The organism is Stutzerimonas nosocomialis, assembly GCF_005876855.1.
GTDB lineage: Bacteria > Pseudomonadota > Gammaproteobacteria > Pseudomonadales > Pseudomonadaceae > Stutzerimonas > Stutzerimonas nosocomialis.
Map to the genome: position 1 here is coordinate 1 of NZ_QLAE01000035.1, position 52981 is coordinate 52981.

40 protein-coding genes and 3 pseudogenes are annotated in these 52981 nt (G+C 64.6%); 22 read left to right on the forward strand and 21 right to left on the reverse strand.

Annotation, left to right across the window (positions count from 1 at the left end; genetic code table 11):
• From DN824_RS18105 to DN824_RS18115, 3 genes are all read left to right on the forward strand, one after another.
• On the forward strand, nt 1-253 hold a 253-nt coding region (locus tag DN824_RS18105; RefSeq protein WP_138409810.1), incomplete at its 5' end, for an integrase core domain-containing protein.
• A 183-nt stretch (nt 254-436) separates the two neighbouring features.
• Nucleotides 437-1972 (forward strand): catalase, encoded by a 1536-nt coding sequence (locus DN824_RS18110; RefSeq protein WP_138409811.1) that lies wholly within the window; start codon nt 437-439, stop codon nt 1970-1972.
• Nucleotides 1973-2060: 88 nt separating this feature from the next.
• Entirely contained in the window at nt 2061-2603 is a 543-nt protein-coding gene (locus DN824_RS18115; RefSeq protein WP_138409812.1) for an ankyrin repeat domain-containing protein, read from the forward strand.
• Here the strand turns inward: DN824_RS18115 and DN824_RS18120 are convergent.
• Nucleotides 2597-3346 (reverse strand): EAL domain-containing protein, encoded by a 750-nt coding sequence (locus DN824_RS18120; protein ID WP_138409813.1) that lies wholly within the window; start codon nt 3344-3346, stop codon nt 2597-2599. The two genes, DN824_RS18115 and DN824_RS18120, sit on opposite strands and share 7 nt — an antisense overlap.
• 253 nt (nt 3347-3599) lie before the next feature.
• On the opposite strand from DN824_RS18120, the gene DN824_RS18125 reads away from it, so the two are divergent.
• Complete coding sequence (locus tag DN824_RS18125; protein ID WP_138409814.1) at nt 3600-3869, forward strand: HP1242/YdcH family protein; 270 nt, start codon at nt 3600-3602, stop codon at nt 3867-3869.
• Nucleotides 3870-3882: 13 nt separating this feature from the next.
• Here DN824_RS18125 and DN824_RS18130 read toward each other — a convergent pair whose 3' ends face one another.
• Nucleotides 3883-4317 carry a CopD family protein gene (locus tag DN824_RS18130; protein WP_138409815.1) on the reverse strand — a complete coding sequence of 145 codons (435 nt, stop codon included), beginning with the start codon at nt 4315-4317 and terminating at the stop codon, nt 3883-3885.
• 115 nt (nt 4318-4432) lie between these two features.
• Between DN824_RS18130 and radA the strand changes: the two genes are divergently transcribed.
• Complete coding sequence (radA, locus tag DN824_RS18135) at nt 4433-5797, forward strand: DNA repair protein RadA (RefSeq protein WP_138409816.1); 1365 nt, start codon at nt 4433-4435, stop codon at nt 5795-5797.
• Nucleotides 5798-5830: 33 nt separating this feature from the next.
• On the opposite strand, the gene DN824_RS18140 is transcribed toward radA, so the two are convergent.
• The 3 genes and pseudogenes from DN824_RS18140 to DN824_RS18150 all read right to left on the reverse strand — a co-directional run.
• A complete protein-coding gene (locus DN824_RS18140; protein ID WP_138409817.1) occupies nt 5831-6196 on the reverse strand; it encodes a PilZ domain-containing protein in 366 nt (121 codons plus the stop codon).
• A gap of 115 nt (nt 6197-6311) precedes the next feature.
• The gene (gene glyA / locus DN824_RS18145; protein WP_138409818.1) at nt 6312-7565 is read right to left on the reverse strand and encodes a serine hydroxymethyltransferase; all 1254 of its coding nucleotides are present in this window, start codon (nt 7563-7565) and stop codon (nt 6312-6314) included.
• A 118-nt stretch (nt 7566-7683) separates the two neighbouring features.
• Nucleotides 7684-10473, reverse strand: a pseudogene (locus tag DN824_RS18150) (sensor domain-containing protein); the annotation flags it as partial.
• A gap of 370 nt (nt 10474-10843) precedes the next feature.
• Here DN824_RS18150 and ettA point away from each other — a divergent pair.
• Complete coding sequence (gene ettA, locus DN824_RS18155; protein WP_138409820.1) at nt 10844-12508, forward strand: energy-dependent translational throttle protein EttA; 1665 nt, start codon at nt 10844-10846, stop codon at nt 12506-12508.
• Nucleotides 12509-12569: 61 nt separating this feature from the next.
• Here the strand turns inward: ettA and DN824_RS18160 are convergent, their stop codons facing one another.
• The gene (locus DN824_RS18160) at nt 12570-13067 is read right to left on the reverse strand and encodes a gluconokinase (RefSeq protein WP_138409821.1); all 498 of its coding nucleotides are present in this window, start codon (nt 13065-13067) and stop codon (nt 12570-12572) included.
• A 93-nt stretch (nt 13068-13160) separates the two neighbouring features.
• A complete protein-coding gene (locus DN824_RS18165; RefSeq protein ID WP_138409822.1) occupies nt 13161-13937 on the reverse strand; it encodes a ferredoxin--NADP reductase in 777 nt (258 codons plus the stop codon).
• An 84-nt stretch (nt 13938-14021) separates the two neighbouring features.
• On the opposite strand from DN824_RS18165, the gene DN824_RS18170 reads away from it, so the two are divergent.
• Both DN824_RS18170 and DN824_RS18175 read left to right on the forward strand, forming a co-directional pair.
• On the forward strand, nt 14022-15152 hold the full coding sequence (locus DN824_RS18170; RefSeq protein WP_138409823.1) for a methyltransferase: 1131 nt from the start codon (nt 14022-14024) through the stop codon (nt 15150-15152).
• A gap of 101 nt (nt 15153-15253) precedes the next feature.
• A complete protein-coding gene (locus DN824_RS18175; protein WP_138409824.1) occupies nt 15254-16498 on the forward strand; it encodes an MFS transporter in 1245 nt (414 codons plus the stop codon).
• Here the strand turns inward: DN824_RS18175 and DN824_RS18180 are convergent.
• From DN824_RS18180 to DN824_RS18200, 5 genes are all read right to left on the reverse strand, one after another.
• The gene (locus DN824_RS18180; RefSeq protein WP_138409825.1) at nt 16495-18192 is read right to left on the reverse strand and encodes a J domain-containing protein; all 1698 of its coding nucleotides are present in this window, start codon (nt 18190-18192) and stop codon (nt 16495-16497) included. The two genes, DN824_RS18175 and DN824_RS18180, sit on opposite strands and share 4 nt — an antisense overlap.
• Nucleotides 18193-18202: 10 nt before the next feature.
• Nucleotides 18203-19897, reverse strand: a complete 1695-nt coding sequence (locus tag DN824_RS18185) for a molecular chaperone HscC (protein WP_138409826.1) — start codon at nt 19895-19897, stop codon at nt 18203-18205.
• Between the two features lie 222 nt (nt 19898-20119).
• Nucleotides 20120-22324: a xanthine dehydrogenase family protein molybdopterin-binding subunit gene (locus DN824_RS18190; RefSeq protein ID WP_138409827.1), complete on the reverse strand. Its 2205-nt coding sequence runs from the start codon at nt 22322-22324 to the stop codon at nt 20120-20122.
• Nucleotides 22321-23307 (reverse strand): FAD binding domain-containing protein, encoded by a 987-nt coding sequence (locus tag DN824_RS18195; RefSeq protein ID WP_138409828.1) that lies wholly within the window; start codon nt 23305-23307, stop codon nt 22321-22323. The genes DN824_RS18190 and DN824_RS18195 overlap by 4 nt, the downstream gene beginning before the upstream one ends.
• The gene (locus tag DN824_RS18200; RefSeq protein ID WP_138409829.1) at nt 23304-23846 is read right to left on the reverse strand and encodes a (2Fe-2S)-binding protein; all 543 of its coding nucleotides are present in this window, start codon (nt 23844-23846) and stop codon (nt 23304-23306) included. The genes DN824_RS18195 and DN824_RS18200 overlap by 4 nt, the downstream gene beginning before the upstream one ends.
• 514 nt (nt 23847-24360) lie before the next feature.
• On the opposite strand from DN824_RS18200, the gene DN824_RS18205 reads away from it, so the two are divergent.
• Complete coding sequence (locus DN824_RS18205; RefSeq protein WP_138409830.1) at nt 24361-25656, forward strand: NCS2 family permease; 1296 nt, start codon at nt 24361-24363, stop codon at nt 25654-25656.
• 60 nt (nt 25657-25716) lie between these two features.
• Nucleotides 25717-26811, forward strand: coding sequence for a tRNA (uridine(54)-C5)-methyltransferase TrmA (gene trmA / locus DN824_RS18210; protein WP_138409831.1), 1095 nt, complete (start codon nt 25717-25719; stop codon nt 26809-26811).
• A 2-nt stretch (nt 26812-26813) separates the two neighbouring features.
• Here trmA and DN824_RS18215 read toward each other — a convergent pair whose 3' ends face one another.
• Entirely contained in the window at nt 26814-27407 is a 594-nt protein-coding gene (locus DN824_RS18215; protein WP_138409832.1) for a DUF4345 domain-containing protein, read from the reverse strand.
• Nucleotides 27408-27625: 218 nt separating this feature from the next.
• Here DN824_RS18215 and DN824_RS18220 point away from each other — a divergent pair, with 218 nt between their 5' ends.
• From DN824_RS18220 to gmtX, 4 genes are all read left to right on the forward strand, one after another.
• A complete protein-coding gene (locus tag DN824_RS18220; RefSeq protein WP_138409833.1) occupies nt 27626-28072 on the forward strand; it encodes a DUF411 domain-containing protein in 447 nt (148 codons plus the stop codon).
• Between the two features lie 153 nt (nt 28073-28225).
• Nucleotides 28226-29683 (forward strand): gamma-mobile-trio recombinase GmtY, encoded by a 1458-nt coding sequence (gmtY, locus tag DN824_RS18225; protein ID WP_125873147.1) that lies wholly within the window; start codon nt 28226-28228, stop codon nt 29681-29683.
• A 2-nt stretch (nt 29684-29685) separates the two neighbouring features.
• The gene (gene gmtZ / locus DN824_RS18230) at nt 29686-32325 is read left to right on the forward strand and encodes a gamma-mobile-trio integrase GmtZ (RefSeq protein ID WP_200617987.1); all 2640 of its coding nucleotides are present in this window, start codon (nt 29686-29688) and stop codon (nt 32323-32325) included.
• Nucleotides 32325-33005: a gamma-mobile-trio protein GmtX gene (gmtX, locus tag DN824_RS18235; RefSeq protein ID WP_043094776.1), complete on the forward strand. Its 681-nt coding sequence runs from the start codon at nt 32325-32327 to the stop codon at nt 33003-33005. Before gmtZ ends, gmtX begins: the two co-directional genes overlap by 1 nt.
• A gap of 414 nt (nt 33006-33419) precedes the next feature.
• On the opposite strand, the gene toprJ is transcribed toward gmtX, so the two are convergent.
• The 3 genes from toprJ to tmexC are packed head-to-tail and all read right to left on the reverse strand — an operon-like array spanning nt 33420 to nt 39171.
• Nucleotides 33420-34853 (reverse strand): multidrug efflux transporter outer membrane subunit TOprJ, encoded by a 1434-nt coding sequence (gene toprJ / locus DN824_RS18240; protein ID WP_221740845.1) that lies wholly within the window; start codon nt 34851-34853, stop codon nt 33420-33422.
• A gap of 4 nt (nt 34854-34857) precedes the next feature.
• Nucleotides 34858-37992, reverse strand: coding sequence for a multidrug efflux RND transporter permease subunit TMexD (gene tmexD / locus DN824_RS18245; protein WP_125873149.1), 3135 nt, complete (start codon nt 37990-37992; stop codon nt 34858-34860).
• A gap of 15 nt (nt 37993-38007) precedes the next feature.
• Nucleotides 38008-39171: a multidrug efflux RND transporter periplasmic adaptor subunit TMexC gene (tmexC, locus tag DN824_RS18250; RefSeq protein ID WP_037009368.1), complete on the reverse strand. Its 1164-nt coding sequence runs from the start codon at nt 39169-39171 to the stop codon at nt 38008-38010.
• Nucleotides 39172-39350: 179 nt separating this feature from the next.
• Here tmexC and DN824_RS18255 point away from each other — a divergent pair, with 179 nt between their 5' ends.
• From DN824_RS18255 to DN824_RS18275, 4 genes and pseudogenes are all read left to right on the forward strand, one after another.
• Complete coding sequence (locus DN824_RS18255) at nt 39351-39908, forward strand: TetR/AcrR family transcriptional regulator (protein WP_003152690.1); 558 nt, start codon at nt 39351-39353, stop codon at nt 39906-39908.
• Between the two features lie 251 nt (nt 39909-40159).
• Nucleotides 40160-40672 (forward strand): annotated as a pseudogene (locus DN824_RS18260) (IS5-like element ISPa16 family transposase); the annotation flags it as partial.
• 519 nt (nt 40673-41191) lie between these two features.
• Nucleotides 41192-42460, forward strand: a complete 1269-nt coding sequence (gene ltrA / locus DN824_RS18270; protein WP_073662606.1) for a group II intron reverse transcriptase/maturase — start codon at nt 41192-41194, stop codon at nt 42458-42460.
• A 59-nt stretch (nt 42461-42519) separates the two neighbouring features.
• Nucleotides 42520-42990: pseudogene (locus DN824_RS18275) on the forward strand (IS5-like element ISPpu18 family transposase); the annotation flags it as partial.
• 224 nt (nt 42991-43214) lie between these two features.
• Here the strand turns inward: DN824_RS18275 and DN824_RS18280 are convergent.
• Genes DN824_RS18280 through DN824_RS18300 form a run of 5 tightly spaced genes read right to left on the reverse strand, consistent with a single transcriptional unit; the run spans nt 43215 to nt 47722 of the window.
• Entirely contained in the window at nt 43215-44429 is a 1215-nt protein-coding gene (locus DN824_RS18280) for an MFS transporter (RefSeq protein ID WP_126152498.1), read from the reverse strand.
• The gene (locus tag DN824_RS18285) at nt 44429-44893 is read right to left on the reverse strand and encodes a chromate resistance protein ChrB domain-containing protein (RefSeq protein WP_003155013.1); all 465 of its coding nucleotides are present in this window, start codon (nt 44891-44893) and stop codon (nt 44429-44431) included. The genes DN824_RS18280 and DN824_RS18285 overlap by 1 nt, the downstream gene beginning before the upstream one ends.
• Nucleotides 44894-44895: 2 nt before the next feature.
• Entirely contained in the window at nt 44896-45489 is a 594-nt protein-coding gene (locus tag DN824_RS18290) for a superoxide dismutase (protein ID WP_023443146.1), read from the reverse strand.
• Between the two features lie 59 nt (nt 45490-45548).
• A complete protein-coding gene (chrA, locus tag DN824_RS18295) occupies nt 45549-46781 on the reverse strand; it encodes a chromate resistance efflux protein ChrA (RefSeq protein WP_174236539.1) in 1233 nt (410 codons plus the stop codon).
• Nucleotides 46778-47722 (reverse strand): chromate resistance protein ChrB domain-containing protein, encoded by a 945-nt coding sequence (locus DN824_RS18300; RefSeq protein ID WP_126152496.1) that lies wholly within the window; start codon nt 47720-47722, stop codon nt 46778-46780. Before DN824_RS18300 ends, chrA begins: the two co-directional genes overlap by 4 nt.
• A 252-nt stretch (nt 47723-47974) precedes the next feature.
• On the opposite strand from DN824_RS18300, the gene DN824_RS18310 reads away from it, so the two are divergent.
• The 4 genes from DN824_RS18310 (at nt 47975) to istB (ending at nt 52914) form a co-directional block, all read left to right on the forward strand.
• The gene (locus DN824_RS18310; RefSeq protein ID WP_000179844.1) at nt 47975-49654 is read left to right on the forward strand and encodes a Mu transposase C-terminal domain-containing protein; all 1680 of its coding nucleotides are present in this window, start codon (nt 47975-47977) and stop codon (nt 49652-49654) included.
• A gap of 2 nt (nt 49655-49656) precedes the next feature.
• The gene (locus DN824_RS18315; protein ID WP_000344784.1) at nt 49657-50517 is read left to right on the forward strand and encodes a TniB family NTP-binding protein; all 861 of its coding nucleotides are present in this window, start codon (nt 49657-49659) and stop codon (nt 50515-50517) included.
• A 101-nt stretch (nt 50518-50618) separates the two neighbouring features.
• Nucleotides 50619-52142, forward strand: a complete 1524-nt coding sequence (gene istA / locus DN824_RS18320) for an IS21-like element IS1326 family transposase (protein ID WP_001324342.1) — start codon at nt 50619-50621, stop codon at nt 52140-52142.
• Nucleotides 52129-52914: an IS21-like element IS1326 family helper ATPase IstB gene (gene istB, locus DN824_RS18325; RefSeq protein ID WP_000983249.1), complete on the forward strand. Its 786-nt coding sequence runs from the start codon at nt 52129-52131 to the stop codon at nt 52912-52914. Before istA ends, istB begins: the two co-directional genes overlap by 14 nt.
• Nucleotides 52915-52981 lie beyond the last annotated feature (67 nt).

Sequence of the window (52981 nt, forward strand, 5' to 3'; positions counted from 1 at the left end):
TCTGGGCTTGCGTCACCTGTACACCAAGCCCTACACGCCACGTACCAACGGCAAGGCAGAGCGATTCATCCAGACCAGCCTGCGTGAATGGGCCTATGCCCGCAGCTACGACAGCTCCGAACAGCGAGCAGCACACTTGCTGCCGTGGCTTCATCACTACAACTGGCACAGATTGCACGCCAGCCTCGGCTACCAGCCGCCAATCAGCAGGGCGCCATTCCTACTGAACAACGTACTGGCTTTACACATCTAGCGCCGCAAACCGGGTTCCGCCGCGCCCGCCACCTGTCGCGGCATAGCGTATCGGGCGGCCGGAAGTGATGAAAGATCGCTATCGGCCGCTTTGCCTTTTCCAATTTAGCCGGCAGCGCAGCCCTCCGTAGCCTTGTCGGGCGTGCCTTAGACACGCCTTTCAGAACATAAAGAGGGATGCACCATGTCGATTACTTTCAGGGCGACCCTGCCCAACCGCCTGATGCTGGCGATCACCACCGGCGCGCTTGCGCTGTCCGTCAACGCCGCGCCGCTTACCCGCGACAATGGCGCCCCGGTTGGCAACAACCAGAACTCCCAGACCGCCGGCCCCAATGGTCCGACCCTGCTGCAGGACGTGCAGCTGATCCAGAAGCTGCAGCGTTTCGACCGCGAGCGCATCCCGGAGCGCGTCGTCCATGCGCGCGGCACCGGCGCCCACGGCGAGTTCACCGCCACCGAAGACATCTCCGACCTTACCCTGGCCAAGGCCTTCGAGAAGGGCTCCACCACGCCGGTGTTCGTCCGCTTCTCCACCGTGGTGCACGGTCTGCATTCCCCTGAAACCCTGCGCGACCCCCGCGGCTTCGCCACCAAGTTCTACACGGCGGACGGCAACTGGGACCTGGTCGGCAACAACTTCCCGACCTTCTTCATCCGCGACGCGATCAAGTTCCCCGACATGGTCCACTCGTTCAAGCCGGACCCGCGCACCAACCTGGATGACGACAGCCGCCGCTTCGACTTCCTCTCCCACCACCCCGAGTCGACCCGCACCCTGACCCTGCTGTACTCCAACCAGGGCACGCCGGCCAGCTACCGGATGATGGACGGCAACGGCGTGCACGCCTACAAGCTGGTCAACGACCAGGGCCAGGTGCACTACGTCAAGTTCCGCTGGAAGACCCTGCAAGGCCTGAAGAACCTCGATCCGAAAGAAAACGAAGCGATGCAGGGCAAGGACTACAGCCACCTGTCGCGCGACCTGATCACCGCGATCGAGAAAGGCGACTACCCCAAGTGGGACCTGATGATCCAGGTGCTCAAGCCCGAAGACCTGGCGAAGTTCGACTTCGATCCGCTGGATGCGACCAAGATCTGGCCTGACGTGCCGGAGCGCAAGATCGGCCAGATGGTGCTGAACAAGAACCCGCAGAACATCTTCCAGGAAACCGAGCAGGTCGCCATGGCCCCGGCCAACCTGGTCCCGGGCATCGAGCCTTCGGAAGATCGCCTGCTGCAGGGCCGCCTGTTCGCCTACGCCGACACCCAGCTGCACCGCGTCGGCACCAACGGCCTGAGCCTGCCGATCAACCGCCCGAAGGTCGACGTCAACAACGGCAACCAGGACGGCGCGATGAACTTCGGCCAGACCACCTCGGGCGTGAACTACCAGCCGAGCCGTCGCGAAAACCGCGAGGAGACTCCACGCGCGGTCTACAGCAACCTGGAGCTGAGCGGCACCACCCAGCAGGCACCGATCCAGCGCCAGCAGAACTTCAAGCAGGCCGGCGAGCTGTATCGCTCGTTCACCGCCAAGGAAAAGACCGACCTGGTCAACACCCTCGGTGGCGAGCTGGCCCATGCCGACGACGAGGCCAAGCACATCATGCTGTCGTTCTTCTACAAGGCCGACACCGAGTACGGCGAGCGCCTGACCAAGGTCGCCAAGGCCGACCTCAAGCGCGTGCAGGCACTGGCTGCCGACCTGGAGGACTGATCCGCCCCTGCCGATCCGCGGATCGGCATCGCGGAGCCACGAAACACCCCGGGGCCGCCACCGGCGGCCCCCTCTTCGGAGGACGCCCATGCGTTATCTGGTTTTGAGCGCACTCATGCTGATCGGCCTAGGCAGCTGGGCCGACGAACCCATTCCCAGCGACCCGACCGAGGTGCAGGCGACCCTGCGCCAGTACTATTTCGACGCCGCGCGCGCCGGCGATACCGCCATGCTGGCCGAATTCATCGATGAGGACTTCGACCTCGCGACCGCGGACGAAAAGGGCTATACCGCGCTGATCCTGTCGGCCTATCACGGCCACATGGAGGCCGTCGAACAGCTGCTGGCCGCCGGCGCCAATGCCTGCGCCCAGGACAAGCGAGGCAACACCGCCCTGATGGGCGCGATCTTCAAGGGCGAGCTGCGCATCGCGCGGCGCCTGCTCGATACCGGGTGCAATCCCGACCAGCCCAACGGCGCCGGGCAGACCGCCGCCATGTACGCGGCACTGTTCCAGCGCAAGGACGTGCTCGATGCCCTGAAGGCCCGCGGCGCCGACCTGAATGCCGCCGACCATGCCGGCAACACCGCGCAGACCCTCGCGACGGGCGAGATCCGCAGCGGCTACTGAGCGGGGAAGCTGATCGGCGGCAACGCCTGGAATGCCGGCTTGGCGAAGAGGTAGCCCTGAAACAGGGTGACGCCCATTTCCCTGAGCGCGGTGTATTCGCCGAGGGTTTCGATGCCTTCGGCGATCACCGTGATGTTCAGGCGGCGGCAGATCTGCAACGTCGCCTCCACCAGCACCTGGCGGACCGAGTCGGCGTCGATCCCGCGGATCAGGTGCATGTCCAGCTTGATCACGTCGGGCTGGAAATCGGCCAGCAGGTTCAGGCCCGCATAGGCCGCGCCGAAGTCGTCGATGGCGGTGATGAAACCCATCCCGCGATAGCTGCGCAGGATCTGCAGCAGATGCTCCATGTCCTCGACCTGCTCCTGCTCGGTCACCTCGAACATGATGCGCTCGACCGGGAAATTGACCCGCTTGGCCGTGGCCAGCGTGGCGCGGATGCACAGCTCGGGCTTGTACACCGCATTGGGCATGAAGTTGATCGACAGCCGTCCGGGCAGCTGCAGTTGCGCCGACCAGTTCAGCGCCGTGACGCGGCAGGCCTGGTCGAAGCTGTAGAGGTTTTCCTGGGTCACCCGCGACAGTACCCAGCCGGCCCCTTCTCCGGCGACGCCGCGCACCAGCGCTTCATGGGCGAAGACGCTGCGGTCGGTGATGTCGACGATCGGCTGGAACGCCATGCTGATCGGAAAATCCAGGGCCTCGCCATCGCGGCAGCCCGTACAACGGTGCAATTCTTTCATGCCTTGGCTCCGCGACAGAGAGGTTCATGATCGGTAGACCTCCCAGCCGCGCGAAGGCGCGGGGACCCAGACGGCGGCCGACAAGCGGCCATGGTCCGCCGGGCTTGGGCAGGAAGGCCGGATTATGGCCAATAGCCACCGGCGTTTCCATCGCGCGCAACCGTCACGGGCCAAATAAGCCGTTGACCGATGTCAACGGCGGCGCCGCCAACCGGCGCTATGGTGGCCGCTCCATTGCCATCGGAGCCTCCCCATGCACGTCGACCACCACCCCTTGATCCGCGACTTTGCGGCACAACGCGAGAGGCTGCAGGAGCTGCGCCAGCACGACCTGCACTTCGCCCGCCTGGCCGAGCGTTACGAAGACCTGGACAAGCGCATCTGCCGCATCGAGGACGGCGTCGAGCCGCTGGACGACGCCGCCCTGGGTGCGCTGAAGCAGGAACGCGTGGTGCTCAAGGACGACATCGCCCGCCAGCTCGAAAAGCGCGCCGCCAGCTGCTGCGGCAAGTGCTGCGGCTGAAGCGGGCCTCGCCTCAGAACAGCCCGCCGAAGCGAAAGCCCGACCCGACCCAGACCAGCGCGACCGCGGCCAGGGTCAGCAGCAGGACGTGCAGCGCAAGCGCCGGCAGCCGTTGCGGCGTCAGCTGCGGAATCAACCGCAGCCGCGCATGGACGCCGAGCAAGGCGGTCATGCCGAGCAGCGCCAGCTTGGCCTGCACCAGATAGGCCTGCGCCGAAGGCTCCAGCCAGGCCGCAGGCGGCAGCCAGAGGCTGGCCAGCCAGAGTCCGCTGATCACCTGCAGCGCCAGGGCCGGCAGGCCGACTCGCTCGTAGCGCCGCTCGAAGGCGCGCACGGCCGCCACGTCCCGGCGTCTCAAGGCGCCGGGCAACACGCCCAGCAGCAGCACCAGATGGCCACCGACCCAGACGCTGGCCCCCAGCAGATGAACGAACAACAGCATGCGCATGGCGGTCTTCCGGTCCGATTTGTTTACAGTCTGAACGCGGTCGTCGCGCCCGGGGCTGATCGCGATCAAGGCAGCGGCTATCATGCGCATCCTTTCGTCCGACGCGGAGCTCCCAATGGCCAAGGCCAAGCGCATGTACGGCTGCACCGAATGCGGCTCGACCTTTCCCAAGTGGGCCGGCCAGTGCAGCGATTGCGGCGCCTGGAACACGCTGGTGGAAACCGTCGTCGACCCCATCGCGCCGTCGGCCTCCGGGCGCTCTGGCTGGGCTGGCGACAAGGCCAACCTCAAGACCCTGGCCGAAGTCAGCGTCGAGGAAGTGCCGCGCTTCTCCACCGCCTCGGGCGAGCTCGACCGGGTGCTCGGCGGCGGCCTGGTGGACGGCTCGGTGGTGCTGATCGGCGGCGATCCGGGCATCGGCAAGTCCACCATCCTGCTGCAGACCCTGTGCAACATCGCCCAGCGCTTCCCCGCGCTCTACGTCACCGGCGAGGAATCCCAGCAGCAGGTCGCCATGCGCGCGCGACGCCTGGACCTGCCGCAGGACAGGCTCAAGGTGATGACCGAGACCTGCATCGAATCGATCATCGCCACGGCCCGGGAGGAAAAGCCCAAGGTCATGGTGATCGACTCCATCCAGACCATCTTCACCGAGCAGCTGCAGTCGGCACCCGGCGGCGTCGCTCAGGTGCGCGAGAGTGCGGCGCTGCTGGTGCGCTTCGCCAAGCAGAGCGGCACGGCGATCTTCCTGGTCGGCCACGTCACCAAGGAAGGCGCGCTGGCCGGCCCGCGCGTGCTCGAGCACATGGTCGATACCGTGCTCTATTTCGAGGGCGAGTCCGACGGGCGCCTGCGCCTGCTGCGCGCGGTGAAGAACCGCTTCGGCGCGGTCAACGAGCTGGGCGTGTTCGGCATGACCGACAAGGGCCTGAAGGAAGTCACCAACCCCTCGGCGATCTTCCTCACCCGCGCCCAGGAAGCGGTGCCCGGCAGCGTGGTCATGGCCACCTGGGAAGGCACCCGACCGATGCTGGTGGAAGTGCAGGCGCTGGTCGACACCAGCCACCTGGCCAACCCGCGCCGGGTGACCCTGGGCCTGGACCAGAACCGCCTGGCCATGCTGCTGGCCGTGCTGCACCGCCACGGCAGCATCCCCACCTACGACCAGGACGTGTTCATCAACGTGGTCGGCGGCGTGAAGGTGCTGGAAACCGCGGCGGACCTCGCGCTGATGGCCGCCGTGATTTCCAGCCTGCGCAACCGCCCGCTGGACACGGACCTGCTGGTGTTCGGCGAAGTGGGATTGTCCGGCGAGATCCGCCCGGTGCCGAGCGGTCAGGAGCGATTGAAGGAAGCCGCCAAGCACGGCTTCAAGCGCGCCATCGTGCCCAAGGGCAACGCGCCGAAGGAAGCACCGGCGGGATTGCGGATCATCGCCGTGACGCGTCTCGAGCAGGCGCTCGACGCGCTGTTCGAATAGGCGGGCGCGGCCGACGAGGCCGCGCCGGCCGGCTCAGCCGCCCAGTGCCGCCAGCTCCCGCTCCAGCAGCTCGCTGTCACCCAGGTTGAGTTCCACCAGGCGGCGCAGGTGGCTGATCGAATCCAGGTCGATATGGCGGCAGGCGAAGCCCAGGGCGTTGCCCTCCTCGTGCGCCAGGTCGACCTCCATGCGCACCTGCGCGTCCGGCCCCAGGACGATGCGGGCACTGAACGGCAGGCAGGGGTCGCCATTCCAGCCTTCCGGTCGCTCGGCGAGTATTCCTTGCAGCGAAAGGTCCAGCAGCTTGGCGCTCCATCGCTGGTCGTGCTGGGTCAGCACGAGCGAGGCATCGAAGTCGATGCGCTGAAATCGGCGACGTTCTTGCGCTAGGCCGGTCATGACAATGCTCCCGTATTGCTTTCAAGACTATAGAACGCGTATGACGGTGCGTCCCGACGACAGGCAAAAAGAAGCCCGGTGCACGCGCGTGCACCGGGCTCGATTGCCACTCGGATCAGGCCCCGTAGACGGGGAATTTGGCGCAGACGGCCTCGACCTTGGCGCGCACCGCCTCGATCACCGACTCATCGCCCATCTTGTCCAGGATGTCGCAGATCCAGCCGGCCAGCTCGCGGCACTCGGCTTCGCCGAAACCACGGGTGGTGACGGCCGGGGTGCCGATGCGCAGGCCCGAGGTGACGAAGGGCGAGCGCGGATCGTTCGGCACGCTGTTCTTGTTCACCGTGATGTGGGCGCGGCCCAGGGCGGCGTCCGCGTCCTTGCCGGTGATGTCCTGCTTGATCAGGCTGAGCAGGAACAGGTGGTTCTCGGTACCGCCGGAGACCACGTCGAAACCACGCTCGATGAACACGCTGGCCATGGCCTGGGCGTTCTTGACCACCTGCTGCTGGTAGGTCTTGAACTCCGGCTGCAGCGCTTCCTTGAAGCACACCGCCTTGGCCGCGATGACGTGCTCCAGCGGGCCGCCCTGGGCGCCCGGGAAGACCGCGGAGTTGAGCTTCTTCTCGATCTCTTCGTTCTTCTTTGCCAGGATCAGGCCGCCGCGCGGGCCGCGCAGGGTCTTGTGGGTGGTGGTGGTGACCACGTCGGCGAAGGGCACCGGGTTCGGGTAGACGCCCGCGGCGACCAGGCCGGCCACGTGGGCCATGTCGACGAACAGGTAGGCACCGACCTTGTCGGCGATGGCACGGAAGCGGGCAAAGTCCAGCTTCTGCGAGTAGGCCGAGAAGCCGGCGACGATCATCTTCGGCTTGTGTTCGACGGCCAGGCGCTCGACTTCGTCGTAGTCGATCAGGCCCTGGTCGTTGATGCCGTACTGCACGGCGTTGTACAGCTTGCCGGAGGAGGACACGCTGGCGCCGTGGGTCAGGTGGCCGCCGTGGGCCAGGCTCATGCCGAGGAGGGTGTCGCCCGCGCTGAGCAGCGCCAGGTAGACCGCGGCGTTGGCCTGGGAACCGGCATGCGGCTGGACGTTGGCGTAGTCGGCGCCGAACAGCTGCTTGGCGCGGTCGATGGCCAGCTGCTCGACGATGTCGACGTACTCGCAACCGCCGTAGTAGCGCTTGCCCGGATAGCCTTCGGCGTACTTGTTGGTCAGCACGCTGCCCTGGGCTTCCATGACCGCCGGGCTGGTGTAGTTTTCCGAGGCGATCAGCTCGATGTGGTCTTCCTGACGGCGGGCTTCCTGCTCCATGGCAGCGAAGAGATCGGCGTCGAAACGGGCGAGGGTCAAATCACGGCTGAACATGGCGGTCCCCTGGTATCAGCTGGGCGGTAAGAAAGAGGCCGCGGATTCTACCCTATCGCCGGCGCGGTAGGTATGAAGCGCGATCATCCAATGACGAAGCGCGCTCATGCAGCCCGGATCAGCGGCCCGGGAAACGCCGCTCGATCTCCTTGGCCGCCATCGGGCGGCCGAGGTAGAAACCCTGCACCTCGTCGCACCCGTGGCGGCGCAGGAAGTCGAGCTGGGCCTGATTCTCCACGCCCTCGGCAATGACCGACATGTTCAGGCTATGGGCCATGGCGATGATCGCCCGGGCGATCTGCGCGTCCTGCTCGCCATCGGGCAGGCCGTCGACGAAGCTGCGGTCGATCTTCAGCACGTCGATCGGGAACTGCTTGAGGTAGTTGAGCGAAGAGTAGCCAGTGCCGAAATCATCCACCGCGATCGACGGCCCCAGCTCCTTGAGCACGCCCAGGATACGCATCGCCTCGGCCACATCGGTCATCAGGATGCTTTCGGTCAGCTCGAGCTCCAGGCACGCCGGGTCGATGCCGGTGCTGTCGAGGATCTGCGCGACCCGCCGGCCGAGCTGCCCGTCGCTGAACTGGCGCGCCGAGATGTTGACCGATACCTTCGGCACGGCGACCCCCAGCCGGTGCCAGTCGGAAATCTGCCGGCAGGACTCGTCGAGTACCCAGGCGCCCACCTCCACCACCAGCCCGACTTCCTCGAGCACCGGGATGAACTCGCAGGGCGGCACCAGCCCACGGATCGGGTGCTGCCAGCGCAGCAGCGCCTCGACGCCGGTCAGGCGGACGCCGTCGCAGCAGAACTGCGGCTGGTAGTGCAGCACGAACTGGCCGTGCTCCAGCGCATGGCGCAGGTCGCTTTCCAGCTCCAGGCGCTCCAGGGCGCTGGCGTTCATGTCGCACTGGTAGAACTGGAAGTTGTTCTTGCCGCGCTCCTTGGCGTGGTACATGGCCGTGTCGGCGTTCTTCATCAGCTGGCTGAGCTCGGCGCCGTCCTGCGGGCTCAGGGCGATGCCGATGCTGGCGGTGACGAAGAACTCGCGCCCGGAGAGCACGAACGGCTCGGCCAGACTCGCCAGCACCTGCTCGGCCACCGCCACCGCCCGCCGGAGCGCCGCGTCGCGGTGGGCGATCGGGTGCAGCAGGAAGGTGAACTCGTCGCCGCCCATGCGCGCCACGGTGTCGTCCTGGTCGACGCAGGCGGCCAGGCGCACCGCGACATCCTTGAGCATGCGGTCGCCGGCGGCATGCCCGAGCGAGTCGTTGATCGGCTTGAAGCGGTCCAGGTCGAGGAACATCAGCACCACCCAGTCGCCGCGCCGTGCGGCCTGCTGCAGGCTGGTGTCCAGACGATCCTGGAACAGGGTGCGGTTGGGCAACCCGGTCAGGCCGTCGTAGTAGGCCAGCCGGTGGATGCGCTGCTCGCTGGCCTTGCGCTCGCTCATGTCGCTGAAAAAGCAGACGTAGCTGACCAGGTCGCCCTCGTCGTCGCGCACCGCGGTGATGCCGATCCAGCACGGGCAGACCTCGCCGTCCTTGCGCTTGAGCCAGAACTCCCCTTCCCAGCTGCCGCGCTCCTTGAGCTGGCCGAGCATGTAGCCGATCTGGTCGACCTGCTGGTGGTTAGCGATCAGCCGCGCGGGCAACTGGTCGATCACCTCCACGCCGGAATAGCCGGTGATGCGGGTGAAGGCTTCGTTGACCTGGACGATGTAGCCCGCCGGATCGGTGACCAGGATCGCCGCGGTGGAATGCTCGAACACCGTCGCGGCCATGCGCAGGTCCTTTTCCGCGCGACGCTGGAGGCTGATGTCGCGGCCGATGCACAGGGTGCCGCCGAAGCGATCCTGCTCGGTCAGGATGAGCATGATCCGCAGCTCGATCGGCACCCGCTGGCCGGTCAGGGAAAGGCAGTCGAAATGCAGCACCCTGCTCGGCAGCTGGTTGCGCAGCACGGCGAGCGCCGCCGGGTCGTTGGCGGTCGCGCGGATCTCGCGCATCAGCGCATGGAAGGCGGCGATCTGGCGCGGGTTGGTCACCACGTCCGTCAGGCCGTTCTTGGCGACCCAGGCCGGGCTGTAACCCAGCACCGTCTCGATCGAGGGGCTGATGAAGTCGATGCGCACGTCGCTGGTGGTGGTGAAGACGACATCGCTGAGGCTCTCGGCGAGCATCCGGTAGCGCCGCTCGCTGGTGCGCAGCGCGTGGCTGGCCTCGATCTGCTCGGTCACGTCGCGCGCCACGCCGATCAGCCGCTCCGCGCAGCCGGCCGCATCGCGCGTCAGCACCTGCTCGCTGACGCTGAACCAGCGCCACCCGCCTTCGTGATGGCGCCAGCGCAGCAGCGATTCCTGAACCGCGCCGTCCTGCAGGCTGGCGCGCAGCGCCAGCAGCCGGGTCACGTATTCCTGGTCGTCGGGATGGGTGATCGCCTTCCAGAAGCGGTTGGCATCCTCGCAGCGCCCGTAGCCGAGCTGCCGGGCCAGGTCCTGGTTGGAATAGAGCACCCGATTGGCCTGCAGGTCCTGGACGTAGAGCGTATCGGGCACGGTTCCGAGCACATCGGACCAGAACCGCTCGCGCTCGACCAGGGCCAGGCGCGCCGCCTGTTCTTCGGTGATGTCGCGCAGCAGCCAGACGAAGCCGGTGGCTCGGCCGTTGGGCGCGAGGGTGCGCCGGGTGACGGAAAACAGCCGCTGCTCGCCGTACTGCAGCAGGCGCAAGGGCTCGAGGTAAGGCTCGCTGTCGCCCAGGTTGCGCACCAGCGCCTGCGGGTCGAGGGTCGGCAAGAGTTCATGCAGCCGGTAGCGGGCCGCCTGTCGGTTTTCGAGCCCGAACATGTCGGCCGCGGAAATGTTCAGGTAATCCAGACGCCCGTCCAGCGTGGTGATCAGCACCCGCTCCTCGACCGCGGCAAGGGCATTGGCGGCGTAACGCAGCGTCTTGTTCCGCTCGAAGAGGCGCCGCGGGCCGGGAAACCAGCACAGCACGGTCGCGACACGGCCAAGCAGCCGCGCAATCCAGGGCTGGCCCGTCGTGGGTGATGCAGGAGTCAAGGGTCTACCCACGCTGAATGATCCGTAAGGCTATGTTGCATCGAAGTATCAGGGGCGACCCGCTAGGATGCCTTGACATAAGGCAAAGTGCCAGCACTACACGCCCGGCGGTTTGCCCTGACTTCGGCATTCCGGTAGCTTTGCCGGCATGTCCGGGCCACCGGCGCGGTCGATTCGCTTTCACCTTTTTCTTTCGTCACGGGCATTCGTCTCCATGGCTCAATACGTCTACACCATGCACCGGCTGAGCAAGGTCGTTCCGCCGAAGCGTGAAATCCTCAAGAACATTTCCCTGTCGTTCTTCCCGGGCGCCAAGATCGGCGTGCTCGGCCTCAACGGCGCCGGCAAATCCACGCTGCTGCGCATCATGGCCGGCGTCGATACCGAGTTCGACGGCGAAGCCCGGGCGATGCCCGATCTCAATGTGGGTTATCTGCCGCAAGAGCCACAACTTGATCCCGAGCAGACCGTCCGCGAAGTCGTCGAGGAAGCGGTCAGCGTCATCAAGGATGCCCAGGCGCGGCTGGACCAGGTCTATGCCGCCTACGCCGAGCCGGACGCCGACTTCGATGCCCTCGCCGCCGAGCAGGCCAAGCTCGAGGCCATCCTCCAGGCGTCCGACGGCCACAACCTGGAGCGCCAACTGGAAGTCGCCGCCGATGCGCTGCGCCTGCCGCCGTGGGACGCCAAGGTCGGCCACCTGTCCGGTGGCGAGAAGCGCCGCGTGGCGCTGTGCCGCCTGCTGCTGTCGGCACCCGACATGCTGCTGCTGGACGAACCGACCAACCACCTGGACGCCGATTCGGTCGCCTGGCTGGAGCATTTCCTCCACGACTTCCCCGGCACCGTGGTGGCGATCACCCACGACCGCTACTTCCTCGACAACGTCGCCGGCTGGATCCTGGAACTCGACCGTGGCCAGGGCATCCCTTACGAGGGCAACTACTCCGGCTGGCTGGACGCCAAGTCCGCGCGTCTGGCGCAGGAGTCCAAGCAGCAGTCGGCCCACGAGAAGGCGATGAAGGCCGAACTCGAATGGGTTCGCCAGGGCGCCAAGGCGCGCCAGGCCAAGTCCAAGGCCCGCCTGCAGCGCTTCGAGGAACTGCAGTCGCAGGAATTCCAGAAGCGCAGCGAGACCAACGAGATCTACATCCCGGCCGGTCCGCGCCTGGGCGACAAGGTCATCGAGTTCAAGAACGTCTCCAAGGGCTACGGCGATCGCCTGCTGATCGACAACCTCTCGTTCAGCGTGCCGAAGGGCGCCATCGTCGGCGTGATCGGCGGCAACGGCGCGGGCAAGTCCACCCTGTTCCGCATGATCATGGGCAAGGAGCAGCCGGACTCGGGCAGCATCGAAATCGGCGAAACCGTGCAGCTCGCCTCGGTCGACCAGAGCCGCGAAGAGCTGGTCGGCGACAAGACCGTCTGGGAGATGGTCTCCGACGGCCTGGACCAGATCCGCATCGGCAACTATGAAGTGCCCTCGCGCACCTACGTCGGCCGCTTCAACTTCAAGGGCTCGGACCAGCAGAAGTTCGTCAAGGACCTCTCCGGTGGTGAGCGCGGTCGCCTGCACCTGGCGCTGACCCTCAAGCAGGGCGCCAACGTGCTGCTGCTCGACGAACCGTCCAACGACCTCGACGTGGAAACCCTGCGCTCGCTCGAAGAGGCGCTGCTGGACTTCCCCGGTTCGGCGATCGTGATCTCCCACGACCGCTGGTTCCTCGACCGGGTCGCCACCCACATCCTCTCCTACGAGGACGACTCGCAGGTGGTGTTCTTCGAGGGCAACTACACCGAGTTCGAAGCCGATCGCAAGAAGCGCCTCGGCGAAGCGGCCTCCCAGCCCAAGCGGGTCAAGCACCGCAAGCTGGCGTAAGCCTCGCTCCGAGAAAAAGCCCCGGTCCCGTACCGGGGCTTTTTCGTTTGCGCCGCCTAGCCTAGTCCTGTCCGGGCAGCGCCGCGACGATCTGCTCGACGATGGCCTCGGGCGTCTGGCGGACGTCCACCATCAAAGCTTCGTCAGGGCCCGGCGGCTCCAGCGTGTCGAGCTGATCCTGCAACAGCTCGGGCGCGAAGAAATGGCCGCGACGCCGGGTCAGGCGCTCAGCGAGCAGCTCGGGCGAGCCCTTCAGGTACACCATGAACAGATCGGCCCGGTCGCCGCGCAGCAGGTCGCGATAGGCGCGCTTGAGGGCCGAGCAGGCAAAGATGTGGGTCTGGCCCTTCTGGTACTGCTCGTCGATGGCCGCGCGGATGGCACGCAGCCAGGGCATGCGGTCTTCGTCCGTGAGCGCGATGCCTTGCGCCATCTTCCGCTTGCTGGCCTCGCTGTGAAACTGGTCGGCATCGGCGAAGCCGCAGTCCAGGCGCGCGGCCAGCTGCTCGCCGATGGTGGTCTTGCCGCTGCCGGACACGCCCATGATGAGGATGATCATCCCCTGCCCCTCCTGGTTTTCTGCTGTCAGGTTTCGGCGGGCCGGACGAGGCTTAAGTTCCGGGCCAGGGGTGACCAAAGGTTACGGTGCGCGTTACCAGTAGTTCTCGACGGCCACCTGGCCCGGGCGACGGGTCAGCGCCAGGTTCATCCCGCGCGCCTTGAGCACGGCCCGGGTGTCGTCGATCATCTCGGGATTGCCGCACAGCATGATCCGCGAATGCTCCGGCACCAGCGGCAGGTCCGCCGCGCGTTCGAGTTCGCCGTTCTCGATCAGGGTGGTGATCCGCGCATTCAGCGCACCGGGCACCGACTCGCGGGTCACCACCGGCAGGTAGAGCAGCTTGTGCCCCTGGCCTTCGAGGTAGTCCCGCTCGGGCAGCTCGCGGATCAGCGCCTGGTAGGCGAGCTCGGCGCGATGCCGTGCGCTGTACACCAGCACGATGCGCTCGAAGCGGCTCCAGACTTCCAGGTCCTGCAGGATCGAGAGAAAGGGCGCGATGCCGGTCCCGGTGCCGAGCAGCCAGAGGTCGCGCCCATCGGGGAAACGGTCCAGCGTCAGGAATCCGAACGCCTGCTTGTCCACCAGAAGTTCGTCGCCGGGCTTCAGCCGCGACAGCTCGCTGGTGAACTCGCCACCCGGCACCACGATGGAGAAGAAGTCGAGAAACTCGTCGTGGGGCGCCGAGACCATCGAATAGGCCCGCCAGACGATGGTGCCGTCGGCCTTGCGCACGCCGAGCCGGGCGAACTGGCCGGCGCGAAAACGAAAGCCCGGGTCGCGGGTGGTACGCAAGGTAAAGAGGCTGGGTGTCAGCGTCTGCACCTCGAGCAGGCGCTGGCGGGTGAACTTCTCTTCGCTGACGGTCATACTTCGCTCCCTTCGCGGATATCGGCAGCTTGGCCTGCCGACCTTGATACTCCATTCCGACGCCGACAAACACCGCCAGTTCTTATGCCTATTCTCGACAGCCCCTTCGCGCGCCTCGACCTGGTTCGCCAGCCGGAACAGCCCAACGAGCCATTGCAGGCCTTCGACGCCGCCGACGAGTACCTGCTGAGCCACCTCCACGAGCAGGGGCTGCCGGCCGATGCACGCGTGCTGATCCTCAACGACGGCTTCGGCGCCCTGGCCTGCGCGCTGGCCGGGCACGCGCAGGTCGTCAGCAGTGGCGACTCCCACCTGGCGCACCTCGCGCTGCAGAAGAACCTGCAGCGCAATGCCCTGGCTGCGGAGAGCGTCCGCTTCGTGCCCGCCAGCGAAACCGCCCGGGGGCCGTTCGATCGGGTGCTGATTCGCGTTCCCAAGACCCTGGCCCTGCTCGAAGAACAGCTGATCCGCTTGCAGGGGCAGCTGGCGCCGGGCGCCCAAGTGATCGCCGCCGCCATGGTCAAGCACCTGCCCCGCGCCGCCGGCGACCTGCTGGAGCGCCACGTCGGCCCGGTACAGGCCTCGCTCGCGGTGAAGAAGGCCCGCCTGCTGTTCGCCAGCCCCGAGCAGAAGGCCCCGGTCGACTCGCCCTACCCGACCCGCTACCGCCTGGAGCAGCCGCCGCTGACGCTGGTCAACCACGCCAACCTGTTCTGCCGCGAGAGCCTGGACATCGGCACCCGTGCCTTCCTGCCCCACCTGCCCCGCGCGCTGGGCGACCTGCGCGTGGCGGACCTGGGTTGCGGCAACGGCGTGCTCGGCATCGTCTATGCACTGCATAACCCTCAGGCGAGCCTCACCCTGGTGGACGAAAGCTACATGGCGGTGCAGTCGGCGCGCGAGAACTGGCAGGCGGCCCTGGGCGATCGCCCGGCCGATATCCGCGCCGGCGACGGCCTGGCCGAGCAGTCGCCCGCCTCGCTGGACCTGGTGCTGTGCAACCCGCCGTTCCATCAGCAACAGGTGGTCGGCGACTTCCTCGCCTGGCGCATGTTCACCCAGGCCAAGGCCGCGCTCGCCAGGGGCGGCGAACTGTGGATCGTCGGCAACCGCCACCTGGGCTATCACCTGAAGCTCAAGCGCCTGTTCGGCAAGGTCGAGCAGGTCGCGGCGACGCCCAAGTTCGTGATTCTCAGGGCGATCAGGGATCGCTGAGCAAAGCATGCGAACAGCGAACACCCGGTTCGCCACACGCTGCGCCGGGGTTGCCGCCGCATGCTAATGTGCGGCCCCCGTTCCCGCCGCTGCGCTCGCACATGTCTACCCACGCCAAGTTGTTGCTGCGTCACCAGGTTCCCTTCATCAAGTTCTGGTTCGCCCGGGTCTGCACCGCCAGTGGCTTCCAGATGCTCGCGGTCGCCATTGGCTGGCACATGTACGAACTCACCGGCAACGTGCTGGACCTGGGCCTGGTGGGCCTGGCCGAATTCATCCCGCGCGCGCTGTTCATCCTCTGGACCGGGCACGTCGCCGACCGCTTCGACCGACGCCGGGTCGCCGCCCTGTGCCAGGGCCTGCAAGGGCTGATCGCCCTGTCGCTGGTGCTCGGCGCCTGGGGGCTCGGGATTACGCGGGAGATGATCTTCGTCCTGGCCTTCCTGCTCGGTACCGCCCGCGCGTTCGAGATGCCGGCCACCCAGGCGTTGCTGCCGAGCCTGGTGCCGACGCCCCTGTTCCCGGCGGCGGTCGCGGCGTCATCCTCGGCGATGCAGGCGGCGACCATCGTCGCGCCGGCCACCGGCGGGCTGCTCTTCGCCCTGGGCCCGGTCTGGGTCTACGCCCCGGTCGCCGCACTGTTCGCCATCGCCGTGAGCCTCATGCTGAGCCTGCCCAAGCGCCCGGCACCGCCCCGCCAGACGGGACCGGCGATGGACAACCTGCTCGCCGGGATGCGCTTCATCCGCAGCCGCCCGGACATCTTCGGCGCAATCTCGCTGGATATGTTCGCCGTGCTGCTCGGCGGCGCCACGGCGCTGCTACCCGTGTTCGCCAAGGACATCCTGCTGACCGGCCCCTGGGGTCTGGGCCTGCTGCGTTCGGCGCCCGCGGTGGGCGCGCTGCTGATGTCGTTCTGGCTGGCGCGCTACCCGATCAACCGGCACGTCGGCCGGGTGATGTTCGCCGCGGTCGGGATCTTCGGCCTGGCCACCATCGCCTTCGGCCTGTCCACCTCGTTCTGGCTGTCGATGGGCGTGCTGGTGGTACTGGGCGCGGCGGACATGGTCAGCATGGTGATCCGCGGCGCCTTCGTGCAGCTGGAAACCCCGGACGAGATGCGCGGCCGCGTAAGCGCCGTGAACGGCCTGTTCATCGGCGCCTCGAACCAGCTCGGCGAATTCGAATCGGGCCTGACCGCCCACTGGTTCGGCACGGTACCGGCGGTGGTCATCGGTGGCGTCGGCACGCTACTGATCGCCGGCACCTGGATGAAACTGTTTCCCACCCTCGCCAACCGCGACCGGCTCTACAAGGAGCCGGAAACGGGCGGCAAGACAGGCTAGGGTTCGGGCTTTTCGCAGAGCTCCGGTTGTTGCAGGGCGCCGGCCGAGGGCAGGCACAGCGGATTGACGGCAGACGACCTCACCGGATCGAGCTGCCGGATCGCGCCCAGGCCGATGAACATGGCCAGGATGGCCAGCCAGATGAAGACACTCACGCCGTTGCCCTTGATGACCACAGCGATGCGCGCCCACAGCGGCGGCCTGCCGGTGCGCGGCGCCAGGACGTAATTCAAATACGCCAACAGTCCGAACGCCCCGCCCCCTCCGATCCCCACAGCATTGATCCCGAAAGCGTTGCGAGCGACATGCCAGATCAACAGCCCCACCAAGGCGCAAGGCAGCAGGTGGCGCAACGGCAGCAGGCCGCTGCCTTCTCGACAATAGCGAACAGGCAACAGGCGCTCTCCCAGCCAGACATCGAGGCTGGCAAGAGGATGCAGGAACGTGGTCCAGAGTTTTATCAACCATGAGCCGATGACAATGAGAAAGGTCGAAGCCATCGCCGCCGCAATGAGGGAGCGAGCGTCGAACTCCCGAGAAAGCACCACTACCAGCACCAACAAAGCGGGCCACCAGAACAGGTAATGGTCGGTCCGATCACTACCGGGGCGCCAACGCCGCCAATCGGGCAGTTGCTCGACCGCCAGCCGAGGGAGCAGCCCGCTGGTGCGCAGCACGGTGCTTTCCAACTGATCGCAGGCGTCCCAGGTGTCGTTGTCGAAGCCGTCGGCCATCAGCCGTCGCTGCCCATTGGTCAACGGCTTGAGCAGGAACCAGGCGGCCTTTTCCGCGGCCGAGTGCGGTTTGCTTATCGCCAGGTCACGTTGAAGCCTGGCCAGCACCGTCTGGTACTGATTGCGGCTTTCGAGCTGGTGATACAGGTAGCCCGGAAAAGGCAATGCGCCTTGCGCTTCGTCCCAGCCTGCAAGGGTGCACACCCGGTCGAAAAACGCCCCGGACCAGCCTTCGACCTCGAACAACAATCCCGCAAGCCGATGGTGGAACTGGGTCCGCTGATCGAAGCCTTGAAGCCAAGGCTCCTGCAACAACGCCTTGATCAGACCAAGTGCCTCTCTCTCGTGCGCGTGATCCGGCTCGACCAGCGTCGCGCGTACCTGATCGAGCCGCGCAGTCAGCAGACAATCGGCCAGCTGCCGTAGCGCGCCGGGATCCAGGTCGACAGCCTGCCAGGCGCTGAACCAGCGCAACCTGACGATGGCCCACTCGATGGCGGGCAACGCCGCCGCCCCTTCGCTCAAGCAACGTGACAACAGCAGTTTCTCGAACTGCGCCCTTTCTCCGACCTCGTCCGCCCGGGCCAAGGACGCATCGAGCGCTTCGGGCGCAAGGCTCGTCAGCATGATCACGGGCCGAGTTGGGCATGGCTCAGGCGCAGCGAGCTGGTCCAGCAAAGGCGCCTCTGAATGATCGGCCACGCCCATGGATGGTTCAGACCTGCCGGTAGACTCTGCCGCGATCGCAGCGGCGACAGGCGCCGGCGCAGCCTCCTCCTCATGGTCCACGTCCTCACGCCACTGAACGTAGGCCAGCGCCTGGTCATAAGCCTCACGCAATCGTTGAAAGCCATCCGGATCGTCGTCCGGGCGGGTGACCTTGAGCAGCCGCGCATACTGGCGCTTGACCGCGCGTGCGTCGGCATCGGCGTCGATGCCCAGCAGGTTCCAGCAATCCATCGCTGCGCCCTCAGAGAGTGGTATCGAGTTCGGCCAACCGCGCGGCGATCTGCGAGCGCACTTCGCGGATCTGCCGTTCGTCCTGGGTCTCGAGCACGTGCTGCAGCTGCGCCGCGAGCTGCCCGTAATACTGGCGCAGCTCGCCGAGGTGCTCCTGATAGAGCCGGTCCAGACGCGCCAGCAACAGGCTGTTCGCCTGCTGATCGCGCGGATGGATCTTGAGCGCTTCCAACGCCTCAAGGCGCTCAGCGATCTGCTCGGGCGTCAGCACCCCCGGGTTGTTCTCGATGACCTTCTTGTAGGTTTCACCCGTCAGTGGCAAGGACACCTGGGCCTCGAGCAGCCCGTTGTTGTCGTAGGTGAAGCGCACGTCGAGCGTCACCTCGCCCGCCTTGCGCGCAGGAACCGGAACGTTGAGATCGCCGAGAAAAATGTTGTCCTTAACCATGCGGCTTTCGCCCTGGTAGATCTTCAGCGCGACCTCGCGCTGATTGTCGTGAAGCGTCTGCAACTGCTGCACCTTGCTCACCGGCACCACACTGTTGCGCTCGATGATGGGCAGGAAATGACCGGATTCGATGCGAGGACCGATCTCCATGGAGGTTTCCACGCCCAGGCTGTAGGGGCAGACGTCCGTCAGTACCACTTCCTCCAGCGCCGCGTGCCGCGCCTTGAGCGCGGCCTGGATCGCCGCGCCGCAGGCCACGACCTCGTCCGGATTGAGCTGGGTGGAAGGAAAGCGGCCGAACAGCGTCGTGGCCAGGCGGCGAATCAGCGGCATACGGGTCGACCCGCCGACCAGCAGGATCTCATCCAGGTCAGCCGCCCGGATGCGGGCGTCACGCAGGGCACGCTCGATGGGCAGGCGCAGCCGCTCGAGCAGGCCGGCGGTACAGGCCGCCAGATCATCGGCGCTGAAGGCGTGGGTCCATTCCTGATCGTTCGTCCGTAGGGCGAACACGGCGGTGCCAGCGGTGCCCAACGCATGCCGAACCCGTTGAGCCTCGCGCCGCAACCGCTGGCGGATGACCGGCGCGGTGGCTTCAGGGAAGCCGGCTTCGCCGCGCTTGAGCGTGACGAAGGCCTGCACCAGCGCATCGTCGAAGTCCTCGCCGCCGAGGAAGTTGTCGCCGGCACTGGCACGGACTTCCATGACCCCGTCGAAAAGCTCGAGGATCGACACGTCGAAGGTGCCGCCGCCCAGGTCGAACACCAGGAAAGAACTCTCCTGGCGGGTGTGCAGACCATAGGCCAGGGCCGCGGCGGTGGGCTCGTTGATCAGCTTGTCCACCGCGAGGCCGGCGAGCTCGCCGGCGATGCGGGTGGCCTTGCGCTGGGCATCGCTGAAATAGGCCGGCACGCTGATGACCGCCTCGGTCACGGCCTCGCCGCAGGCGCGTTCGACATCCGCCTTGAGGCTCTTGAGCACCAGCGCGGACAACTCTTCAGGTCGGAACGCGCGACCGCCGAGACTGATGGTGTGGTCACTGCCCATATAGCGCTTGAACAGCGCGGCGGTCAGGTGGGGATGGGTCTGCAGGCGTTCGCGGGCGACTTCGCCGACCAGCACCTGGCCGTCGTCATCAAGGCCGACGACGCTTGGTGTCAGCACACTGCCCAGCGCGTTGGGCACCAGTCTGGGCCCGTTTTCGTCCCATACCGCGACGAGACTGTTGGTGGTTCCTAAGTCGATGCCGACGATCATCCTGGCTGGCTCCTGCAGGTCGCGGCCATGGATGAAAGGACGGATAGGGTAACGGGCATCCATGCGCCGGGCCGCTATTACAGCCAGCCGTTCATGCGTCGTAAAGCGCCCGCAGCCATACGGCGCGGCCTTGGGCTCATTATCTCGACGGCGTCACATGGCGCTTGGCCACCACTGGCGCACGCACCGCTCCCGACCCCGGTCGGAGCGGTGCGACCAGGGTCAGAGCAGCTTGTCCAGGGTGATCGGCAAATCCCGGATGCGCTTGCCGGTGGCGTGGTAGATGGCATTGGCCACCGCGGCGGCGACGCCGACGATGCCGATTTCGCCGACGCCCTTGGAGCCGAGCGCGTTGACGATCTCGTCCTTTTCCTCGACGAAGATCACCTCGATCTCGCCGATGTCGGCGTTGACCGGGATGTGGTACTCGGACAGGTTGTGGTTCATGTAGCGGCCCAGCTTGTGGTCGATCTGGGTTTCCTCCTGCAGCGCCTGGCCCACGCCCCACACCACGCCGCCCATGATCTGGTTGGCCGCGGTCCTGGGGTTGACCACGCGCCCCGCCGCGATCGCGCTGACCACGCGGCTGACCTTCACCGTGCCCAGCGACTCGTCCACCCGCACTTCGACGAAGACCGCCGAATGGGTGGCGCTGGCATAGCCCTCGCGCTGCTTGCCCGGCTCGGCCTTGACCTCGACCTCCAGCGCGCCGCTGACCGCGACGATCTGGTCGAGCTCGACCGCGGTCTCGGGGCGATCCTTCAGTTGCATCCGCCCACCGTCGAACACCACTGCATCGAGCGTCGCGCCGGTGAACGGCGAGACGGGCGATTGCTGCGCCGCGTCCAGAATCTTCTGCTGCAGCGCCTGGCAGGCCTGCTGCACCGCGCTGCCGACCGAGGACACGGTGAACGAGCCCCCTTCGAGCGGGGCCTGGGAGAGGTTCGAGTCGCCCAGGCGAAACTCCACCTGCTCCATCGGCAGGCCCATGGTGGCCGCCGCGATCTGCGTCATCACCGTGTAGGTGCCGGTACCGATGTCCGAGGTGGCGCTGCTGACCACCAGCCGGCCACCAGGCTCCAGGCAGGCCTTGGCGCTGGCCGGCATCTGCATCGCTTCCCACACGCCGGTGGCCATGCCCCAGCCGATCAGCTGGTGGCCGTCGCGCATGCTGCGCGGCTCCATCGGGCGCCGCGACCAGCCGAAGCGCTCGGCGCCCTGCTCGTAGCACTGGCGCAGCTCCTTGCTCGAATAGGGTTTGTCCTCGTTGCCGTTGTGGGCCGTGAAATTCCTCATGCGCAGCGCGACGGGGTCGATCGCCGCCGCGTAGGCCAGCTCGTCCATCGCGCATTCGAGGGCGTAGACGCCGACGGTGGCGCCCGGCGCACGCATGTCCAGCGGGGTATGGACGTCCAGCGGCACCAGCTGGTAGTCGAGCCTGACGTTCGGGCACGCGTACAGCATCCCCGACCACTCCACTTCGTGCTCGGTGAAGTCTTCGAAGCGCGACGTCTGCCCGATGGCCTGGTGGCTGATCGCCTCGAGCTGGCCATTGGGCGCCGCGCCGAGGGAGATCCGCTGCAGGGTGCGCGGGCGGTAACCGAAGGTGAACATCTGCTGGCGCTTGAGGGTGACGCGCACCGAGCGCTTGAGCCTGAGCGCGGCCATCACCGCCAGCGGCAGCTGGTGCTGCGGCCGCAGGCCTGACCCGAACGCACCGCCGACGAAGGGCGAGAGGATGCGGATTTTCCCCTCCATGCCGAACACGCCTTCGAGATAGCGCATGCAGTTCTGCACGCCCTGGGTCTTGTCGTAGATCTCGAGCGTGCCGTCGGGCAGGTAGTGCACCGTGGAGGCGTGGGGTTCCATCGGATTGTGGTGCTCGACCGGCGTGCTGTATTCGAGGTCGAGCCTGAGCATCGCACCGCGCAGCACGCCGTCGACGTCGCCCCGTGGAGACGGCAGCTCGGCCGGCGCCTTGTGCATGTTGCCGAGCTCGCTCAGCAGGTCGGTGTGGTGCGGCTCGCGTTCGTATTCGACGCGCACCAGGCTGCCGGCGTGGCGCGCCAGCTCCAGGTTCTCGGCCACCACCAGGGCGATGGGCTGGCCGCTGTAGAGGATGCGGTCGTTGAACAACGGGCGGAACGGCGAGCCTTCGGCCGCGTCGTCGTCCTCGTAGGGTTCGTCGTAGCTGGCGATCGGCGGGCGGTTCTGGTGGGTCAGCACCAGCACCACGCCGGGCACCGCCTCGGCCGCGCTGGCATCGATGCCGAGGATCCGCCCCCGGGCGATGGTGCTGTTGACCACGCTGCCGTAGAGCAGCCCCGGCACGTGGAATTCGCCGGCATAGTGGGCCTGGCCGGTGACCTTGAGCGGGCCGTCGACACGCGCCAGGGGTTTTCCGAACGGAGAGGTCGAGCTGTTCATCGGCTGGCTCCTTTGGCGGCGTCGCCCAGGGCGCGGGCAATGGAGCGGCGCGCCAGTTCGATCTTGAAGGCGTTGTGCTCGAAGCCGGACGCGCCGGCGAGCAGCAGGTCGGCGGCGGTGGCGAAGGCCGCGTCGTCCGCGACCTGCCCCACCAGCACCGCCTCGGCTTCGGGCTTGCGCCACGGTTTGTGCGCCACGCCACCCAGGGCGAGACGGGCGCCGGCGATGCGCTCGCCGTCCATTTCCAGCGCGGCGGCCACCGAGACCAGGGCGAAGGCGTAGCTGGCCCGGTCGCGCACCTTCAGGTAGGCGCTGTGGCGGGCGAAGCCCTGGGGAGGCAACTCGATCGCCGTGATCAGCTCACCCTCGGCCAGGGTGTTGTCGCGCTCCGGTGCGTCGCCCGGCAGACGATGAAAATCGGCGAAGGCGATGCGGCGCTCGCCACCGGCCCCCTGCACGATCACCTGCGCCTCCAGTGCCGCCAGCGCCACGCACATGTCCGAAGGGTGCACGGCGATGCAGGCGTCGCTGTGGCCGAGGATCGCGTGAATGCGGTTGAGCCCCTCGCGCGCCGAGCAGCCCGAGCCCGGCTCGCGCTTGTTGCACGGCGTGGTGCTGTCGTAGAAGTAGTAGCAACGGGTGCGCTGCAGCAGGTTGCCGCCCGTGGTCGCCATGTTGCGCAACTGCGGCGAGGCGCCGGCCAGGATCGCCCGGGACAGCAACGGATAGCGCTGCTCCACCAGCGGATGCCAGGCCAGGTCCGCGTTGCTCACCAGCGCACCGACGCGCAGCCCGCCGTCGGCGGTCTCTTCGACGTCGTGCAGCGGCAGCCGGGTGATGTCGATCAGCTGGGCCGGCCGGGTGACGTTTTCCTTCATCAGGTCCAGCAGGTTGGTGCCGCCGGCGATGTAGCGGCTGTCGGGGCGGAACAGCGCGATGGCCTCTTCGACGGCGGCCGGCCGCGCGTAGCTGAAGGGATTCATGGCCGCACCTGCTGCACGGCGGCCGACAGGCGTTCGCGCGTCTCGGCGGAGGCGTCTTCGATGGCCGCGAGGATGTTGGGATAGGCGCCGCAGCGGCAGAGGTTGCCGCTCATCTGCTCGCGGATTTCGTCGCGGTCGCTGGCGCGTCCCTCGCCGATCATGCCCACCGCCGAGCAGATCTGCCCGGGCGTGCAATAGCCGCACTGGAAGGCGTCGTGCTCGACGAAGGCCGCCTGCATCGGATGCAGCGCATCGCCCTCGGCCAGCCCTTCGATGGTGGTCAGGCGGGCGCCGTCGTGCATGATCGCCAGGGTCAGGCAGGCGTTGATCCGCTTGCCGTTGAGCAGCACGGTGCAGGCGCCGCACTGACCGTGATCGCAGCCCTTCTTGGTGCCGGTCAGCTGCAGCTGCTCGCGCAGCAGGTCGAGCAGCGTGGTCCAGGGATACACCTCGAGTTGCCGGGTGCGGCCATTGAGTTCAAGGGAAATCGGGCAGGCGGCAACGGGGGTCGCCCCCTCATGGGTGGGGGTTGCGCTCATGGGTGCCTCACGGTCGGTTGTCGCGCCGCTACGTCTAGCGCGTAGGTTGCGCAGTGATTGCGTCTAGTTTTACGACCGGGGCCGCGCCGTGATCGTTCAGCCATTCGTCGATGCGGGCCGGATCGCGACCGATCACTGCCGAATCATGGGCAAATGGCTATCGGGCGGCTTGCCGCAGCGGTGAAGGGTTCGTCGCCGCCCGGCGTTCAACGGCGATCGGCAGGGGTGTCGATTTTCCTGGACCGGCATCTCGACCGCCCGGGCGTTGGCGAACAGGGCCTGCGCGCCGCGGTCGCCGTCGAGCTGCGCAGGTCGTCGAGATAAGCCGCGTCGATAGCCCCACGCCACAGGGCACGTCACCCGCTCGATGGAAATTCAACCGCACCGCCGCACGGTGTAAGATGCCGGCCTTTTTCGCCCGCCGCTTTGCAAGGGCTCGACGATCGGCTTTGCTTAGCCAGACTGCAGGCCAAGGCGTGCACGCATGCCCCGACCGGCAACAAGAGGATTGACCATGCTCGAAAAGCTGTTTCGACTCAAGGCGCACAACACCACGGTGCGCACCGAGGTTATCGCCGGCCTGACCACCTTCCTGACCATGGCCTACATCCTGTTCGTCAACCCGAGCATGCTGGCCGAAACCGGCATGGACCATGGCGCGGTGTTCGTCGCCACCTGTCTCGCCGCGGCGCTCGGCTCGGCGATCATGGGCCTGGTCGCCAACTACCCGATCGCCCTGGCGCCGGGCATGGGGCTCAACGCCTTCTTCACCTATACCGTGGTCATGACCATGGGCTACGCCTGGCAGACCGCGCTCGGCGCGGTGTTCCTGTCGGGCGCGATCTTCTTCGTGCTGTCGATCTTCAAGATCCGCGAATGGATCATCCACAGCATCCCGCTGGCGCTGCGCTCGGGCATCGCCGCGGGCATCGGCCTGTTCCTGGCGATCATCGCGCTGAAGAACGCGGGCATCGTCGTCGACAACCCGGCCACCCTGGTGGGCCTTGGCGACATGACCGCAGGCGGGCCGCTGCTCGCCTGCCTGGGCTTCGTGCTGATCGTCGCCCTCGCCTATCGCCGCGTGACCGGCGCGGTGATGATCGGCATCCTCGCGGTGACCCTGCTGTCGATCCTGTTCGGCCTGTCGCAGCTCAACGGCGTGGTGTCGATGCCGCCATCGCTGGCCCCCACCTTCCTCGAACTGGACCTGATGGGCGCGCTGGACATCGGCCTGCTCAGCGTCATCTTCGCGTTCCTGTTCGTCGACCTGTTCGACACCTCGGGCACCCTGGTCGGCGTCGCGCAGAAGGCCGACCTGCTGGACAAGGACGGCAAGATGCCGCGCCTGGGCCGCGCGCTGCTGGCCGACAGCACCGCCACCATGGCCGGCGCCGCCCTGGGCACCAGCAGCACCACCAGCTACATCGAATCGGCCGCCGGCATCAGCGCCGGCGGGCGCACCGGCCTGACCGCCTGCGTGGTCGCCGCGCTGTTCCTGCTCAGCCTGTTCTTCGCCCCGCTGGCCGGCGCCGTGCCGGCCTACGCCACCGCGCCGGCGCTGCTGTTCGTCGCCGTGCTGATGACCGGCAGCCTGGCGGGCATCGACTGGGACGACCTCACCGTCGCCGCGCCGGTGGTCATCGCCGCGCTGGCCATGCCGCTGACCTTCTCGATCGCCAACGGCATCGCCTTCGGCTTCATCGCCTGGACCGCGATCAAGCTGCTCGCCGGCCGCTGGCGCGAACTCAACCCGGCGCTGGTGATCCTGTCGATCCTGTTCGTCATCAAGCTCGGCTTCTTCGCCGCCTGAGCCGACCTCTGACCGCCCCGGCGGGCCGCCTGGCTCGCCGACGCTGATTCGTGAGTACCCATGAGCGCTCCCCAGTTCGACCCCGCCACCTACGATGCCCAGCTCGCCGAAAAGGCCGAACGCCTGCAGGCGCTGCTGGCGCCCTTCGACGCGCCCGCACCGCAGGTGTTCGATTCGCCGCGCGAGCACTACCGCCTGCGCGCCGAATTCCGCCTCTGGCGCGAGACGGGCAGCGAGCGTCGCGACTACGCGATGTTCGAGCAGGGCGACAAGCACACGCCGATCCTGATCGAGCGCTTCCCCATCGCCAGCGCCCGGATCAACGAACTGATGCCGCGCCTCAAGGCGGGCTGGCAGGCCAGCCCGGCGCTGTCGTTCAAGCTGTTCCAGGTCGAATTCCTGACCACCCTTTCGGGCGACGCGCTGATCACGCTGGCCTACCACCGGCCGCTGGACGCCGCCTGGCAGGAGGCCGCCGAAGCCCTGGCGAGCGAGCTGGGGGCGAGCATCGTCGGGCGTTCGCGGGGCAAACGCATCGTCATCGGTCGCGATCACGTCGAGGAAGAACTGCAGGTCGCCGGCCGCCGCTTCCGCTATCGCCAGCCGGAGGGCGCCTTCACCCAGCCCAACGGCGAGGTCAACCAGAAGATGCTCGGCTGGGCCTATGAGGCGCTGGGGCCGCGCGAGGACGACCTGCTCGAACTCTATTGCGGTAACGGCAATTTCACCCTGCCGCTGGCGACCCGGGTGCGCAAGGTGCTCGCCACCGAGATCAGCAAGTCGTCGGTCAACGCGGCGCTGGCCAACCTTGCCGACAACGGCATCGACAACGTCACCCTGGTGCGCCTGTCGGCCGAGGAGCTGACCCAGGCGCTGAACGAGGTCCGCCCGTTCCGCCGCCTGGCCGGGATCGACCTCAAGGGCTACGACTTCGGCAGCGTATTCGTCGACCCGCCGCGCGCCGGCATGGACCCGGACACCTGCGAGCTGACCCGCCGCTTCGAGCGCATCCTCTACATCTCCTGCAATCCGGAAACCCTGGCGCAGAACATCGCCCAGCTGCACGACACCCACCGCGTGGAGCGCTGCGCCCTGTTCGACCAGTTTCCCTACACCCACCACATGGAAGCGGGCGTCCTGCTGACGCGTCGCTGAACTCAGCGCTCTCCGGCAGCGGGCGGGTTCGCCGGGGTTGCCGGGTCGGCGTCCGACGGTGAGGGATCGCCTACCCGAAACGGCTGCGGCTCGGCCGGCGTCACCACCGCGTCGCCGGGCGTCGGGCCTTCGCCGACCCGGAAGGGTGCCGGCTCTCGGGGAAAGGCATGACGCCGGGACGTCGGAGCGCTTTCCGGCGCCTGCGGCTCGACCTCCGGCCGCAGGGAACGCAGCGCAGCGGCTGCCAGCGCCGCGCCCAGCAGGCGATAGACCAGCGACACCAGATCGAAACCGATGAGGCTGCCGCCATCGAGCCACAGGGAGGCGAGCCGCGCGCCGGCCAGCGTCAGCAGGGTGATGACCAGCATCACCAGCGCCGCGCGCGCGTAGTCCGGCGCGCGCACCGCCCACAGCAGGAACAGCGCCAGGCCCAGCTGCAGGCCGCCGTAGTAGACGCGCATGTGGCTGACCGATGCGCTCTCCATCAACAGCATGCCGTTGAGATTGGCCATTTCGTAGGGGCGAACCCAGTAAGCCAGGCTCAGGGCGACCATGACCACAGCCTGGGCGACCAAGACGATCCGGGCGAAACGCATCGATGCTCTCCTGCTGGCCCGAAGCGAAACGGAAAGTCCCCGGGCGATCTGCAAAAGACCCGCGCCGCTCCGATTTGTTCGCTACGTCACACTCGCGGCCGCGCGCCAAGGGCAGTGCGACCTGTCGTCACGCCGGCGTCTCCGGACACCGCCGCGGCTTGGGCAGGAGCCGATCCGGCGTTATGCTGCCGGACGTTATCTGCCGTCTGGTGACCCTCATGCGCCGCCCGCTCCTGCTCGCCACCCTTTGCTCCGTCCTGTTCGCCAGCCTCGCCCAGGCCGCCGAGCCACTGGCCATCGACGTCTACCGCGACCCGAACTGCGGCTGCTGCACCGCCTGGATCGAGCACCTGGAAGAAAACGGCTTTGCCGTGACCGACCACGTCGAAACCGACATGGCCGGCGTGAAGAGCCGCCTCGGCGTACCGCATCGCCTGGGCTCGTGCCATACCGGGGTCATCGACGGCAAGTTCGTCGAAGGCCATGTTCCGGCGGCCGACATTCTCAAGCTGCGCGCCCAGCCGGACCTGCTCGGCGCGGCGGTCCCGGGCATGCCGATCGGCTCGCCGGGCATGGAAATGGGCGATCGCCACGACGCCTACCAGGTGATCGGCCTGGATCGGCAAGGCCAGGAATCGGTCCTCTCCCAATACCCGGCCCGCTGATCGTCATCCCCTATCCCCAAAGGCCGCTTGCGTTACATATAGCACGTAAAAGTGCGTAATTTTGATAAGAAGCCACCTTCGGGTGGCTTTTTCTTGATCTTTCCGCCATATAGTTAAATAGTATAATCCATGTAATTTGTGTAAGGGGGTGGCATGGCTTCGGTTAGCGTCGTCGCAAAAATCGTAGAGGACAACACAGGGGTCGCAAGCGAGCTCCCTTTGCTGATAACAGAGGAGGGGGAGCTTTCTCCTCTGACCGACTACCTCTTGTACCTACACGCCAATGGGCGCTCCAAGTCGACGCTTGAGAAAACGGTTCGTGCGGTGGCGATGCTTCTTGACTACATGGAAGCAAACGCTGATGCGTTCACAGACCCCGAGAAGTTGTTCCAGGCGTTCGTCAGGCGGCTGTACAGCGGGACAGCTTCGGAGGCGGGCCTAGACCCTTCCGGTCTGTACTGGGTGCCCGCCTCCGAAGCGACAGTGAGAGAGCGCATCATCGCACTCACGGGCTTCACGGAATGGCTTGCTGATAAGCAGGGCACCAAGCCGCTGAACCCTTTACGCAAAGCCACGCCTCACGAAGAGCGCCTCAACTACGCGGCATGGTTTCGGCGAAATCAGAACGATTTCCTAGGCCACATCAAAGACAAGTCAATCAGCACCACCGTCAAGCGTGCGCGGAGCATCAAGGGCCGCACCCCGCTGGCGAAGACGGAGGATGACGCGATCTCCTTTCCGAATGCCAAATTCGAAGCCTTCTTCACCCAAGGCATCGGCGGCGCCAAAGATCCCCGAGTCGCTCTGCGGGACAAGCTGATTCTCCTTTTAATGCACGGCGCGGGGCTTAGGATCAGCGAGGCCATGCTGCTGTGGGTCACCGATGTTTTTGAGAATCCCGCCGACCCAAGCCAAGCGCTTGTACGCATCTACAGCGAGCGCGAAGGTGTTGCCCCCGAAGGCTGGAAGAGTCGCAAGGGCGAGCGAACCCGCAAGGTGTATCTGAAAGAGAAGTACGGGCGCATACCTCGCTGCGAGATGAAGGGGACGCAGTACCTGGGCTGGAAGGCCAAGCTTGTCGATGACAAGGACGGCTACTTGATTGCGCAGTGGTTCCCAGTCGATTTTGGCCGGGTTTTCATGGCCCTATGGAAGACCCACCTGAAATACCGCGCAACAGCGGACGCGCATCACCCCTACGCATTCATCAGCTTCGACAGCAAGGCGTTTGGCAATCCTTATACGATCAACGCCTTTAATCAGAACTATGCCGCCGGTCTGCGCCGCATCGGCCTGGAGCCGAACAAAGCCGAGGGGCTCGATCCCCATGGGCATCGGCACAACTACGGGCGGCGTCTGACCCAGGCGGGCATCGACCCGCTGATCCGAAAGAAATGCCTTCACCACAAGTCCCTTGAGTCGCAAACGGTCTATACCCTGCCGGGCAACCAGGACGTTTCGAACATGCTCAGCGCGGCCTCCGAGCAACTGGCGCGGCCCGACGCCAAGATTATGGTCACGGACTGGAAGGCACTGGTTGAGCACGGCTTTGAGGACATCGATCCGCAGGGGTTTTACACCGGCAAGCGGCCGCGACTGGAAGGGGCATGAGAATGGCGCAGAAGAAAACCAATGGGCGCTCGGCTGATCTGACACTCTCCTGGCTCACGCGCTCGCATGGCGAAGACTGGCTGCAATGGCAGCAGTATGCGGCCGAGTGGATGGCGACTCAGGACGCTGGCGTTGCTCATAGACTGAAGGCTCTCCGTCATTTCTTCGTCACCTACCTGATGCGCCATGCCTCCTACGCCAACGATGTCACGGCCTTTTTCAAGGGGCATGCCGGACACAGAGCGTCGTCCCAGGAGTTCGTCGAGGCTATGCAGGCTGCGGGCGTCAACGATCAGCGCGTGCAGGCGGAGTATGTAAATTACGTGGCTGCCTTCTTCGACCACGTCATCGAGCAGCATTACAGCGCCGAGGACGATCACGGTGTCGCACGACCCATTGTCTCGAATCCTTGCGAGCGGATCGCGAAACAGGGCTCGACGCAGGAGACCGTCAGGAACCCGCTGCCGTACCGCTACATTCAGCAGCTACGACAGATCCTCTGCCGTTACGCTCACGGCAGCGAGCAAGAGGACTCACAAGAAGGTGCTGCCTGTAACGCCCGCTGGACGAATCGCCATTTCCGTGACTGGTCGTGGGCGCATGAGCATGTGTTCTACGCGTGGTTCGAGGTGGAGCCCGAGATCATCGACCGCGACGACCCCGACTGCGTATGGCGCGCCAAAGTGGTCAAGCGCAAAAACACGAAGACCACCATCCACCAGATGTGGTCGCCGGTCACCGCAATGCTGCTCTTCGTGAAGCTGCATCTGCCGCTGCGCACCTATCAGGTTCGCTTTCTCGATTCCGGCGAAGCCGATACCTGGCGCTATGAGGGCGGGCGCTGGGTAGCGAATACCCATCCCTTCGTCTACGGCAGCAAGAAGCGTCCTTACGCCAAGGGCGTGTTCCGTCGCACCTACGATGCGATGACGGAGACCTACGCCACCGCGCTCTACGTCTCCACCAACAAGACCGCAGATCAGAACAAGGGCGAAGTGGATCGCGGCTACACGATTCCTTGGCAGCACGAGGAACTGCTGTACTGGCTGGAGAAGCTGCGCAACTGGCAGGAGAAGTACAACCCGATCACTGCGCCGACCCATGCGAGCACACTGGGCAGGAAGCATGTTGGCGCGACCAAGAGCCCATCCGCACTGAAGGCCATGGGCGAGTATTGCTTCCTGTTCCGGGACGCCAGCGCAAAAAGCGCGGAAGACCGCACCAAGCCGATTACCGAGCTTTCCTGCGCATTGTCCTGGCATCAACTGCTACTTCAGTTGGAGCAGAACCTGGCAGCGACGGGCCATAAACTGAGCGACGGCACCGCACTGAAACTGGTGGAAGACTACCCGGACGACACGCCTGACGGGGCTAAAACGAAGACCCTGTTCCCACTGCACAGCCTCCGGGTGTCCCTGATCACTGCCTTCACCATGGACACGGCCCTGCCCCTGCCGGTGGTCTCCAAGCTTCTGGCGGGCCACACGCGCCTGCTGATGACGATCTACTACAACAAAATCACCCCCTCCGTCATGGCGGAGAAAATGGAAGAGGCGCACGCGGCGCTGGATGCCAAGGCGCAAGCCTCGCTCCGCACCTTTCTCAAGAATGCGGAACTCTCCCAGATCCAGGCTCGCACCGCCTGCAACAGCGAGGAATCAGTCGAGGCGGCCCTCGCTAACCGCAATCCCATCGGTTGGGAGCACCGCTCGGCAGGGCTGTGCCTGGTCGGCGGCAATACCGTCCGCTCGGACGAGCTGAGCACGCTGGGCGGCTGCTGGAACGGCGGCCCCGTCGTTAAGGAAGCCGCAGTCGTGCATTCCCGCGCTTATGCCCCAGTGCCCCACGGGCCGGAGAACTGTATCCGCTGCCGCTGGTTCATCACTGACGCCAGCTATCTGCCCGCACTGAGCAGCCAGTTCAACCAGATCAGCTACAAGGCCCACCAGGCGGCGAGTCTGGCGATGGAGATCGAGGGCGAGCTGGAAGCGCTAAAGGACGAGCTGTTCTTCGCTGAGGAGCAAGGCGCACCGTTCACCAAGCACCATGAGCTTCAAGTGCTGGAGCGACGCTATGAGAAGCAGAAAGTGGAGGCCGATGAGTACGCCAAGGACTTTATCGCCTGCTTCAATCTGATCCAGCGCTTGATGGACATCGAGAACCAGCGCGACGAGGCCGACGAGGGTCAGAAGCTCGTCGCCGTGGGCTCTCGCGAGGATCTGGCGGTAAGCATGCGTTTTATCGAGACCGACTCAGAGCTGCTGCACCTGTCGCTGCTCTGTGAGGATGCGGAGTTCTATCCCGACCTACAGGATGACCTTCGAAAGACCCCGGTCATCGCCAAGCGCACGCTCGCACTCAGCCGCATGATGATGCGGAAGGGGTATCAGCCGCTGTTGATGGAAATGGACGAGCGGGCGCAGTTGATCGCCGCAAACGCCCTCATGCGCAAAATGGCCAAGATCGCGCACCCGACCGACAAGCTGGAGGGCTACCGGATCGCGGCGAACTACATCGAGGCCCAGGGGTATTTGGTAGACGACCGGCTTCTTGAGGCGGGAATCGACCAGATGAGCCAGGCCGCGCCGCTTGCCTTGCCGAGCATCAAGCAACGGCTTATCCAACATGAGGAGGTCATCTGATGGAGATCGATATCGACGTCATTCTTGAGGATCTCAAAGAAGGCAAGACGGCGAAGACGCAGCAGTCGCTCGACAAGCTCAATCAAACCTTGTGCGACTATTACGAGCGCGGCGAACGCGACTTCTCGATCACCACCATCGGTCGGGTTTCGGCAGAGGACGGCGGTGTCGGCTACCAGTCCGTCCGGGCGACAGCTAACAAGCACTACCGCGATCTGATCGAGGCATGGGCGGCGAAGGCCAAGACCACCACCAAAAAGCCCCTCAGCCCCCAAAGTCGATCCCGCCGAGCACCTCAGGACAATCAATTGCTTGAGCGCATTCCCGATCCCGCCCTGCGGGTGCTGTTCGGCCAGATCATCGCCGAGCGCAACCGCTACCGTACTCAGCTCAATATTCTCAAGAACCAAGCTGAGGTCGTGATCGATAAGCGTCCGGTGAGGCAGTTTGAAGTCAGCGCCGAACCCTCCGTCGAGCTTCTCCCTTCGCTCAAGGGCATTGCCTCCGATAACGAGATAAAGGCGCTTCGGTTCGCCGCGTCCGACGAATGTATCGAGCGCCGGGGGTGGCTGGTCACGCAGGCCGGACAGGTGAAAGACGAGCTTGGGGAGGAGGTGTTCCCCCGTGGTTTCATGACGGGCCTCCGCAAGCTCGTCGGGGAAGTTGACTCCGATGAGTAGTCATCGGGTTTGATTCTGTTACAGATTCAAACTCATCTGGTCGGACTAGGAGATTTCAAAATGCAATCGTCGGACGACAGATAAGCCGAGTAAAACGACTCACAAAATGAGACATCATGCCCAAGAGGCCCTTTGCCTCTTGGATGCAGCCTCTGGCAAGGTACAGCATTCGCTGAATGCCCCCGGTTTTCCATGTGACTGGGGCTGCTTCCGGCCAGAAGCAGTCAGTCAATGCGTTACAGTGATTTTTTGCAGCTCTTTATAGAGCCGTTAGCTGCCGCCACCAATAATCCATAGGCCTGCCAGTCGTCAGAGAGTCTTATTCTCGATCAGGCGATTTCCCCGTGGATGACCAGTAGCTCACTGGTGATGGAGCCAGAGTCCTGTCTTCGAATGCAGGACTCCTGGCTTTGCTCACTCAGCGCCGATCCCGGCCATCGGTTCAGTTTGGCCCCAGCCACCGCCCAGAGACCTGAACAGGTCAACCAGCGCAATCTGCCGTTCCGTGCTGATTTGAATTAGTGTGGTCTGGTTGCTAAAGGTGCTGCGCTGGGCGTCAAGATAACGCAGGTAGTCGTCCACGCCGCCCTCGTAACGCGCCTTAGCCAGGGCCATCGCAGCCTCGCTGGAACCGGCCAGAGCCTGGCGGGCAGCCTCCTCGCGGCGCAGGGTGTCGGTGGCGGCCAGGGCATCGGCCACTTCGCGGAAGGCGGTCTGGATGGTGCCTTCGTAGTCGGCCACCGCCGCGTCCTGGCGCACTTCGGCGAGGTCCAGGTTGGCGCGGTTGCGGCCACCGGCGAAGATCGGCAGCGACAGCGTCGGGGCAAAGCTCCAGGCCCGCGAGCCGCCATCGAACAATCCGGACAACTCGGCACTGGAGCTGCCCACCGAACCGGTCAGGCTGATCCGGGGAAAGAACGCGGCGCGAGCTGCACCGATATCGGCATTGCGCGCCTTGAGGCGGTGCTCGCTGGCGAGAATGTCCGGGCGCCGTTCGATCAGTTCCGAGCTGGTGCCGGGGGCGATGTCCTGCAGCACCATCAGGTCGTCGCGGGGCGTCGCGGGCAGCAGGCGAGCGGCATCTGGCGTGCCGAGCAACAGGACCAGGGCGTTGTCCGCCTGGCGTAACTGGCGTTCGGTGCTCTCGCGCTCGGCCCTAGCCTGTTCGGCAAGGCCGACCGCTTCCTGGTAATCCAGGGCGGTGGCGGCCCCCGCTGCACGGCGCTGGCTGACCAGCTCCAGCGAGGCCATGCGGCTGTCCAGGGTTTGTTCGACCAGGGCCATGCGGCGTAGCGCACCATCGCGGGTCAGGTAGGCCTGGATGACCTCGGCAACCAGGCTGATCTGCGTGGCACGGGTCGCCTCCTCGGTCGCCAGGTAGGTCTCCAGCACGGCCTCGGAGAGGTTGCGCACGCGGCCGAACAGGTCGACTTCGTACTCCGCGAGGCCGAGGCCGACCTGATAGTTGCTGGTCACTTCCGAGCGCCCGGTCTGCGACAGATCGGCAGGCAGGCGCTGGCGGTTGCCGCTGGCATTGGCGTTGATCGAAGGCAGGCGATCAGCACGCTGGATGCGGTACTGGGCACGCGCAGCTTCGATATCCAGCAGCGCCTGGCGCAGGCTGCGGTTGTTGCTCAGCGCCGTATCCACCGCGCGGCGCAAGTCGGCATCGACGATGAAGGTCTGCCAGTCCAGCGCCTGGGCACGGGCGCCCTCCGCGTCGGCGGCTTGCCAGTGCGACGCGACCGGTGCCTGCGGGCGCTCGTAGGTCGGGGCCAGCGAACACCCCGCCAGGGCGGCGATGGCCAGGGGCAGCAGAGCGCGACGGAGCATGAAGTGAGAGGTCATCGCATTACTCCGCTTTATGCAGGGGATGGTTGTCGGTTTGCTGAGGTTTGGTGCGCAGCAGCGACAGCACCCAGACGAAGAAGATCGGCACGAAGATCACCCCGAGCATGGTCGCGCTGAGCATCCCGCCCAGCACCCCGGTGCCCAGTGCGCGCTGGCTCGCAGCGCCGGCGCCAGTGGCGATGGCCAGCGGCACCACGCCGAGCATGAACGCCATGGAGGTCATGATGATCGGGCGGAAACGCAGGCGCGCGGCTTCGACAGCGGCATCGCGCAGCGAGTAGCCGTCTTCCCACAGGTCCTTGGCGAACTCGACGATGAGAATGGCGTTCTTCGCCGCCAGGCCGATCACGGTGATCAGGCCGACCTTGAAGTACACGTCGTTGGGCAGGCCGATGGCAGTCACCGCCAGTACCGCGCCGAGTGCGCCGACCGGCACGATCAGCATCACCGTCAGCGGGATCGCCCAGCTCTCGTAGAGCGCCACCAGCAGCAGGAACACCACGGTGATGGCCAGCGCGAACAGCATCGTCGCCTGGCCGCTGGCGACCCGCTCCTGATACGAAAGCCCGGTCCACTCGTAGCCGATACCTTCGGGCAGCTCGGCAGCGATGCGCTCCAGTTCGAGCATCGCCTCGCCAGTGCTCACGCCGGGCGCGGCGTCACCGGCAATGCGGATCGACGGGTAACCGTTGTAACGCGCGACCTGCACCGGGCCTTCCTCCCAGCTCGTGGTGACGAAAGCACTCAGCGGTACCAGGCTGCCGCTGTCGTTGGGCACATGCAGGCGCAGGACGCTTTCCGGCGTCATGCGCTCGGCCTGTTCGGCCTGTACCACCACGCGCTGCTGGCGGCCGGCGTTGGCGAAGTCGTTGATCACCGACGAGCCGAACGCAGTGGACAGCGCGCTGCTGATCGCTTCGAAGCTGACACCCAGCGTGCGGGCCTGCTCACGGTCGATCACCAGGCGCAGCTGCGGCGCCTCGGCCAGACCTTCCATCATGGCGTAGAGGAACTTCGGATTGCCGTTGACCTTGCCCAGCACTTCATCGCGCGCTGCCAACAGGGCATCGCGGCCAAGGCCGGCGCGGTCCTGCAGGCGCAGGGCGAAACCACCCGAGTTGCCCAGGCCTTCGACCGGCGGTGGCGGCACCGCCATGATCGCGCCGTCATCGAGGTTGGCGAAGTGCTGGTTGACCGCAGCCGACTCGGCTTCCGGCGACTGCGAAGAATCTCGCTCGGACCAGTCCTTGAGCAGCGGGAAGGCAATGGCCGCGTTCTCACCCATGCCGGAGAAGCTGAAGCCGAGGACCAGAAAGGACGTCTGCACGGCCTCGCGGGCCATCAGAAACTCTTCCAGCTCCTCACCCGTGGCCGAGGTGCGCTCACGGGTAGCGCCTGGCGGCAACTGGATGTCGACGATCATGTAGCCCTGGTCTTCCACCGGCACGAAGGATTCCGGCAGGCGCAGGTAGAAGAAACCCATCAGCACCACCACGCCCAGGTAGATGAACATCACCCGCCCGGCGCGCGGCACCAGCTTGCCGTTGAGTTTGGTGTAGCGGCCGGTCAGGGCGGTGAACTTGCGGTTGAACCTGCCGAAGAAACCGGTCTTCTCGTGATGGCCCTCGGGGATCGGTTTGAGCAGCGTGGCACACAGCGCCGGGGTGAAGGTCAGCGCAAGAAAGCCCGAGAACAGGATCGACACCGCCAGCGACAGCGAGAACTGCTGGTAGATCACCCCCACCGAGCCGGCCATGAAGGCCAGCGGCAGGAACACCGCCGACAGCACCAGGGTGATACCGATGATCGCCCCGGACACCTGCCCCATCGCCTTGATGGTCGCCGGCACCGGCGCCAGGCCTTCCTCGGCCATGATCCGCTCGACGTTCTCCACCACCACGATGGCGTCGTCCACCAAGATGCCGATGGCCAGCACCATGCCGAACATGGTCATCATGTTCACCGAGAAGCCCAGCAGGTACATGAAGGTCAGGGTACCAAGCAGACACACCGGCACGACGATGGACGGGATCAGGGTGTAGCGCACGTTCTGCAGGAACAGGAACATCACCAGGAACACCAGCACCATGGCCTCGATGAGGGTCATGATGACCTTGTCGATGGCCACGTCGACGAAGCGCGAGGTGTCGTACGGCACGGAGAACTCGACGTTGTCCGGGAAGTTGGCCGACAGCTCGGTCAGACGCTGCTTGACCGCCTCGGCGGTCTGGATCGCGTTGGCACCGGGCGACAGCTGCACGGCGGCGGCAACGGCGGGCTTGCCGTCCTGGCGCGAGCCGAAGTTGTAGTCCTGGCTGCCGACCTCGATGCGTGCCACGTCGCCCAGGGTCAGGCGCGAGCCGTCCTGGTTGGCACGCAGCACGATGGCGGCGAATTCCTGCGGGTTGTCCAGGGTGCCCTTGACCGCCAGGGTCGCCGTCAGCTCCTGCTCGCTGGAACCCGGCGTGCTGCCGAAGGCACCGGCCGGCACCTGCACGTTCTGCGCGCGGATCGCGTTGTTCACGTCATCGATGGACAGGCCGTAGCCGACCAGCTTCTGCGGATCGATCCACACGCGCATGGCCGCCTCGGAGGCGAAGAACTGCAGCTTGCCGACGCCGTTCACGCGACGGATTTCGTTGTTGATGTTGCGCGCGGCGTAATCGGCCAGCGCCGTGACGTTGGCGTCCTTGTCGCCATCGGTGTAGCTCAGCGCATAGATCAGCAGGAAGCCGGCGGTGGCCTGCTCGGTCTGGATGCCGAGGGTCAGCACGGCCTGCGGCATACGTGCCTCGGCCTTCTTCAGACGGTTCTGCACGTCAACCTGGGCCAGTTCGGGGTCGGTCCCTGGCTGGAAGGTGACGGTGATCTCGGCGATGCCGTTGGCGTTGCTGGTGGACTCGAAGTACAGCAGGTTCTTGGCGCCGTTGAGTTCTTCCTCGATGACGCTGGTCACCGAGTCGGTGAGCACCTGCGCCGAAGCGCCGGGATAGGTGGCGGTCACGGTGATCTGCGGCGGCGCCACGTTGGGGTACTGCGCCACCGGCAGGAACGGGATGGCCAGCAGGCCACCCAGCGAGATGAACAGGGCGACTACCCAGGCGAAATTGGGGCGCCGGATGAAAAACAGGGACATGAGAGGTTCTCCGGCTTACTGCGCCTGGGACTGTGGAGCGGCTTCGGCGGCATCTTGCTCGCGGGGGATGACCTTGGCGCCCGGACGGATAGCCGCCAGCGAGCTGGTGATCACCTTGTCGCCGACCTGCAGGCCCTCGCTGATCTGCCAGCGCGAGCCCTGCATGGCACCGGTGGTGACCTGGCGCGCCTCGACGGTATCGCCCTGCCCCAGCAGCATCACGCTGGCCTGACCGTCAGCCGAACGCTGCACGGCACGTTGCGGCACCAGGATGGCGTTCTGGTTGAGCCCCTGCGGCGTGCGCACACGCACGTACATACCCGGCAGCAACACGCCCTCGGGGTTGTCGAACTGCCCTCGCAGGGCGATTTGCCCGGTGCTGCGATCCACCGAGATATCAGTGAACAGCAGCGTGCCCTTGCTCTCGATATCGGTACCATCGACGCGCAGCGACAACGGCTGGTCGCTAGCGCCGGCAACCTTGCCCTCGGCGATGGCCGCGCGCAGGCGCAGGGCGTCGGCAGCCGGCTGGGTGAAGTCGGCGTACACCGGATCAAGTTGCTGGATACGCGCTAGCAGAGTCGCCTCACCCTGGCCTACCAGCGCCCCTTCGGTGACCTGGGCTCGGCCGATGCGTCCGGCAATGGGTGCGCGAACCTCGGCATAGCCCAGGTCCAGGCGGGCGGTTTCGACATTGGCCTGGGCCGATCGCTTGTCGGCCTGGGCACTCTGCAGAGCGGCCTTGGCGTTGTCGAAATCCTGCTGGCTGACGGCGTTGATCTTCACCAGCGGCTCGTATCGGCGAACCATCGCCTGGGCCTGGAACAACTGCGCCTCGGCGCGGGCCAGTTCACCCTGCGCCCGCGACAGGGCCGCTTTGAACGGCGCAGGGTCGATCTGGAACAGCACGTCGCCGGCCTTCACGTCGGCCCCTTCCTCAAAGGTGCGCTTGAGCACGATCCCCGCCACCCGCGCGCGCACCTCGGCGACACGCACCGGCTCGATGCGTCCTGGTAGCTCGGCAACCACGGTGAAGGGCTCGGTCTGCACGCTGAGCACATCGACTTCACGCGCCGGCGCCTCCTCCCCTTGCTCTTCGGGCTTGTCGCAGCCAACCAGGGTCACGGCGACCAAACAGGAGATCACGGAAAAAGTGATCCACTCGCGAAATTTGTTCATATCTCACCCAAGCACGAAGCCAGTACGTAGTCGAAGCCGCGCATGATCCACACTAAAATCAAATGAGTCAATATTGACTCATCTGATTTTAGTGTGAACAAAGCTAGTATCCTCTTTGAGAAAAATGAGTGTTCTAGGAAAAATACCCGCATCTGCCTGCGATAGATAAAGAGTGACCGATGGATTTAACTGCTGCCGATGAGAAATTGCTGAAGGCCCTGGCGATCGCCATCGTTGACCACCCGCGAGCCACGTTCAAAGAAATAGCCCAGGCAGCGGGAGTCAGCAAGGCGACGCTAAACAGGTTTTGCGGCACCCGCGACAACCTGATCGAGATGCTTCTGGATCATGGTTCGGTGGTTATTTATCGGGTCATTGCCGATGCCGATCTTGAGTCGGCGCCCTTGGACGCATTGCATCGCCTGATCGAAGGCCATTTGACTCACAGGGAGTTGTTGGTTTTCCTCTCATTTCAGTGGCGCCCGGACACGTTTGATTTAGATGCAGGCGGCTGCCGATGGCTGCCTTACTCAGAAACGCTGGACGAGTTCTTTCTACGCGGGCAAAAACTGGGCGTATTCCGTATCGATATCGGTGCCCCGGCGCTTACCGAAATCTTCTCCTCCTTGATCTTCGGCCTGGTAGACGCCGAGCGCCGCGGCCGTATCGCACGCGCAGGTATGGCGGCGTTGATCGAGCAATTCTTCCTGAACGGCGCTTGCAACTACCAAACTTAACGGAAAGCAACGCTCAGTTTTTTTGCAATGGGTTGGCAGTGTCCGTTTTTGGCCGGTCGTGAGCGACCACAATAGGTTGGAATAGGCATACTCTTTTACCGGCAATCCCGCTCAGTTCGAGACAGGCCATTAGCTGCTGACGTGGTTAAAGCTGAAGTTTTACCTATTCCAGCTCAGTAGAGCTAAGGAAGGTCTGAAAAAGACTTCCCGAATCTGGTGAAACACGCCGATCCCGCCAGCCGAGTTTTTCCATGAAGCAGATGACCTTCGCCGACGCCGAGTACGCCGGCAAGCGCAAGCAGACCCGTAAGGAATTGTTCCTGATCGAGATGGATCAGGTGGTGCCGTGGAAGGGATTGATTGCCCTGATCGAGCCACACTACCCAAAGGGTGAAGGTGGTCGTCCAGCCTATCCGCTGATGGCCATGTTACGTATCCATCTGATGCAGAACTGGTTCGGCTACAGCGACCCGGCCATGGAAGAAGCGCTCTACGAGACGACCATCCTGCGTCAGTTCGCCGGGCTGAGCCTGGAGCGTATTCCCGACGAAACCACCATCCTAAATTTCCGTCGCTTGCTGGAGAAACATGAGCTGGCAGCCGGCATCCTCGGCGTAATCAATGGCTACCTGGGGGATCGCGGCCTGTCGCTGCGCCAGGGCACTATCGTCGATGCCACACTGATCCACGCGCCCAGCTCGACCAAGAACCAGGACGGCAAGCGCGATCCGGAGATGCACCAGACCAAGAAGGGCAACCAGTACTGTGTGTCACGAACACAGGTCAGATGACCTGTGCTGCTGTGCCGAAGATGGAAGTAGGCCTTCCGAAGTCGGCTTGCAGGAGCGGACTTCAAACCACCCGGTGCTGCTGCATCCAAAAGGTGTGGTGGTGAGCGACCGAGGAAAAGTCATCCCTGAGGATGGCAGGTGAGTATGGAGAAGATGAGCGAAAGCAAACCGTCCGATGACGCATCGTTATGCCCAAGGTGCTGCCGAAACTGAGGTGGAGTACTGGCTTCAGGACAAGTCGGGGCGTTACCTGCTTACGGACCCGATGGCAGCCGGTGTATAGGCGGCATGATCTTCATACAGGCTTTGGTACGGAACGTGAGAACCTTGTTCCAGATGCGAAGGAAAATGACAAATGGCCAACACCATGAGGAAGAATACCGATGCTGGAACGAGGGGCGGAGCCTCCCGTAGTAGCGATGAAGCCTCTGTAATGGAGGTGGAGCGAAGGGGCGGCGTTATCCGGCCGACGAGCGTTGCCAACCTCCGGGGATGAGTGGCGTGAGCTCGGCGAAACCTTATGACATAGCGAAACGCACGGTATGGGACGCCTACCAGCAGGTCAGGGCCAACCGCGGTGCTGCCGGCATCGACGATGAAACCATCGCCGATTTCGAGCGGGATCTGTCTAAGAATCTCTACAAACTGTGGAATCGGATGTCGTCGGGGTCGTACTTCCCGCCTCCGGTCAAGCAAGTAGAAATTCCCAAGGCATCGGGAGGCACGCGCAAGCTGGGAGTGCCCACGGTTGGTGATCGTGTCGCGCAAACCGTGGTCAAGCTTCTCATCGAGCCGGAGCTGGACTCGATCTTCCACTCGGACTCCTATGGGTACCGGCCGGGACGATCAGCGAAGCAGGCGGTGGCGATCACGCGTGAGCGCTGCTGGCGATACGACTGGGTGGTGGAGTTTGATATCAAGGCAGCCTTCGATCAGATCAATCATGGGTTGCTGATGAAGGCGGTGCGCCTGCACATCAAGGAGGACTGGATACTTCTGTACATCGAGCGGTGGCTGGTTGCGCCGTTCGAAACGGATGACGGCATGCGCGTCCCACGCGAACGCGGCACCCCGCAAGGTGGAGTGATCAGTCCCCTCCTGATGAATCTGTTCATGCACTATGCCTTCGACACCTGGATGCAACGTACCAGCCCCAACTGCCCGTTTGCCCGCTACGCCGATGATGCGGTGGTGCACTGCCGCAGTCGAAAGCAAGCGGAGTACGTGATGCGCTCCATTGCTTCACGGCTGGCTGTCTGTGGCTTGACGATGCACCCGGAGAAATCGAAGGTCGTGTACTGCAAGGACAGTAACCGTCGCGCAGGTTATCCGCATGTGAGCTTTACCTTCCTCGGCTTCACCTTTAGGCCGAGGAAGGCGCTCAGCAAACAAGACCAGCTCTTCACGAGCTTCCTTCCGGGAGCGAGTGCGGATGCCTTAAAGCGGATGCGGCAAGCGGTACGCAGGTGGCGACTCAATCGCCAAACCCACGTGACGCTGGTCGACGTGGCTCGGCTCTACAATCCAGTGATACAGGGGTGGTGGCAATACTATGGCTCGTTCTATCGGACAGCCATGCTTGGCATCTTCCAGCACATTGACCGCGCGCTTGAACGCTGGGCCCGACGAAAATACAAGGCCCTTCATAGGCGCAAGCGGCGCATTAGCCAATGGCTGGACAAGATGCGGACTGTGGTACCCCGGCTGTTTCATCACTGGCGAGTGACCGGGCAGCAAGGTTGGATAACGGGAGCCGTATGACGCGAGAGTGTCACGTACGGTTCTGCGAGCGGCTGCGGGGGCAGTTCCCGCGGCCGACTCACCACTTCGGCATGAAGGCCCACATCGGTGTGGATGACGAGTCGGGGCTGGTGCACAGCGTGGTCGGCACGGCGGCAAACGTGGCGGATATCACCCAGGTCGACAAACTGCTGCACGGTGACGAGAACGTCGTCTGCGCCGATGCCGGCTACACCGGCGTCGAAAAGCGCCCCGAACATGCTGGCCGCGAAGTGATCTGGCAGGTCGCAGCACGCCGCAGCACCTACAAGAAGCTCGATAAACGCAGCGCCCTGTACAAAGCCAAGCGCAAGATCGAGAAGGCCAAGGCACAAGTGCGAGCGAAGGTCGAGCACCCGTTTCGAGTGATCAAGCGCCAGTTCGGTTACGTGAAGGTGCGCTTCCGTGGCCTGGCCAAGAACACCGCTCAGCTGGTGACGCTGTTCGCGCTGTCGAACCTATGGATGGCGCGCCGACATTTGCTGACTACCGCAGGAAAGGTGCACCTGTAATGCGGAAAATGGCTGCTGCGAGGTGCTCGCGGCGGCCAAAAACGGAGAACTGAGCGGGTTACCTGGTCGATTTTGATCGACGGCCCGCTTTCAAAAGCAGCGAGGGCTGAAGTCGACCGGAAATACAGGGGGCGGTTGCAGGAGCTGAGTGCAACACGGGCAGCCCGCAGAATTCGGAAAAAATCGTACGCTAAGGCGCCCCATCTGCTTGCGCGCGAGCGCTCTCAAGAGGAGGGTTTCTCGTGCTTCCGAAACGCGCGCCAAAGTGCAACGTCATAGGCGATCTTGAGCAGGCCGCAGGCAACCAGCGGCGCCGCCAGCCAGCCAGCGGCGAACAGGGCGCCGCCAATGGCGGGGCTCGCTGCGGCGGCAAGGCTCCTGGGAGCGGCGGTGAAGCTCGCCGCCGCGGCGCGCTCTGCCGGCGTTACCACCGCCATGACGAAGGCCGAGCGCGTCGGCACGTCCATCTGCGACAGGGCGCTGCGCAGGAACAGCAGCGCGAGCGCCGCCGGCAGGCTATCGGCGAAGGCGGCGAGGATCAGACAGACGCTGGACGGGATGTGCGTGAACACCATCGTATTGATCAGACCAATATGGCGTGCCACCCAGGGGGCGGCGAGCTGGGAGCCGGCCGACAGCAGTCCGGCCCAGAAGAAGAACTGGCCGGCAGCGGCGAGTGAGAGGTCGAAACGCTCGAACAGCCAGAGCGCGAGTAAGGTATTGACGATCAACCCGCCGGCGAAGGCATCGACCGAGAACAGCGCCGCCAGTTTGATCACGATGCCGCGCGAAGGCCCCAGTGCTGCGGACGGCGCCGCCTGCTCGTGCACGCGGTGGTCCGGCAAGGCGCGATACAGGACGAAGATCGCGACACCGATCAGCCCGTAGGCGACGAACATCAGGCGCAACGCGTCGAGTTGGGCCAGGCCGGCATCAGTCAGCACTTGCGGGATCACGGTCGCCAGCGAACCGGTCGCGGCACACAAGGCGCCGACGAAGGTGTAGCGCGCGAACAGGAAGGTGCGCGCCTCGCCTTGTGCCGATTCGGCCAGCCGCGCATGCTCCAGCGGCAGAAAGACGCTGACGTCGCCGGAGCTGGGGTTCATCGTGCCGACGAAGGCGACGATCAGCAGCGGCCAGAAGGCGCCGATGCCGCCCAGGCCGGCCAGCAGCAGACCGGTGGCGGCCATCAGCCAGGCGGCGGCGAGGAGCAGCCGGCGCTGCGGAAAGCGATGGCCCCATTGCCCGACCGCCAGGGTCGCCAGCGCCGATCCGAGCAGGGTGGCGGAGCTGATCAGCCCGACTTCCCACTTGCCGAGCCCGAGCGTGAGCAGATAGACCGGCAGCAGAATGGCCACAAAGCCGTCGGTGAAGGCCCGCAGGGCCCGGCCGATCAGCAGCAGGCGTGCCTCGGGCGCGACGCCGGCGGGCAGCAGCATCACTTCAGGCCGGGCAGGCGGGCGACCGTCTTCAGCGGCCCCGTGGTTGAGTGGGCGCACCAGGCGTAGAGCGCGTCGTACATCACCATGCCTGCCTTCAGCATCTCGTGGTCGTCGGCGAAGTTGAGCGACAGCCCTTGCGAGATGGCGAGCAGGCCGGCCGCTTCGGTCGCCAGTTGCGGCTGGGCACAGTCGGCGGCCCGCACGATGAGCGCCAGCTTGTTCAAGGCCGGATCGTCGAGTTTGTACTTCTCGATGAAGGCATCGAAGCTGCAGCGGTCGCTGTGGTGGCCGAGCTCTACATTCGGCACGTCATAGGGGATCGCGCCGGTGTCGGCCGCGACTCTCATGACGTCACTTGCCGGCACGTACAGGAACTCGGGGGCCTCGTCGACGAAGCGCGCTACCAGCCAGGGGCAGGCGATGCGGTCGATCTTGGGCCGTTCGCGGGTGATCCATTTCATGCTCAGCCCTCCACCTTGGCAAATGCAGCGTCGGCAGCCGTCCAGGACAGGTTCTGCATGAAGGCGTCCACATAGGCCCCGGCCTTGGCGCCGAAGTCCATGTGGTAGCTGTGCTCGTACATGTCCAGGGCGATGAGCGGCGTGGCGCCGGCGAGGTTGTGGGCGTGGTCGGCGGCCCAGGCGTTCACGAGGCGCCCGCGGCGCGGGCTCCATACCAGCAGGGTCCAGCCGGAGCCGCCGCCCTGGGCCTTGCCCATGGCCGTGAATTCGGCGCGCCACGCGTCCACGGAGCCGAAGTCCCGCTTGATGGCCTGCTTCAACGCTCCGCCAGGGTCGCCGCCGGTACCGCCGAGGGAATCGAAGTACACCTCATGCAGGATCATGGAACCGCTGGCGATCATCTCCTCGCGCTTGAGGCCGTTGATCTCGAACACCGGGGCGCTGGCCCAGGTCAATTCGGCCAGGCGCTGCTCGATGGCATTGAGGCGCTTGACCGCCCCGCCGTAGTTGTTTTCCCAGTGGCTGACGATGAGCTTCTCGGACAGGCCGGTGAGTTTGGCCGGATCGCACGAAAGGGGCTTCAGTTCGTAAGGCATCTTGGCTTCCTCAGTAGGGTGGATCGGAAACGGCGCGGCGAAGGCTGACTCGATCAGATTCAGCCTTGGTTCGGAAACACCAGCCAGCCCGCCAATCCCGCCGCGAGGATCACGACGACGACGTTGAGCTTGTTCTTCCAGGCATAAAGGAATGCCAAGCCTGCGGCGAAGATTGACATGCCCATCGTCAGCGATGGCACACGTTCAGCCGTGACCTGCGCCAGGTCGAGGGTGGTTGCGCCGATCAGGCCGACTACGCCGGCCGCGACGCCGTCCAGGAACGCGTGCAGCCGTTTGTTCTCCACGACCGCCTCCAGCCGGTCGTAGAAAATCAGCGAGAACGCAAAGGCCGGAAGAAAGACACCCACCGTCATGGCCACCGCCCCGATCGGCCCCCCTGCCACATAGCCGACGAACGTGGCGAAGATGATGAGGGGTGCCGGCAGCACACCGGACAGTGCCAGGCCGTCCAGGAACTGCCCATCCGTCATCCACCCGCGCCCGACGGCGTCGTTGCGAACGAACGGGATCGCCGTGTAGGCGCCGCCGAAGGTGAGCAAGCCGGCCTTCAGGCCCGAGGCGAAGATGAGCAGCACCGATGCCTGGCCTTGAACGACCGTTTCCACCAGCTTCGCCGCCGGCGCAGCCCACAAAGCCACGGCCGCGGCCAGCGCCACCGCCCCCAGTGTCACCAGCAGCGCCAAGACTCGATGCTTCAGCACGAGCAGGGCGTACACCAGGCCGCTCGCCGGCAGGGTGATCCAGAAGTCGACACGAGCCATGGCGGCCAGCGCGCAAACGATGGCAATGGCCCACAACCAGCGATCGAGCAGGATGTGCTCGCCGATGCGGTGCACGGCGCGCACGATCAGGGCGATCACGGCCGCCTGCACGCCAAGGAACGCCGCGCCCAGCGAGGTGCCCACGAATTCGATCTGGAAGTACAGCCAGGACAGCGCGAACATCAGCAAGAATCCGGGAAGCATGAACCCGAGTCCCGCCAGTACGCCCCCAAGCCGCCCCTTCGCTCGGATGCCCAAATGAACGCATATTTCGTGCGCTTCGGGTCCGGGCAGCACCTGCATCACCGCAAGCAGCTTGTTGAAGCGTCTGCTGGAGATCCAGCGTTCCTCGTCCACGAGCTCGCGGCGCAACATGCCGATCTGAGCCACAGGCCCGCCCCATGCGAGCAAGCCGAACTTGAGGAAGCGCGCGAAGAGCTGCAGGTAGCTCATCGCTGGAGGGACGGCTTCAGTCGTGGCAGCGGTCTGAGGTCTGGTCGGGGCGTTCACGTTGCTTTGTCCTCGTAACTCTTGAGTAGCCAGTCAAAGACTTCACACGCGCGGGTAAGCAGCGCGTCGTCGTCGGGTTCGGATGCGCGCAGGCCGGCGAGCAGCGCTTCGATGCCCAGCGCTTCCGCGACCGGGAGTCCCCCCACGTCCAGGCAATGCACGAGCTCGCCCAGACGTACCAGTGCAGGGGCGGAATCAAGTCCGAAACTCGCCAGCAGCGTCTCGAAGGTGACCTTGGTGCCGACGTGGCTGAACGCCGCTCCGTCGAAATCGAAGCCGAGCCAATCAGCTTTGCAGTCGGAGGGGCTCGCCAGCCAGACGATGCGAGCGCTCGGGTCGATGAACCGGCGGATCAGCCAGGCACTGGCCAGCCGATCCACCCACGGGCGCGCCCGCGTGGCCCAGGTGCGGCCCTGATAGTCGGAGCGGCCCAGCCGCGGAACATCCGCCTCCCGGGCGGTCGGCTCGTCGGGAGACAGGCGGCGGGTGATCGCGTCGCGCAGGTCGTCGAGCAGCTTCAAGGTCTGGCGCTGCGCCTCGCCAGGGAAGAAGTCGATGCGCGCCACCTGCTCGAAGCGGCGCACGAGCGCCTGGAGCTTGCGTGCGGCGGCTGCGCCATCCAGGGATGTCAGGCTCCGTCCGAGCTCCTTGATCTCCTCGGCGATGCCGGCGTACTCCTCGCCACGGTCGAACAGGGCGCGCAGTGCAGCCTCCTGGGCTTCGTCACACCCCGACAGACGATAGACCTCGCCGCTGCCTCCGGCCTCCGCCGCCTGCGCCGCCACTTCGTCCAGCGCTGCGGCGTTGTCGGCCGTGTCGGGCAGCAGATAGACCCCATCACGCAGCGTTGCGCAGCCCAGCGCCTTGACGGAGCGCCAGGCGCGCATGCGGCCGGTCGATGCCTTGGTGGGCAGGCTGATGAATAGGGCAAGAAAGCTCAAGCACGGGCTCCTTCGTCAACAAGGAATAGCGAATGTAATAGACTCTACATCACGTTATAGTTAAAACTCAATTTGTGCTGAAGCGTCAATTTAAGGCATACCCTAACTGGATGTCATTTTCAGAAGACGACTGCACCAGTTGATTGGGCGTAATGGCTGTTGTGCAGCCAGCTCCTGACAGTTCAATATCAGAAGTGATCTGCACCAATCTCGACTATGCTCAATACTCGTGTGCACCAAAGCGAGGTGAGCATGGCGACGGACACCCCACGGATTCCAGAACAAGGCGTGGCCACTCTGCCTGATGAGGCTTGGGAGCGTGCGCGCCGTCGTGCGGAGATCATCAGTCCGTTGGCGCAGTCGGAGACGGTCGGGCACGAAGCGGCCGATATGGCGGCTCAGGCGCTGGGCTTGTCTCGGCGCCAGGTATACGTTCTGATCCGGCGTGCCCGGCAAGGCAGCGGCCTCGTGACGGATCTGGTGCCCGGCCAGTCCGGTGGAGGTAAAGGTAAGGGGCGCTTGCCGGAACCGGTCGAGCGCGTCATCCACGAGCTACTGCAAAAGCGGTTCCTGACCAAGCAGAAGCGCAGCCTAGCGGCCTTTCACCGCGAAGTCACTCAGGTGTGCAAGGCTCAAAAACTGCGAGTGCCGGCGCGCAATACCGTGGCCTTACGGATCGCTAGCCTTGACCCGCGCAAGGTCATCCGCCGGCGGGAAGGCCAGGATGCCGCTCGTGACCTACAAGGTGTGGGCGGCGAGCCTCCTGCCGTGACCGCGCCGCTGGAGCAGGTGCAGATAGACCATACGGTCATCGACCTGATCGTGGTCGATGACCGCGACCGGCAACCTATTGGCCGCCCGTACCTGACCCTCGCCATCGACGTGTTCACCCGCTGCGTGCTCGGCATGGTCGTCACGCTGGAAGCGCCGTCTGCCGTTTCGGTTGGCCTGTGCCTCGTGCATGTCGCCTGCGACAAGCGCCCTTGGCTGGAAGGACTGAACGTGGAAATGGATTGGCAGATGAGCGGCAAGCCCTTGCTGCTCTACCTAGACAACGCGGCCGAGTTCAAGAGCGAGGCCCTGCGCCGGGGTTGCGAGCAGCATGGCATCCGGCTGGACTATCGCCCGCTGGGACAGCCGCACTATGGCGGCATCGTGGAACGGATCATCGGCACGGCGATGCAGATGATTCACGACGAACTGCCGGGAACGACCTTCTCCAACCCTGACCAGCGCGGCGACTACGATTCCGAAAACAAGGCCGCCCTGACGCTGCGCGAGCTAGAGCGCTGGCTCACATTGGCGGTCGGCACCTACCACGGTTCGGTGCACAACGGCCTGCTCCAACCGCCGGCCGCGCGCTGGGCCGAGGCCGTGGCGCGTGTCGGCGTACCGGCCGTCGTCACACGCGCTACTTCGTTCCTGGTCGATTTTCTGCCGATCCTCCGGCGCACGCTGACCCGCACCGGCTTTGTCATCGACCACATCCACTACTACGCCGATGCGCTCAAGCCGTGGATTGCGCGGCGTGAACGCTGGCCGTCCTTTCTGATCCGGCGCGATCCGCGCGACATCAGCCGTATCTGGGTCCTGGAACCGGAGGGACAGCATTACCTGGAAATTCCCTACCGTACCTTGTCGCATCCGGCTGTCACCCTCTGGGAACAACGGCAGGCGCTGGCGAAACTGCGGCAGCAAGGGCGCGAACAGGTGGATGAGTCGGCGCTGTTCCGCATGATCGGCCAGATGCGTGAGATTGTGACCAGCGCGCAGAAGGCCACACGCAAGGCGCGGCGTGACGCGGATCGCCGCCAGCACCTCAAGACATCAGCTCGGCCGGACAAGCCCGTTCCGCCGGATACGGATATTGCCGACCCGCAGGCAGACAACTTGCCACCCGCCAAACCGTTCGACCAGATTGAGGAGTGGTAGCCGTGGACGAATATCCCATCATCGACCTGTCCCACCTGCTGCCGGCGGCCCAGGGCTTGGCCCGTCTTCCGGCGGACGAGCGCATCCAGCGCCTTCGCGCCGACCGCTGGATCGGCTATCCGCGCGCAGTCGAGGCGCTGAACCGGCTGGAAGCCCTTTATGCGTGGCCAAACAAGCAACGCATGCCCAACCTGCTGCTGGTTGGCCCGACCAACAATGGCAAGTCGATGATCGTCGAGAAGTTCCGCCGCACCCACCCGGCCAGCTCCGACGCCGACCAGGAGCACATCCCGGTGTTGGTCGTGCAGATGCCGTCCGAGCCGTCCGTGATCCGCTTCTACGTCGCGCTGCTCGCCGCGATGGGCGCGCCGCTGCGCCCACGCCCACGGTTGCCGGAAATGGAGCAACTGGCTCTGGCACTGCTGCGCAAGGTCGGCGTGCGCATGCTGGTGATCGACGAGCTGCACAACGTGCTGGCCGGCAACAGCGTCAACCGCCGGGAATTCCTCAACCTGCTGCGCTTCCTCGGCAACGAACTGCGCATCCCGTTGGTTGGGGTAGGCACGCGCGACGCCTACCTAGCCATCCGCTCCGATGACCAGTTGGAAAATCGCTTCGAGCCGATGATGCTGCCGGTATGGGAGGCCAACGACGATTGCTGCTCACTGCTGGCCAGCTTCGCCGCTTCGCTCCCGCTGCGCCGGCCTTCCCCAATTGCCACGCTGGACATGGCTCGCTACCTGCTCACACGCAGCGAGGGCACCATAGGGGAACTGGCGCACTTGCTGATGGCGGCGGCCATCGTCGCCGTGGAGAGCGGCGAGGAAGCGATCAACCATCGCACACTCAGCATGGCCTGTTGAGTTGCATCTAAAATTGACCCACTTAGGGTAAAGATTTGCGTCGAAATTTGACCCACGTATGACACTGTTTCCCGTCTGGATATGGCGGGAGAAATCAAGGAGTGATAAACGTGGCGATATTGAGCGCAATTCGACGCTGGCATTTTCGCGATGGTGCGTCGATTCGGGAAATAGCCCGACGAAGCGGCCTGTCCAGGAACACCGTTCGCAAGTATTTGCAAAGCAAGGTGGTTGAACCGCAGTACCCAGCGCGAGACAGCGTTGGCAAGTTAAGTCCTTTTGAGCCCAAGTTAAGGCAGTGGCTCTCCACCGAGCACAAAAAGACAAAGAAGCTGCGCAGAAACCTGCGCAGCATGTACCGGGATTTGGTCGCTTTGGGCTTTACCGGGTCTTATGACCGAGTGTGTGCCTTTGCCCGACAGTGGAAAGATTCCGAACAGTTCAAGGCGCAAACCTCGGGCAAGGGTTGTTTCATCCCCTTGCGCTTTGCTTGTGGCGAAGCCTTCCAATTCGATTGGAGTGAGGACTTTGCCCGCATAGCGGGCAAACAGGTCAAACTTCAGATTGCCCAGTTTAAGTTGGCCCACAGCCGGGCCTTTGTGCTTCGGGCTTACTACCAGCAAAAACATGAAATGCTGTTTGATGCCCACTGGCATGCCTTTCAAATCTTCGGTGGCATTCCCAAGCGCGGCATCTACGACAACATGAAGACCGCTGTGGATTCGGTGGGGCGTGGCAAAGAGCGCAGGGTCAATCAGCGGTTCACTGCCATGGTCAGCCACTACCTGTTTGATGCGCAGTTCTGTAATCCAGCATCGGGTTGGGAGAAAGGCCAGATTGAGAAGAACGTGCAGGATTCCCGCCAACGCCTGTGGCAAGGGGCACCAGACTTTCAAAGCCTTGCTGATTTGAATGTGTGGCTTGAGCATCGCTGCAAAGCGCTGTGGTCTGAGCTGCGCCACCCCGAATTGGACCAAACCGTGCAAGAGGCCTTTGCCGATGAACAAGGCGAGTTGATGGCGCTACCCAATGCCTTTGATGCATTCGTGGAGCAAACCAAGCGAGTCACTTCAACCTGCCTTGTTCACCACGAGGGCAATCGCTACAGCGTTCCTGCCAGTTACGCCAACAGGGCCATCAGCCTTCGGATTTATGCAGACAAGCTGGTGATGGCTGCCGAAGGCCAACACATTGCCGAGCATCCAAGATTGTTTGGCAGTGGCCACGCTCGGCGTGGCCACACACAATACGACTGGCACCATTACTTGTCTGTGCTTCAGAAGAAACCTGGGGCGTTGCGCAATGGTGCGCCATTTGCTGAATTGCCACCCGCGTTCAAGAAGCTTCAATCCATCTTGCTGCAACGCCCCGGCGGTGACCGTGACATGGTGGAAATTCTGGCCCTTGTATTGCACCACGATGAAGGTGCGGTACTCAGTGCTGTGGAATTGGCATTGGAGTGTGGCAAGCCATCGAAGGAGCATGTGCTTAATCTGTTGGGACGTTTGACCGAAGAACCTCCACCCAAACCGATTCCAATTCCCAAGGGGTTAAGGCTGACATTGGAACCACAGGCCAACGTGAACCGCTATGACAGTTTAAGGAGAGCCCATGATGCAGCATGAAGGCCATGTGAGAATCCTCAAATCCTTGAAACTCTTTGGCATGGCACACGCCATTGAGGAGTTGGGCAATCAGAATTCACCAGCATTTAATCAAGCCTTGCCCATGCTGGACAGCTTGATTAAAGCTGAAGTGGCAGAGCGTGAAGTACGTTCGGTGAACTATCAATTGCGGGTGGCCAAGTTCCCCGTGTATCGGGACTTGGTGGGCTTTGACTTCAGTCAAAGCCTGGTTAATGAGGCCACGGTCAAACAATTGCACCGGTGCGACTTCATGGAACAAGCCCAGAACGTGGTGCTGATTGGTGGGCCAGGCACAGGCAAGACTCACCTGGCCACAGCCATTGGTACACAAGCAGTGATGCACTTGAACCGACGGGTGCGTTTCTTCTCCACCGTGGATTTGGTCAATGCACTGGAGCAAGAGAAATCATCTGGGCGTCAGGGACAAATCGCAAACCGTCTGTTGTATGCCGATTTGGTGATTCTGGATGAGCTGGGATATTTGCCTTTTAGCCAAACCGGTGGGGCACTGCTGTTTCACCTGCTCTCAAAGCTGTACGAAAAAACCAGCGTGATACTGACCACCAACTTGAGCTTCTCGGAATGGAGCCGAGTGTTTGGCGATGAAAAGATGACAACAGCGTTGTTGGACCGACTAACCCACCACTGCCACATCCTGGAAACCGGCAATGAAAGTTACCGCTTCAAACACAGTTCAACTCAGAATAAGCAGGAGGAAAAACAGACCCGCAAACTGAAAATCGAGACATAATTCTGACAACAAGGGGTGGGTCAAAATTCAATGCAAATCCCGGGTCAAATTTGGGTGCAAATCAACA

Coding starts and splice junctions, on each gene's coding strand:
- ettA (WP_138409820.1), top strand. CDS start 10,844: ATGGCTCAATACGTCTACACCATGCACCGGCTGAGCAAGGTCGTTCCG.
- DN824_RS18195 (WP_138409828.1), bottom strand. CDS start 23,307: ATGAATCCCTTCAGCTACGCGCGGCCGGCCGCCGTCGAAGAGGCCATC.
- radA (WP_138409816.1), top strand. CDS start 4,433: ATGGCCAAGGCCAAGCGCATGTACGGCTGCACCGAATGCGGCTCGACC.
- DN824_RS18220 (WP_138409833.1), top strand. CDS start 27,626: ATGCGCCGCCCGCTCCTGCTCGCCACCCTTTGCTCCGTCCTGTTCGCC.
- DN824_RS18160 (WP_138409821.1), bottom strand. CDS start 13,067: ATGATCATCCTCATCATGGGCGTGTCCGGCAGCGGCAAGACCACCATC.
- DN824_RS18130 (WP_138409815.1), bottom strand. CDS start 4,317: ATGCGCATGCTGTTGTTCGTTCATCTGCTGGGGGCCAGCGTCTGGGTC.
- DN824_RS18200 (WP_138409829.1), bottom strand. CDS start 23,846: ATGAGCGCAACCCCCACCCATGAGGGGGCGACCCCCGTTGCCGCCTGC.
- ltrA (WP_073662606.1), top strand. CDS start 41,192: ATGAGTGGCGTGAGCTCGGCGAAACCTTATGACATAGCGAAACGCACG.
- DN824_RS18115 (WP_138409812.1), top strand. CDS start 2,061: ATGCGTTATCTGGTTTTGAGCGCACTCATGCTGATCGGCCTAGGCAGC.
- DN824_RS18110 (WP_138409811.1), top strand. CDS start 437: ATGTCGATTACTTTCAGGGCGACCCTGCCCAACCGCCTGATGCTGGCG.
- DN824_RS18125 (WP_138409814.1), top strand. CDS start 3,600: ATGCACGTCGACCACCACCCCTTGATCCGCGACTTTGCGGCACAACGC.
- tmexC (WP_037009368.1), bottom strand. CDS start 39,171: ATGAACAAATTTCGCGAGTGGATCACTTTTTCCGTGATCTCCTGTTTG.
- DN824_RS18180 (WP_138409825.1), bottom strand. CDS start 18,192: ATGGATTGCTGGAACCTGCTGGGCATCGACGCCGATGCCGACGCACGC.
- DN824_RS18215 (WP_138409832.1), bottom strand. CDS start 27,407: ATGCGTTTCGCCCGGATCGTCTTGGTCGCCCAGGCTGTGGTCATGGTC.
- gmtY (WP_125873147.1), top strand. CDS start 28,226: ATGGCTTCGGTTAGCGTCGTCGCAAAAATCGTAGAGGACAACACAGGG.
- gmtZ (WP_200617987.1), top strand. CDS start 29,686: ATGGCGCAGAAGAAAACCAATGGGCGCTCGGCTGATCTGACACTCTCC.
- toprJ (WP_221740845.1), bottom strand. CDS start 34,853: ATGACCTCTCACTTCATGCTCCGTCGCGCTCTGCTGCCCCTGGCCATC.
- DN824_RS18255 (WP_003152690.1), top strand. CDS start 39,351: ATGGATTTAACTGCTGCCGATGAGAAATTGCTGAAGGCCCTGGCGATC.
- istB (WP_000983249.1), top strand. CDS start 52,129: ATGATGCAGCATGAAGGCCATGTGAGAATCCTCAAATCCTTGAAACTC.
- DN824_RS18170 (WP_138409823.1), top strand. CDS start 14,022: ATGCCTATTCTCGACAGCCCCTTCGCGCGCCTCGACCTGGTTCGCCAG.
- DN824_RS18140 (WP_138409817.1), bottom strand. CDS start 6,196: ATGACCGGCCTAGCGCAAGAACGTCGCCGATTTCAGCGCATCGACTTC.
- DN824_RS18190 (WP_138409827.1), bottom strand. CDS start 22,324: ATGAACAGCTCGACCTCTCCGTTCGGAAAACCCCTGGCGCGTGTCGAC.
- DN824_RS18185 (WP_138409826.1), bottom strand. CDS start 19,897: ATGATCGTCGGCATCGACTTAGGAACCACCAACAGTCTCGTCGCGGTA.
- tmexD (WP_125873149.1), bottom strand. CDS start 37,992: ATGTCCCTGTTTTTCATCCGGCGCCCCAATTTCGCCTGGGTAGTCGCC.
- DN824_RS18165 (WP_138409822.1), bottom strand. CDS start 13,937: ATGACCGTCAGCGAAGAGAAGTTCACCCGCCAGCGCCTGCTCGAGGTG.
- gmtX (WP_043094776.1), top strand. CDS start 32,325: ATGGAGATCGATATCGACGTCATTCTTGAGGATCTCAAAGAAGGCAAG.
- DN824_RS18175 (WP_138409824.1), top strand. CDS start 15,254: ATGTCTACCCACGCCAAGTTGTTGCTGCGTCACCAGGTTCCCTTCATC.
- trmA (WP_138409831.1), top strand. CDS start 25,717: ATGAGCGCTCCCCAGTTCGACCCCGCCACCTACGATGCCCAGCTCGCC.
- DN824_RS18290 (WP_023443146.1), bottom strand. CDS start 45,489: ATGCCTTACGAACTGAAGCCCCTTTCGTGCGATCCGGCCAAACTCACC.
- DN824_RS18310 (WP_000179844.1), top strand. CDS start 47,975: ATGGCGACGGACACCCCACGGATTCCAGAACAAGGCGTGGCCACTCTG.
- DN824_RS18205 (WP_138409830.1), top strand. CDS start 24,361: ATGCTCGAAAAGCTGTTTCGACTCAAGGCGCACAACACCACGGTGCGC.
- DN824_RS18285 (WP_003155013.1), bottom strand. CDS start 44,893: ATGAAATGGATCACCCGCGAACGGCCCAAGATCGACCGCATCGCCTGC.
- DN824_RS18280 (WP_126152498.1), bottom strand. CDS start 44,429: ATGCTGCTGCCCGCCGGCGTCGCGCCCGAGGCACGCCTGCTGCTGATC.
- glyA (WP_138409818.1), bottom strand. CDS start 7,565: ATGTTCAGCCGTGATTTGACCCTCGCCCGTTTCGACGCCGATCTCTTC.
- DN824_RS18120 (WP_138409813.1), bottom strand. CDS start 3,346: ATGAAAGAATTGCACCGTTGTACGGGCTGCCGCGATGGCGAGGCCCTG.